Source organism: Streptomyces odonnellii (assembly GCF_000981895.1).
Lineage (GTDB): Bacteria > Actinomycetota > Actinomycetes > Streptomycetales > Streptomycetaceae > Streptomyces > Streptomyces odonnellii.
On the sequence record NZ_LATD01000003.1, the window covers coordinates 1 to 56,518 of the forward strand.

Annotated in this window: 54 protein-coding genes and 7 pseudogenes (1 of these 61 cut by a window edge); 33 read left to right on the forward strand and 28 right to left on the reverse strand. The window is 68.5% G+C overall.

Annotated elements, in window-relative coordinates:
- Positions 1-323: 323 nt before the first annotated feature.
- The 5 genes from WH07_RS00225 to WH07_RS40640 all read left to right on the forward strand — a co-directional run bounded on the left by WH07_RS00225 (position 324) and on the right by WH07_RS40640 (position 8,882).
- The gene (locus WH07_RS00225) at positions 324-3,977 is read left to right on the forward strand and encodes an nSTAND1 domain-containing NTPase (RefSeq protein WP_157877139.1); all 3,654 of its coding nucleotides are present in this window, start codon (positions 324-326) and stop codon (positions 3,975-3,977) included.
- Between the two features lie 275 nt (positions 3,978-4,252).
- Positions 4,253-5,536, forward strand: coding sequence for an effector-associated domain EAD1-containing protein (locus WH07_RS00230; protein ID WP_269801338.1), 1,284 nt, complete (start codon positions 4,253-4,255; stop codon positions 5,534-5,536).
- Between the two features lie 718 nt (positions 5,537-6,254).
- Complete coding sequence (locus WH07_RS39435) at positions 6,255-6,446, forward strand: hypothetical protein (protein ID WP_157877141.1); 192 nt, start codon at positions 6,255-6,257, stop codon at positions 6,444-6,446.
- A gap of 1,265 nt (positions 6,447-7,711) precedes the next feature.
- On the forward strand, positions 7,712-8,449 hold the full coding sequence (locus WH07_RS00240; protein WP_046494096.1) for a dienelactone hydrolase family protein: 738 nt from the start codon (positions 7,712-7,714) through the stop codon (positions 8,447-8,449).
- A 253-nt stretch (positions 8,450-8,702) separates the two neighbouring features.
- Positions 8,703-8,882 carry a hypothetical protein gene (locus WH07_RS40640; RefSeq protein ID WP_232788644.1) on the forward strand — a complete coding sequence of 60 codons (180 nt, stop codon included), beginning with the start codon at positions 8,703-8,705 and terminating at the stop codon, positions 8,880-8,882.
- Between the two features lie 674 nt (positions 8,883-9,556).
- On the opposite strand, the gene WH07_RS00250 is transcribed toward WH07_RS40640, so the two are convergent.
- Positions 9,557-10,123: a dihydrofolate reductase family protein gene (locus WH07_RS00250; protein ID WP_046494097.1), complete on the reverse strand. Its 567-nt coding sequence runs from the start codon at positions 10,121-10,123 to the stop codon at positions 9,557-9,559.
- Between the two features lie 78 nt (positions 10,124-10,201).
- Between WH07_RS00250 and WH07_RS42050 the strand changes: the two are divergent.
- Positions 10,202-10,279, forward strand: a pseudogene (locus WH07_RS42050) (aminoglycoside phosphotransferase family protein); the annotation flags it as partial.
- A 314-nt stretch (positions 10,280-10,593) separates the two neighbouring features.
- Here the strand turns inward: WH07_RS42050 and WH07_RS00255 are convergent.
- Positions 10,594-11,298, reverse strand: a complete 705-nt coding sequence (locus WH07_RS00255; RefSeq protein WP_046494100.1) for an SDR family oxidoreductase — start codon at positions 11,296-11,298, stop codon at positions 10,594-10,596.
- Positions 11,299-11,719: 421 nt separating this feature from the next.
- Here WH07_RS00255 and WH07_RS00260 point away from each other — a divergent pair, with 421 nt between their 5' ends.
- The gene (locus WH07_RS00260; protein ID WP_046494102.1) at positions 11,720-12,235 is read left to right on the forward strand and encodes a winged helix-turn-helix transcriptional regulator; all 516 of its coding nucleotides are present in this window, start codon (positions 11,720-11,722) and stop codon (positions 12,233-12,235) included.
- Positions 12,236-12,248: 13 nt separating this feature from the next.
- On the opposite strand, the pseudogene WH07_RS40645 reads toward WH07_RS00260, so the two are convergent.
- The 3 genes and pseudogenes from WH07_RS40645 to WH07_RS40150 form a co-directional block, all read right to left on the reverse strand.
- Positions 12,249-12,782 (reverse strand): annotated as a pseudogene (locus WH07_RS40645) (IS481 family transposase); the annotation flags it as partial.
- 51 nt (positions 12,783-12,833) lie between these two features.
- Positions 12,834-13,121, reverse strand: coding sequence for a hypothetical protein (locus WH07_RS40145; protein ID WP_046494104.1), 288 nt, complete (start codon positions 13,119-13,121; stop codon positions 12,834-12,836).
- A 287-nt stretch (positions 13,122-13,408) separates the two neighbouring features.
- A complete protein-coding gene (locus WH07_RS40150; protein WP_198533680.1) occupies positions 13,409-14,008 on the reverse strand; it encodes a MerR family transcriptional regulator in 600 nt (199 codons plus the stop codon).
- A gap of 293 nt (positions 14,009-14,301) precedes the next feature.
- On the opposite strand from WH07_RS40150, the gene WH07_RS00275 reads away from it, so the two are divergent.
- Positions 14,302-14,787 (forward strand): GNAT family N-acetyltransferase, encoded by a 486-nt coding sequence (locus WH07_RS00275; RefSeq protein ID WP_046494107.1) that lies wholly within the window; start codon positions 14,302-14,304, stop codon positions 14,785-14,787.
- 218 nt (positions 14,788-15,005) lie between these two features.
- Here WH07_RS00275 and WH07_RS40650 read toward each other — a convergent pair.
- Positions 15,006-15,170, reverse strand: a pseudogene (locus WH07_RS40650) (IS630 family transposase); the annotation flags it as partial.
- A 281-nt stretch (positions 15,171-15,451) separates the two neighbouring features.
- Here WH07_RS40650 and WH07_RS00280 point away from each other — a divergent pair.
- The 5 genes from WH07_RS00280 to WH07_RS00300 all read left to right on the forward strand — a co-directional run bounded on the left by WH07_RS00280 (position 15,452) and on the right by WH07_RS00300 (position 19,732).
- A complete protein-coding gene (locus WH07_RS00280; RefSeq protein ID WP_157877143.1) occupies positions 15,452-16,414 on the forward strand; it encodes an alpha/beta fold hydrolase in 963 nt (320 codons plus the stop codon).
- Positions 16,415-16,439: 25 nt separating this feature from the next.
- Entirely contained in the window at positions 16,440-17,294 is an 855-nt protein-coding gene (locus WH07_RS00285; protein ID WP_198533681.1) for an MBL fold metallo-hydrolase, read from the forward strand.
- A 23-nt stretch (positions 17,295-17,317) separates the two neighbouring features.
- Positions 17,318-17,602 (forward strand): YciI family protein, encoded by a 285-nt coding sequence (locus WH07_RS00290; RefSeq protein WP_046494111.1) that lies wholly within the window; start codon positions 17,318-17,320, stop codon positions 17,600-17,602.
- Positions 17,603-17,892: 290 nt separating this feature from the next.
- Positions 17,893-18,348: a helix-turn-helix domain-containing protein gene (locus WH07_RS40655; RefSeq protein ID WP_232788649.1), complete on the forward strand. Its 456-nt coding sequence runs from the start codon at positions 17,893-17,895 to the stop codon at positions 18,346-18,348.
- A 181-nt stretch (positions 18,349-18,529) separates the two neighbouring features.
- Positions 18,530-19,732, forward strand: a complete 1,203-nt coding sequence (locus WH07_RS00300; protein WP_046494113.1) for an IS110 family RNA-guided transposase — start codon at positions 18,530-18,532, stop codon at positions 19,730-19,732.
- Between the two features lie 18 nt (positions 19,733-19,750).
- On the opposite strand, the gene WH07_RS00305 is transcribed toward WH07_RS00300, so the two are convergent.
- From WH07_RS00305 to WH07_RS00320, 4 genes are all read right to left on the reverse strand, one after another.
- Positions 19,751-19,984 carry a hypothetical protein gene (locus tag WH07_RS00305; RefSeq protein ID WP_046494171.1) on the reverse strand — a complete coding sequence of 78 codons (234 nt, stop codon included), beginning with the start codon at positions 19,982-19,984 and terminating at the stop codon, positions 19,751-19,753.
- A gap of 300 nt (positions 19,985-20,284) precedes the next feature.
- Positions 20,285-21,058 carry a copper homeostasis protein CutC gene (locus tag WH07_RS00310; protein WP_046494114.1) on the reverse strand — a complete coding sequence of 258 codons (774 nt, stop codon included), beginning with the start codon at positions 21,056-21,058 and terminating at the stop codon, positions 20,285-20,287.
- Complete coding sequence (locus tag WH07_RS00315) at positions 21,055-22,578, reverse strand: M81 family metallopeptidase (protein ID WP_046494115.1); 1,524 nt, start codon at positions 22,576-22,578, stop codon at positions 21,055-21,057. Before WH07_RS00315 ends, WH07_RS00310 begins: the two co-directional genes overlap by 4 nt.
- Before the next feature lie 50 nt (positions 22,579-22,628).
- Entirely contained in the window at positions 22,629-23,861 is a 1,233-nt protein-coding gene (locus tag WH07_RS00320) for an ROK family transcriptional regulator (protein ID WP_046494116.1), read from the reverse strand.
- A gap of 307 nt (positions 23,862-24,168) precedes the next feature.
- On the opposite strand from WH07_RS00320, the gene WH07_RS00325 reads away from it, so the two are divergent.
- From WH07_RS00325 to WH07_RS00350, 6 genes are all read left to right on the forward strand, one after another.
- A complete protein-coding gene (locus WH07_RS00325; RefSeq protein ID WP_046494117.1) occupies positions 24,169-25,986 on the forward strand; it encodes a peptide ABC transporter substrate-binding protein in 1,818 nt (605 codons plus the stop codon).
- A gap of 50 nt (positions 25,987-26,036) precedes the next feature.
- On the forward strand, positions 26,037-26,996 hold the full coding sequence (locus WH07_RS00330; protein ID WP_046494118.1) for an ABC transporter permease: 960 nt from the start codon (positions 26,037-26,039) through the stop codon (positions 26,994-26,996).
- Positions 26,993-27,889 carry an ABC transporter permease gene (locus tag WH07_RS00335; protein ID WP_046494119.1) on the forward strand — a complete coding sequence of 299 codons (897 nt, stop codon included), beginning with the start codon at positions 26,993-26,995 and terminating at the stop codon, positions 27,887-27,889. The genes WH07_RS00330 and WH07_RS00335 overlap by 4 nt, the downstream gene beginning before the upstream one ends.
- On the forward strand, positions 27,886-29,595 hold the full coding sequence (locus WH07_RS00340; protein WP_046494120.1) for a dipeptide ABC transporter ATP-binding protein: 1,710 nt from the start codon (positions 27,886-27,888) through the stop codon (positions 29,593-29,595). Before WH07_RS00335 ends, WH07_RS00340 begins: the two co-directional genes overlap by 4 nt.
- On the forward strand, positions 29,592-30,527 hold the full coding sequence (locus WH07_RS00345; protein ID WP_046494122.1) for an ROK family protein: 936 nt from the start codon (positions 29,592-29,594) through the stop codon (positions 30,525-30,527). The genes WH07_RS00340 and WH07_RS00345 overlap by 4 nt, the downstream gene beginning before the upstream one ends.
- 74 nt (positions 30,528-30,601) lie before the next feature.
- Positions 30,602-31,162 (forward strand): hypothetical protein, encoded by a 561-nt coding sequence (locus tag WH07_RS00350; protein ID WP_052744159.1) that lies wholly within the window; start codon positions 30,602-30,604, stop codon positions 31,160-31,162.
- Between the two features lie 112 nt (positions 31,163-31,274).
- Here WH07_RS00350 and WH07_RS36830 read toward each other — a convergent pair whose 3' ends face one another.
- Positions 31,275-31,514 (reverse strand): hypothetical protein, encoded by a 240-nt coding sequence (locus WH07_RS36830; RefSeq protein WP_079022825.1) that lies wholly within the window; start codon positions 31,512-31,514, stop codon positions 31,275-31,277.
- Positions 31,498-31,749, reverse strand: coding sequence for a DUF6400 family protein (locus WH07_RS00355; RefSeq protein WP_106409475.1), 252 nt, complete (start codon positions 31,747-31,749; stop codon positions 31,498-31,500). Before WH07_RS00355 ends, WH07_RS36830 begins: the two co-directional genes overlap by 17 nt.
- A 414-nt stretch (positions 31,750-32,163) precedes the next feature.
- Between WH07_RS00355 and WH07_RS39440 the strand changes: the two genes are divergently transcribed.
- The 4 genes from WH07_RS39440 (at position 32,164) to WH07_RS00370 (ending at position 37,465) form a co-directional block, all read left to right on the forward strand.
- Entirely contained in the window at positions 32,164-32,403 is a 240-nt protein-coding gene (locus WH07_RS39440; protein ID WP_157877145.1) for a hypothetical protein, read from the forward strand.
- Between the two features lie 39 nt (positions 32,404-32,442).
- Positions 32,443-32,856 (forward strand): hypothetical protein, encoded by a 414-nt coding sequence (locus WH07_RS40660; RefSeq protein ID WP_052744160.1) that lies wholly within the window; start codon positions 32,443-32,445, stop codon positions 32,854-32,856.
- Positions 32,853-33,596, forward strand: coding sequence for a hypothetical protein (locus tag WH07_RS00365; RefSeq protein WP_046494124.1), 744 nt, complete (start codon positions 32,853-32,855; stop codon positions 33,594-33,596). Before WH07_RS40660 ends, WH07_RS00365 begins: the two co-directional genes overlap by 4 nt.
- A gap of 704 nt (positions 33,597-34,300) precedes the next feature.
- Positions 34,301-37,465: a discoidin domain-containing protein gene (locus WH07_RS00370; protein WP_046494125.1), complete on the forward strand. Its 3,165-nt coding sequence runs from the start codon at positions 34,301-34,303 to the stop codon at positions 37,463-37,465.
- Between the two features lie 160 nt (positions 37,466-37,625).
- Here WH07_RS00370 and WH07_RS40160 read toward each other — a convergent pair whose 3' ends face one another.
- Positions 37,626-37,850 (reverse strand): hypothetical protein, encoded by a 225-nt coding sequence (locus WH07_RS40160; RefSeq protein WP_198533687.1) that lies wholly within the window; start codon positions 37,848-37,850, stop codon positions 37,626-37,628.
- A gap of 6 nt (positions 37,851-37,856) precedes the next feature.
- Here WH07_RS40160 and WH07_RS36835 point away from each other — a divergent pair.
- The 3 genes and pseudogenes from WH07_RS36835 to WH07_RS00380 form a co-directional block, all read left to right on the forward strand.
- Positions 37,857-38,053, forward strand: a pseudogene (locus tag WH07_RS36835) (ISAzo13-like element transposase-related protein); the annotation flags it as partial.
- Positions 38,048-38,191, forward strand: a pseudogene (locus WH07_RS40665) (IS5/IS1182 family transposase); the annotation flags it as partial. The pseudogenes WH07_RS36835 and WH07_RS40665, both read left to right, overlap by 6 nt.
- A 39-nt stretch (positions 38,192-38,230) precedes the next feature.
- Complete coding sequence (locus WH07_RS00380) at positions 38,231-38,662, forward strand: DUF4240 domain-containing protein (RefSeq protein ID WP_046494126.1); 432 nt, start codon at positions 38,231-38,233, stop codon at positions 38,660-38,662.
- Positions 38,663-38,720: 58 nt separating this feature from the next.
- On the opposite strand, the pseudogene WH07_RS40670 reads toward WH07_RS00380, so the two are convergent.
- The 3 genes and pseudogenes from WH07_RS40670 to WH07_RS00385 all read right to left on the reverse strand — a co-directional run.
- A pseudogene (locus tag WH07_RS40670) lies at positions 38,721-38,944 on the reverse strand (IS5/IS1182 family transposase); the annotation flags it as partial.
- A 29-nt stretch (positions 38,945-38,973) separates the two neighbouring features.
- Entirely contained in the window at positions 38,974-39,105 is a 132-nt protein-coding gene (locus tag WH07_RS41650; protein WP_269801337.1) for a hypothetical protein, read from the reverse strand.
- A complete protein-coding gene (locus WH07_RS00385; protein WP_232788645.1) occupies positions 39,090-39,569 on the reverse strand; it encodes a hypothetical protein in 480 nt (159 codons plus the stop codon). The genes WH07_RS41650 and WH07_RS00385 overlap by 16 nt, the downstream gene beginning before the upstream one ends.
- Before the next feature lie 374 nt (positions 39,570-39,943).
- Here WH07_RS00385 and WH07_RS00390 point away from each other — a divergent pair, with 374 nt between their 5' ends.
- Together WH07_RS00390 and WH07_RS00395 are read left to right on the forward strand one after the other, a co-directional pair.
- Positions 39,944-40,471 (forward strand): hypothetical protein, encoded by a 528-nt coding sequence (locus WH07_RS00390; protein ID WP_046494128.1) that lies wholly within the window; start codon positions 39,944-39,946, stop codon positions 40,469-40,471.
- A gap of 659 nt (positions 40,472-41,130) precedes the next feature.
- Entirely contained in the window at positions 41,131-41,529 is a 399-nt protein-coding gene (locus tag WH07_RS00395) for a DUF6234 family protein (protein WP_046494130.1), read from the forward strand.
- Between the two features lie 212 nt (positions 41,530-41,741).
- Here the strand turns inward: WH07_RS00395 and WH07_RS00400 are convergent, their stop codons facing one another.
- The gene (locus WH07_RS00400; protein WP_046494132.1) at positions 41,742-42,671 is read right to left on the reverse strand and encodes a S1 family peptidase; all 930 of its coding nucleotides are present in this window, start codon (positions 42,669-42,671) and stop codon (positions 41,742-41,744) included.
- Positions 42,672-43,426: 755 nt separating this feature from the next.
- Between WH07_RS00400 and WH07_RS00405 the strand changes: the two genes are divergently transcribed.
- The 3 genes from WH07_RS00405 to WH07_RS00415 all read left to right on the forward strand — a co-directional run bounded on the left by WH07_RS00405 (position 43,427) and on the right by WH07_RS00415 (position 45,649).
- Positions 43,427-44,137 carry a hypothetical protein gene (locus WH07_RS00405; RefSeq protein ID WP_157877147.1) on the forward strand — a complete coding sequence of 237 codons (711 nt, stop codon included), beginning with the start codon at positions 43,427-43,429 and terminating at the stop codon, positions 44,135-44,137.
- A gap of 264 nt (positions 44,138-44,401) precedes the next feature.
- Positions 44,402-44,812, forward strand: a complete 411-nt coding sequence (locus tag WH07_RS40675; RefSeq protein WP_046494135.1) for an SGNH/GDSL hydrolase family protein — start codon at positions 44,402-44,404, stop codon at positions 44,810-44,812.
- A gap of 324 nt (positions 44,813-45,136) precedes the next feature.
- Positions 45,137-45,649 carry a hypothetical protein gene (locus WH07_RS00415; RefSeq protein WP_232788646.1) on the forward strand — a complete coding sequence of 171 codons (513 nt, stop codon included), beginning with the start codon at positions 45,137-45,139 and terminating at the stop codon, positions 45,647-45,649.
- Positions 45,650-46,042: 393 nt separating this feature from the next.
- Here the strand turns inward: WH07_RS00415 and WH07_RS00420 are convergent, their stop codons facing one another.
- From WH07_RS00420 to WH07_RS40165, 8 genes and pseudogenes are all read right to left on the reverse strand, one after another.
- Positions 46,043-46,267: a hypothetical protein gene (locus WH07_RS00420; protein ID WP_046494175.1), complete on the reverse strand. Its 225-nt coding sequence runs from the start codon at positions 46,265-46,267 to the stop codon at positions 46,043-46,045.
- Between the two features lie 65 nt (positions 46,268-46,332).
- Positions 46,333-46,617, reverse strand: a complete 285-nt coding sequence (locus WH07_RS00425; RefSeq protein WP_046494139.1) for a hypothetical protein — start codon at positions 46,615-46,617, stop codon at positions 46,333-46,335.
- 781 nt (positions 46,618-47,398) lie between these two features.
- Positions 47,399-47,863, reverse strand: a complete 465-nt coding sequence (locus WH07_RS00430) for a hypothetical protein (protein WP_046494141.1) — start codon at positions 47,861-47,863, stop codon at positions 47,399-47,401.
- Positions 47,860-48,354, reverse strand: coding sequence for a MarR family winged helix-turn-helix transcriptional regulator (locus WH07_RS00435; protein WP_046494143.1), 495 nt, complete (start codon positions 48,352-48,354; stop codon positions 47,860-47,862). Before WH07_RS00435 ends, WH07_RS00430 begins: the two co-directional genes overlap by 4 nt.
- 254 nt (positions 48,355-48,608) lie before the next feature.
- Positions 48,609-48,842 (reverse strand): annotated as a pseudogene (locus WH07_RS40680) (hypothetical protein); the annotation flags it as partial.
- 66 nt (positions 48,843-48,908) lie between these two features.
- Positions 48,909-50,054, reverse strand: coding sequence for an RNA polymerase sigma factor (locus tag WH07_RS00440; protein ID WP_046494176.1), 1,146 nt, complete (start codon positions 50,052-50,054; stop codon positions 48,909-48,911).
- Positions 50,055-50,073: 19 nt separating this feature from the next.
- Positions 50,074-50,481: a YciI family protein gene (locus tag WH07_RS00445; protein WP_046494145.1), complete on the reverse strand. Its 408-nt coding sequence runs from the start codon at positions 50,479-50,481 to the stop codon at positions 50,074-50,076.
- A 421-nt stretch (positions 50,482-50,902) separates the two neighbouring features.
- A complete protein-coding gene (locus WH07_RS40165) occupies positions 50,903-52,897 on the reverse strand; it encodes a hypothetical protein (RefSeq protein ID WP_198533682.1) in 1,995 nt (664 codons plus the stop codon).
- Between the two features lie 273 nt (positions 52,898-53,170).
- On the opposite strand from WH07_RS40165, the gene WH07_RS38560 reads away from it, so the two are divergent.
- On the forward strand, positions 53,171-54,010 hold the full coding sequence (locus WH07_RS38560) for a hypothetical protein (protein WP_157877149.1): 840 nt from the start codon (positions 53,171-53,173) through the stop codon (positions 54,008-54,010).
- Between the two features lie 5 nt (positions 54,011-54,015).
- Entirely contained in the window at positions 54,016-54,303 is a 288-nt protein-coding gene (locus WH07_RS42055; RefSeq protein ID WP_408645781.1) for a WD40 repeat domain-containing protein, read from the forward strand.
- Positions 54,304-54,510: 207 nt separating this feature from the next.
- On the opposite strand, the gene WH07_RS00460 is transcribed toward WH07_RS42055, so the two are convergent.
- The 3 genes from WH07_RS00460 to WH07_RS00470 all read right to left on the reverse strand — a co-directional run.
- Positions 54,511-55,095: a hypothetical protein gene (locus tag WH07_RS00460; protein ID WP_106409480.1), complete on the reverse strand. Its 585-nt coding sequence runs from the start codon at positions 55,093-55,095 to the stop codon at positions 54,511-54,513.
- A 447-nt stretch (positions 55,096-55,542) separates the two neighbouring features.
- On the reverse strand, positions 55,543-55,833 hold the full coding sequence (locus WH07_RS00465) for a muconolactone Delta-isomerase family protein (RefSeq protein WP_046494151.1): 291 nt from the start codon (positions 55,831-55,833) through the stop codon (positions 55,543-55,545).
- 300 nt (positions 55,834-56,133) lie between these two features.
- On the reverse strand, positions 56,134-56,518 hold the final stretch of the coding sequence (locus tag WH07_RS00470) for an NADP-dependent oxidoreductase (RefSeq protein WP_046494178.1). 557 nt of this gene lie beyond the right edge of the window; the window shows 385 of its 942 coding nt (coding positions 558-942); the start codon falls outside the window, past its right edge; its stop codon occupies positions 56,134-56,136.

Below are 56,518 nucleotides of genomic sequence, written 5' to 3' on the forward strand. Positions count from 1 at the left end.
CGTGCCGGGCCAGGCTCAGGACCATGGAATCTCCTCGTTTCCAGAGCACGGTGTTCTGCTTTGCGAGGCGTACCGGGGGAGCGGCCTCCGCCGACATCTCTGCACGGCGGAGGCTGCTCCCCGCCCCCCGTTTCCCCCTTGAGCGAGCCCCCGTGACCGTCGCCGGACGGAGCTTCTCGGGGCCCGCGACATCTAGTTCAGCGGTCGGCGCATTGTTCGGCAGGGCTGATCCGACGGCCGAACATTGGCTGGGCGCGATCTTTGCGGGGGCATGAAGGGTACGTAGGTTGGCGTCCGGGCGGGGGTGGCTGAGAGGGGCCGACGTGGCGGGACGTCGTGAAGTGCCAGTGGATCCGGCGGCGGGTCCGGTGCAGCGGTTCGCGTTCGAGTTGCGCAAGCTGCGCTCCGAGGCGGACGGAATGACCTACCGGGTGCTGGCGCAGCGGGCGGGGTATGGGATGACGACGTTGTCGCAGGCCGCCGCCGGCGAGCAGTTGCCGACGCTGCCGGTGGTCCTGGCGTACGTAGCGGCGTGCGGGGGTGATCCGGCGGAGTGGGAGGCTCGGTGGAGGCAGGCCGTGGACGAGGCCGCTGAATCGAGTTCGAAGGGCGGGGAGTCGCCGTACCGGGGGCTGGCGCGGTTCGAGCCCGGCGACAGCGGCTGGTTCTTCGGCCGCGACAGACTCACTGCCGACCTGTTGGACCTGATGCGCAGGCAGCGGTTCGCCGCGGTGTTCGGCCCGTCCGGCAGCGGCAAGTCCTCCTTGCTGCGCGCCGGCCTGATCCCTGCCCTGCAGCACACCCAGGACGTGGGCCTGCGCCCGGCCGCCATCCGCATCCTCACCCCCGGCCAGAACCCGGCACGCACCCACGCCCACGTACTCCAGTCCGGCAACGCCAAACCAGGCGAACCGCGCCCGGACACGTTCGTGGTCGTCGACCAGTTCGAGGAGATCTTCACGCTCTGCCAGGACCCCACCGAGCGCGCGCGCTTCTTGAACCTGCTCCTCGCCGCCCGCCAGAGCGAGAACGGTTTAAGGGTTCTCATCGCGGCGCGTGCCGACTTCTACAACCGCTGTGCGGAACACCGCGACCTGGCCGACGCGCTGCGTGACGCCAACCTGTTGGTCGGCCCGATGAGTCCGGCGGAGCTGCGCGAGTCCATCGTCAAACCGGCCGCGGCGGCCGGCCTGACCGTGGAGCGTGCTCTGACCTCACGCTTGATCAAGGAAGTAGCCGACGCCCCGGGCGGGCTGCCGCTGCTGTCGCACGTGCTGCTGGAGACTTGGCACCGCCGCCGCGGCAAAACCCTCACCATGGACGGATACGAAGCAGCCGGCGGTCTGGAGAGTGCGGTCGCCAGAACCGCGGAGGACGTCTACGGCCGCTTCACCCAAGCCCAGCAGGCAGCGGCCCGCCGCCTGCTGCTGCGACTGATCAACCCGGGCGACGGCACCCCCGACACCCGCAGACCCGCTCAGCCCGAGGAACTGCAGACCTCCGGCTGCCAGGAGACCGGGCCGGTTGTGGAGACATTCGTGCGGGCCCGGCTGCTCACCCTTGACGGCAGCACCGTCGAGATCGCCCACGAAGCCCTCATCACCGCCTGGCCCCGCCTGCACAACTGGATCGAGCAGGACCGCCAGCGACTGCGCGTCCACCGCCGGCTGACCGAGGACGCCATGGCCTGGGAGCGGCTGAGCCGGGATACCGGAGCGCTGTACCGTGGCGTGCGTCTGGAGCAGGCCGCCGGACTGGATCGCGACTCTCTGACGGCTGCGGAGCAGGCATTCCTCGATGCCGGCCTGACAGCGGCTACTGCCGAACGCGCGGCGGTCCGGCGCCGAGCACGGCTGAGACGTCAGGCGGTGGCACTGCTGAGTCTTCTGCTCGTGGTGGCCACTACGACCGCGATCTGGGCTGTGGGCGCGCAGCGAGCGGCGAACAAGCAGCGTGACGTCGCTCTGTCCCGGGAGCTGGCAGCCAGGAGCGATGCCCTTCAGGTGAAGCGGCCCGAGGAGGCAATGCTGCTGGCTCTCCAGGGCTTTCGACGGGCCCCGACCGTGGAGGCCCGCAGCAGTCTGATCAGCGCCTACAGCACGTACGGGGCCAATCAGCTCACCGGGCACGCCCAAAGCGTGCAGGCGGTGGCGTTCAGTCCTGACGGGCGCATCCTGGCGTCGGCGGGCGAAGATCACAGTGTGAAGCTGTGGGACACAGCATCAAGGCGGTTGATCGGCACGCTGAGCGGTCACACCGATACGGTGAATGCCCTGGCCTTCAGCCCCGACGGACACACCCTCGCCACCGCCGGCGCCGACCACGGCGTCAAACTGTGGAACCCCTCCACGCGGCAGGAAACAGCCACCCTCACCGGCCACACCAATGCTGTGAATGCCCTGGCCTTCAGTCCTGACGGACGCATCCTCGCGACCGCTGGCGGCGAGGGCACGATCAACCTGTGGCAGACGGCATCACGCCGCCCCATCGCCACCCTGTCCGGGCACACCCAAGCGGTCTTGGCGGTGGCGTTCTCGCCGGACGGACGCGGCCTGGCCACGGCCGGTGCCGACCGCACCGTCCGCCTGTGGCAGACGGCATCACGCCGTACCGTCGCCACCCTGTCCAGGCACACTGACGCCGTGCGCACGGTGGCTTTCTCACCGGACGGACATACCCTGGCCTCGGCCGGCGATGATTTTTCTATTCATCTGTGGAACGTTGCAGCCCAACCTAAGGCCTCGGTCCTGAACGGTCACAACAATTCCGTAGCGGCGGTGGCGTTCTCCCGAGACGGCCGCACGCTGGCATCAGCCAGCATCGACGGCACAGTCAGGTTATGGAACCCCACTACACAACGGACGACCGCCACCCTCGGCGGCAAGTCCGCTTTCTACAACGCTCTGGCATTCAGTCCCGACGACCGCGCTTTGGCCACTGCCGACGCTGACGGCACGGTCGGATTGTGGAACACCGTCAGCCACAAGGCTATCGACGAATTCAACAGCGGCGTATACACCGGCAGGGGAGCCTTCAGCCCCGATGGGCACACCCTGGCCACAGTCTCCGATGGCGGTGTCCGACTGTGGAATGTCGACCGGCGGCAGCAGACGGCGACGCTCACAGACCCCGATAGCTCAGCCTACGCCGTGGCCTTCAGTCCTGACGGCCACACCCTGGCTGCCACCAGCGCCGACGGCACCGTCCGGCTGTGGAACACGTCAAGTCACCGGCAGACTGCCGTTCTGAGGGGACATCAAAGCAGCGTGCTGGCGGCAGCCTTCAGCCCTGACGGCCGAATTCTGGCCACGGTCGGTTACGACCGCACCTTACGGCTGTGGAGCGTGGCAGAACAGCGCATCGTGGCCGTCCTCATCGGCCACACCGACGCCGTCTTCGCCGTAGCTTTCAACTCCGATGGCCAGACACTCGCCACCACTGGTGCCGACCGTACCGTCCGGCTGTGGGACCTCGACACCCGCCGGACCAGCGCAGTTCTCACCGGCCACAAAGACGCCGTCTACGCTGTGACATTCGCGCCTGACGGCCGCACACTCGCCACGGCGAGCGCCGACCGCACCGTCAAACTTTGGGACACGGCAGCCCACCACATGAAAGCCACCCTCGCTGACCACAGCGACGCCGTCTCCTCGGTCGTCTTCAAGGACAGCAACCACCTGATCACCGCAAGCCACGACCGGACCCTACGTCTGTGGAACGTCAGCGCACGACGCACCGAAGCCATTTTCCGCGGCCACACCGACAACGTCACAGGCCTGGCCATCAGCCCTGACGGCCGCACCCTCACCAGCAGCGTCAGTCGCTCCGCCCGCCGCAGCAACGGCGGCAGCGGCAGCGAGCTACGCCTATGGAACCTCGACACCGGAGAGATTGCCCAACGCATCTGTCAGGCCAGCAGCACCCACCACTGGCCCCAACTCCTGCACGACTCGCCGGTAGCAGGCACCTGCACGTAACGCGGCCGGCGCCCGGCATCTGCTTACGCTCTCACCAGCAACCGCACTATGACCGTGTTGGTGCCGGATGACGGGCTTGCTCACGCCCGAAGGGCGAACTCCGCATATTCCTCCCCTGGGACGCGAGCGAACGACTTCCTGGATCGGGCGCTGTGACTGGGGCGTTGAGTTGAGTTGCGAGTGGGCAGCCTCCAGGAACGCTTTCCGGGCGTCGTGAGTCTCTGGCCGGAGCTCTCCCAAAGGCACTGGGTGGCGGGGGTGGTACGGCTACTGTGGTGCCGGGATCCGGGAACTGGAGGTGTCCGGTCGACGCCTGGTCGTTAAGCCACGAGGAGCGCGTGCAGCTCTACCAGCTGCTGTTGGACGCGTATACCTCCAGAAGTGATCTTGAGAGGCTCTTCTACTTCCGGCTGAGTCAGAGTCTGGGCTCCATCGCGGGAGAGACGGACAATCACGACGATCTGGTGTTCAAGGTCATCCAGAACGCGGAACAGCACGGCTGGTTACGGGAACTGGTGCGGGCCGCTGTCGAACACCGGCCGGGCAAGGGACAGTTGGCGGAGTGGGCCGAGCTGCACATGCCGGGACGGTCGGCGCCCTCCGACGGTGCCCGGCTTCCGCGGCTGGCCTTCGATCTGCGGGAGATCCGCAGGATTGTCGAGGAGGCTGCGGCCGGTCCCGCCAACCTGGCGTTCGAGTCGGTGGTGATCCACGACGACGTCGTGCACCTCTGCCTCCGCGATCAGGACGCGTCGCGCAACTATCTCGTCCGCGTCCACGGACCGGTCCTCGACATGGAGGCCTCGGCGGGGCGATTCGCCGAGGAGGTGCGCCGGGCGCGGCAAGCCGCGGAGCATTACCGGGTTGCCAACCTCCTGAGCGCCGGGCTGACTGCGGACGGACACCCCTACCTCGTGCAGGACATCGGGCACGCGGACATCCTTCGGCCGTCTCCGCTGGGGGTGACCGAGGTGATCGACATCGGGGCGAAGCTCGCCGACGCGCTGACCGTCGCGCACAATCGCGGCGCCGCCTATGGGCCCATCGATCCATCGCACATCGTCCTCGCCGCGGACGGTGAGCCGTTGCTCGCCTTCCCCGCGCTACCGATGTTCGCGTCGGCGGAGGCATCGCCCGCGACACCGGACAGGGACGTCAGCGGCCTCTGTGCAACCTTGCTGGCCCTGCTGACCAACGGGCCCGTGGAGGGCGCGCGGGCCACGGGGAACATACGGGTGGCCACGCCCGGTGCTGCGTCAGCCGACGAGATCCGGATGGAGGAGAAGCTCCGCGAGATCTGCGCGGCCGGGGCGGAGGGCAGGCTGATCGCCGCGGCGGTCCGGGACCGGCTGGAGACGGTGAAGCGTGACTCTGTGGCCGCGAGTCGCGCGTCGCGCGTGCTGGCGCGAATGCCCGCGAGCACGGCCGATCGACTCACCGAGAGCGAGGTGGTCTTCTCTCCGCTCCCGCGCGCAACCGCGTCAGCTGGTCCGCCCATACCGTCCGCCAGGCCTCAGCCGCCTCAGCGAGGTAGGGGTCGTCCGCCGGACGCAGTGTGACGTCGCCGGCCTCGTCGGTCACCGAGGTCACGGTCCATGTCCGGCCGCACCCGCGCGGGGGCTCGCCGGGCTGCCCCACGTGCTCCCGGCCACAGGCGCAGGTCAGGGCGACGGTGAGGACGGACGGGCCGGCCGTCGGGATACCCCCGCCCTCGAACGTGGTCCCGGTGAGCCGTACCACCGCTGTAGCGGTGTGACGGCAAGCCGGGCATGGCCCGTCCAGTCGCAGGGTCGACCCGACCCGGCGACCATGCCACGCCGCCAACTGCGTTGCCGATACCGGAATCCATTCCAACGAGTGGACCATCCCGCTCATATCCCGCCTCTCCCACGGCTGCCCCTTACGGTCGCCATGGCCCGCGCGTGCATCCAGAGCACCCATGCCCGGCCGCACGCACGGTCATCCCACCTGACACCGGGCCACGGCCCCAGTGCCAGGTCAGATGACCAACTCCCCCGCATCGCGGGACTTTCGGTGGGCGACCGACTGCACCTGCAAATAGAATTCACCGACCCGCTCGCCCAAGCAGACGCCGAAGGTCCACCGCCAGAACACAGCCCGGGAACGACTCAAGCGCGCCAATCTCATCGCGACCAAAGTCCGAGCCGAACAGCGGCTGCGCGACCTGGTCGACTTTCCGAGCGGCTGGAGCAGACCGGCCTTGCCCGGGCCGAATCCCCGCCCTGATGGGCCCGGGTCCTCGGCCCAGTCCCCACTGTGGGAACCGACTTTCGCGAACAGCCGGAACTTGAGTCCCGCCTGCGCGAGATCGACGATGCCCTCGCGGCACACCCAGACCGCGACAGCCCTCTGGTCCCGGGGAATCACGAACTCAAGCGATCCACAGCGATCCTCGAAGAAGCCGTACGCGGCCTGATGGTCGGCGAATTGGTCGCCGACATGAGGTAATAATCATGCCCTGGTCGGCGCTTGATTCCTACGGGTAGACGGCAGCGGCCAACTCCCCTGGTCGTCACCGCCAAGTCCAGTCCGTAACACGGGGTCCACACTCACAACCGATCTGAGCATCCGTCGGCCGATCGGCCTCGCCCTTCCCTTCGTGCCGAACCGGCTACCCACTCCCCAGTCAGAGTCTTCGATGAACGTTCCCATCCCCGACGCCTACGAATGTACGGAGCCGAAGCCTCTCTTGATTCCTGCCATCAACTCGACGGCCGACCTGCTGGGTTGGTGGCTCGGAAACGTGCGGCATCGGTTCGGCGACGACAACGCCCGCCCCAACGCCCTGATGTTCCCCCAGCGAGCGCCGCACCCCCTGAGGGGCTTCTGCGGACGTGTTGGAAAGGACGCCTCACGGTCGGTGACACCCGGAACCAGGCGCTGCGGAACCCGGTCAATCCCACTGCCATCCCCCACGGTCAACCGACGGTCGCGGCTTCGCCGGGCGGCCCTGAATGAACTCCCCAACCTGCTCTCGCAATTGCCTCTCGCGCTCTGGGTAGTGCACGAAGAAGAAACCATCACCCCGCCGCAGCCATTTCGTGGTCAAGAGCGGTCATCTGGTCAGCCCAGGCACCTGTGCAGAGGCGGCAGTTCACCGTCTGTGTCACCGGGGGAAACAACTCTAGGTTCCGATCAGCCGCAGACCCTGCCGACCTGCCCGGGCCCACAGCCAGCCATCGCCGCAGGCCCAGATGCCGGGTCAAAGCCGCTGCGCCCAGACAACGATGAGACTGACGGCAGCGGTTCCGGCTCCGTAGCAGGCACCGCGGAACACGTTGCTGGCGACGGCCCGCCGCTACGGGACCGTCCAGCGGATGAGACGGTGCGTCAGGCAGTCTTCAGCCCTCCAGTCGGTGCACTGACTCCGATGCCGCTGGTCCGTACGTAGCGGGCGACCGCCTCAAGGCCCTCGTTGAACGCTGCGTCGGGGGCGCGGAGTCGGCTATGAAGTGGGTCAGTTGGTGGTACCAGTGCTGGGACGCCTTACTCTCACCAAGCGTCAGACACACCCCGGAAGCCTCCGACCAGTCGGTCTGGTAACAAATGGACGCAGGCGTGGCCTGGGCAGGTGATCCGATAGCGCTGCCGTGGGGAGGGGGTTGTATCGGTCCTTGTGAGCCCTCGCTGTACTTGTTTGGGATACCCGGGCGGTTCTGCCAGCGGCAGAACCGCGGCCGGGCCGGGCTCGACGATCAGTACAGTCCAGACTCATGACACCGATTACGACGCGTATGGTCGAGTATCCGGCCGACGGTTTGACGATGATTGGGCACCTCGCGCTCCCGGCCGGTGTCGACCGCCGGCCCGCGGTGCTGCTCGGACCAGAGGGCATGGGGCTCAGCGACGTCGAGCGCCGCAGGGCCGATGCTCTCGCCGAGCTGGGATATGTGGCGCTGGCCTTCGACCTTCACGGCGGGCGCTACTTGGGTGATCCCGAGGAGATGCTGGCCCGTTGCATGCCGCTGCTCGCTGATCCCGACCGGATGCGGGGCATCGGTCATGCGGCGCTCGACGTGTTGCGCGCCGAACCGCGGACCGACCCCGACCGGATAGCCGCCGTCGGCTACGGCACCGGGGGCGCCGTCGGGCTGGAACTCGGGCGCGGCGGCGTCAGCTTGCGCGCGATCGGGACAGTCAACGGACTGACCACGGGCCGACCGGGCGAGGCGGCGCGCATTCGCTGCCCGGTGTGGGCCGGGGTCGGGTCGGAAGACCCGATCATGCCGCCCGCGCAACGGAACGCGTTCACCGCTGAGATGCAGGCCGCGGGCGTCGACTGGCGCCTCGCGGTCTACGGCGGCGCCTTGCACGCCTTCCACCACCCGCCGGTCGGCCACCCCGTGGTCCCCGGCGTCGGCTACCACCCACGACACGCGCAGCGAGCCTGGCGCGACGTCGTCGACCTGCTCACCGAATGCCTGCCCGTGACGGAGGACCTGGGTGTATGACCCGGGCAAACATACTGACACCAGGCCTGGTCGGCGTCGGGCACTGACAGTCCCCTCCCCTCAAGTCCGCACAGCAGAACCACATTCGGGCAGATCCTGGATTGCGGAGACATATGCACAACTGCCCCAGTAAGTGCCGATTTTACTGCGGCAGAGCCCCTAGCGTGATCATTGCGACCTGCGGCGGGACATTCCGGCCGCCGGGGCGAGGTGTACGCATTTACTGCGGCAGTGCCGCAAGGGCGGGGCGGGCGTGACGACCGAACCAGTGACCGGACTCGGAAGCGGCGGCGCGCTTCGGCTGCCGCGCGCCTGGGTCGTGCCGCTGTCTGCCCCGCCGGCGACGTACACCACGGCGGTCGACCGGTATTTGACAGGTGCGGTCATCGCGAATTCCTCCGCGCGGATCTACCGGATCTCGCTGACGACATGAGGATGGATGCTCAACCGCGAGCCCGCGCCGACCGGGCCCGCCCGCCGGGGCGCGAAGCCACCCGTCTTCCCTATCGCCGGAATCGACGACCCGGCACTGCCCGAGACACTGGCCGAACTGGCGGCAGCGCGGGCGGACGAGTCGGGGCGACGCACACGTGCGCCAGCACTTCCTCAACGGCCTCGTAGGCGTCCGACATCCGGCTGCCGCAGGTGCTGACCGCATCCAGCTGATCAATCAGCAACAGCGTCGGGCCTCCGTCCGCGACGCCGGCCAGCAGCACCGCCGACGAGTTGACGGTACCGGTTGATCTTCTGGGCTCGGCTGCCCCGCGGCGGACGTTCCGCTGGTACGAGGGCACAAGCACTATTCCGGCGCCTACGGGGCGGCGACTACGCAGAATCACTTGATCTGCGAGTCGCGTCTGGAGCTTGGGCGGGTGTTGTTCGCCGATTTCGATCTCTTGGTGCATGGCGTCGTGGCCCGGCCGTTTCTATTGAAGCTATTGAAGGTCGCGGTCAAGGCCAGGTCCGCAAGCACATCCCGGCTACCTACTGCTCACCGAGAACGGCCCGGTGGTGGTGACTGTCAAGCCGCATCGACGGCTGCCCGGCCCGGTGGTGGCGTTGGTGTTCGTGTGGGCCGGGCAGGTCGTCGAGGCGCGTGACGGGTGCTCAGCGTCTCGTCTCGTATCTGGTCAGGATCACGCCGCCGGGAAGTGTCCGTGTCTCCAGCAGGTTCAGGTTCACCCAGTTGTCCAGGGCGGTGAAGAACGGTGTGCCGCCGCCGACCAGCACCGGGGCGGTGGCCAGTACATACTCGTCGATCAGCCCGGCCCGCATGGCCGCCCCGGCGAGCGTCGCGCCGCCGATGTCCATCGGGCCGCCGTCCTCAGCCTTGAGCCGGGTGATCTCGGCGACCGCGTCGCCGGTGACCAGGCGGGTGTTCCAGTCGACCTTGTCGACCGTCGAGGAGAACACCACCTTCGGCATGTCCCGCCAGCGGCGCGCGAATTCGGTGTGCGCCGGGGTGGCGCCCGGCTGCTGGTCGGCGGTGGGCCAGTGGGAGCTCATCGTCTGCCACAGCTTGCGCCCGTACAGCGACAGGTCGGTCGCCTGCAACTGATCGGACCAGAACTGGAACAGCTCATCGCTCGGCAGCCCGCCCCAGCCGATGTCGTCGCCGGGCGCGGCGATGTAGCCGTCCAGGGTCAGGTTCATGCCGTAGATCAGTTTCCGCATGGCGCCAGCCTTCCGTGAGTCGGTCTCACACGTACAGACCGGCGCGGCGCGGGAAACTCATCGGTACGCGATGCGGCTCTGCGCGTCGGCGACGTGTTCCTGAAGGTGGACGCCGATCAGGCGCGCATCGACGCCGCAGGCCAAAGCCGTACCCGGTGCCACGCCGGGCGAAGTCAGGAGGCCTACGACCTTCAGCACAGACACTTCTCGCTTGCCCGCAGTGACAGTTGATGACACGCACCGGGCGACGCATCCCCGCAGCGCTCACCATCGGCAACCGTACGTCCGTCTCTGCCGTGCCCGGTCCGGGTAGGCGGAACGCTTCGGGGAAGCGCGGGAGTAGCCGGGCGAGGCTGGAGAGCCGATCGACTGGCGGCTGAGGGGGCATTGACATCATTCGCGAAGTGCCCGACGCGGCGTCGCCTGGTGTGACCGTCAGGAGAACACGGCCACACCAGGCGACCACGGACTCATCGCGAGGCGAGAGCCGGGTACAGAGCCGTGACGGGCTGGGAGATCGCGGCGTGCACCTTGTTGGTCATCTCGTCGGTTATCACCTCATGCTCGCCGGCTTCGAGCGCGTCGTAGATGGCAGCGACGACGTCAGCCGGCTTGTTCATGCCGGACCTGTCGGCGTCGGCCTGCATCGGCGTGTCGGTTGCGCCCAGGTAGGCCCCCAACACCTGGACGCCTTCAGGTTCCAGCTCCAGCCGGAAGGCGTTCGTCGCCATCCACAGTCCCGCCTTGGAGACGCTGTGCGCCTTCCCGACGGCGAACCAGCTGAGGACAGAGCCCACGTTGAGCAGTGAGCCCTTGGCCGAGCGGAGCGCGGGCGCGAAGGCGCGGGTCAGCCGGATCGGGCCGAGCAGGTTGGTCTCGATGTTTGCTGTGATGTCGTCGAACGGGGCGGTCAGCAAGTCCCCGCGCGGGAAGATGGCCGCGTTGTTCACCAGGATCGTGGTGTCGTCGGCCTGGCTCAGGACCCGATCGACCGAGTCGGGGTCGGTCACGTCCAGTGGCAACGGCACGACGCGGCCGTCACCCCACTCCTTGGGCCTGCGCGCCGTCGCATACACACGGCGGGCACCCCGATCGAGGGCGGCCTTGACGAACTCGGCACCGAGCCCGCCGTTGGCACCCGTCACCAAAACAGTCGCATCCTTCAGAGATGTCATTCTTCGGTTCCTTCCTAGCAATAGAGCTGAGCAGGTCAGCACCACGCCACGTGGTTCTCTTCAACGGCGTGCGAGGCAAGCCGACTCCGGCGATCCCATCGACCAGCGCCACGACTGCGGCAGCGATGCCGAATTCGACCACCGGGGAGATCACTCCGATGACGTCGGCAAGCGCCGCGGCGGTCACGCGGATACCCGCCGCGAGACAGGCGACGGCACAGGTCGCACGACGAACAGTCCTGCGCGTACGTGCGCCCTCACCACGAGGACGAGCCCAGCGGTCTGAACGTCCGCTCCCCCGCCGACACCCCCGACAGGGGGTAGCCCGCCACGGATATTTACATCAGTCACAGAACCAGGGACATCAGTCACCGTAGCAAATGATGGATCGGTGACCAAACCAAGCAGTAAACTTCCATGTATGGCACTGGGCACCGGCTATCAGAATCAGGACTGTTCGATCGCGCGATCACTTGAGGTCGTGGGCGAACGCTGGACCCTGCTGATCATTTGCAGCCTCTTCTACGGGATGCGCCGCTACACCGACATCCGCAAACGCATAGGGGTCTCGCCTGCGGTCCTCACCCAGCGCCTCAATCGGCTGGTCGAGGAAGACGTCGTGGCCCGTGTCCCTGGAATCGGAGCACACGACGAGTACGAGCTGACCCCCAAGGGCGAAGAACTCTGGCCCGTGCTCTCCGGCTTGGCGCAGTGGGGCAACGAGCACTACGTGAAGCCCGAGGAGCGTCAGATCCTCACCCATCACCAGTGCGGCACGATCCTCGACGGCACGGGCCTGTGCGCGCGCTGCAAGATCGTCCCCGCCGCCCGCGATGTCGTTCGGCAGCCGCGGCCGGTCGACATCGAGTCCGATCGCGCCAGTGTGCGGGCCCGGGGGCCGCGCCCGCACCGTCTGCTCGAACCGCTCAAGCCCTGAGCGGGCGGGCCGACGGCTTGCTGGGCGTCGCCGCCCGGTCCCTTTCACCCTGCTTGCGTCCGACGTAGCGCGAGCCGCCGCCGCCGGGGATGTTCCCGAGCTTCTTCACGTCGACGTGTACGAGCGGCCCTGGGCACGGGTGCTCGTAGCGGCGGATCGGCTCACTGGTCCGGCGGATCGGCTCACTGGTCGCGCGGTCGACATGCGACAGCCGGTTGAATCGTGGAGCGGCAGGGATGCGATGCACAGCCGACGGCGCGATCCCGAGCCGGGTCGCGAGCCGAATCGGGCATCCCCGTAACCGAATTCGGGGGCTGCCGCCTCGTTTGGTACCGCCTCGCTCGTCTTGCTCGGCGAGGGTTTCGGACGTGACGAGCGGTCGTCCATGGGCTCGCCCGGCGGGACAGCGGTCGGCCCACCGCTTCACGGTAGGCCGGGAAACCCGGAACCGAGCACCAACCTCGCTGGCCGGCCACCCCGCCCTCTAGAAGGGTCGTGCGCCCTTCAGGCGGTGGCGCGGAATGAGTGCGGCGTTGCGGTGCGGCACGGCAAGACCCTTCCTGGGCCGTGGGGCGCAGGAAGGGCCAGCGGGTTGTGTTCAGGGTTCGAGCAGGGGCCCGAGGGTGTGGGCGAACTCTGCGGGCTCGGCGCTTGCGCCGAGGTGGTTGCCGGGCATGTCGATCAGAGGTAGCTGCAGGAGTTCAGCGAGTGCTTGGGTTGCCCGGCGCGCCATCTGGTGATGGCTCAGCGAGCCGGCGCACAGCGTCACTGAAACGCGACGGACGGCCTCGATGTCGGGGACGTAGAAGACCGTGGGGCCGGCCATCCGCCCCAGAAAGTAGCGGTTCTTGTCGAGTTCCTCGGCCGGTAGCCCGGGCAGCGCCATATGAACGGGAGGCGTCTGGTCCGGCCCCGTGTGGTGGGCAGCGCCGCTGCAAAGAACTCCTGCACCGCCCGCTGAGGATCAGCATCCGCGGCTTTGAACGCTGCCGCGGCTCGGGCCGCCAGGTCCGCGTCATCCAGGAGATACACAAGGGGCGGCTCATGCAAAACAGCCCGGCCGACCACGTCAGGATGCCGCTTGCACAGCTCCGGCAGCGTCACGGCACCACCACTGGTACCGACAAACAGGGCGGGCCTTCCGGTGAACCTGTCGACAAGCGCAGCAGGTCCTCAGCAAGGACCTCGAGCGTTGGCGCAGCCATCCCCGGGACCGCGGCGGCTGGCACCGATACCACGTGGAGCGTGGGTGACGACGGTAAACCGGCCTGCGAGCTCATTCGCCAGCGCTGCGAAACCGACCCGCCCAGCCGGCGCGCCGACGAGGAACAGCAATGGCCCCTCACCCTGGGCACCGAAGGCAATCGTGCAGTCCGGTCGGTCGAGAAGGTCCACCGAACTCGTGATCCGGTCATTGAAGTCCGCGATCTTCCGAGTGATCACATCGAGCGCACGGTCCAGTTCCTCGCGCCTGTCGTGGACGCGACGGCGATGAGCCGTCAGCAACTCCACTCGTAGCCTGGCCGGATCAGGCACCTTGTCGTCGGCGCCTGTGAACTGCGCGATATCGGCCAGTGGCATCCCCGTCTCACGGAGATGAACCAGCATCCGGATCAGCTCGACGTCGGCCGTCGTGTATTGGCGCCACCCTGCGCTGTCGCGCCGTGGAGACGGTACGACCCCCTGACGTTCGAAGTACCGCAGCGTGTCGGGCGCCAGACCGATCCACGCCGAGACCTCCGCGATACCGAACAGCCCATCTGCTTCGCTCATGCCTCAAGCCTCGCCCCTGGACCTCGGTACAGGTCAAGCAATCGTCAACCGACCGCGGCTCAGACAAATCAACCTGTCCGACCAGTACAGCCAGTGCTGTGACCAGGGACGTTCACCGGGGTGAGGTTGTGGTGGAGGATGTCGCGGGCTGGTCGCCGGGCTTGCTTCGAAATCGTTGGACCCCTTTCGGGTCAGTCAGCGAGCATCCGCACGTGACAGATGAAGCCGATCACAGGCGGCCGCTCACGCGGAGCCCGAAACGTGTCCGTTTTGTCGAGCTGTCCGGCGGGGCGATGTCCGCTTTGCTGGCCGGAGACTTGTCCGGAGCCAGCAGGATGGCCGGAGTTTCCCTGACTGAGTACTTCGTGACCGACAAAGCACGGTGGCTGTGGCAGTTCCGGCTCGACCAGATGGCCGCCGATCCCGGCCATGCGCGGTGGATGATGCGGCAGGCGGTCGTCGGCGACAAGGGTCTCGTCGTCGGACATGCCGGGTTCCACGGACCGCCCGATGAGGCCGGCATGGTCGAGATCGGCTACTCCGTCGCTCCCGACTTCCGTCGCCAGGGATATGCCCGGTCCACGCTGATCGAGTTGCTCCGCCGGGCAGCAGTGGAACCCGCGGTCAGGACCGTGCGAGCAACAATCAGCCCCGACAACGTGGCATCCCTTGCGACGATCTCGGGCTTCGGCTTCGTTGAGGTCGGAGAGCAATGGGATGAAGAGGACGGTCTCGAACTCGTCTTTGAGGTCCCTGCCTGCCGGGTTCCACCCGCCTGATGGGAAGGTTCGCGGCAGAACGCTGAACCGTGCCCCGAGCGTCCGGCGCGGTGGTCAGGCCGCGGCAGCTAAGGGTTGTCCCGTAATCGCTGGTGGGTCAGCGCGCGGCGTCAGATGCGGTGCATCGCAAGGCGGAGGGACGTCCCCATACTGGGCGTATGGGGATGTTCCGACAACGCGGCGAGGTGCCGTAGCTGTCGTCGCGCGCCCGCCATGGATTACGGGACAGCCCTTAGGGCGCGTCCACCCCAGCGGATGCCTTTCTCGCTGCGGATGGCGCGCGTTCGCGGCGTTGAGCGGCCAGGATGTCGGGGGGGGCAGGCATTCGCGTTGCGCCACCGCAGGTAGCGGTGCAGGGCTCGCGTCTGCACGGTGTGGTTGGGCCGGATCTCGGCCCCTTTGTGGGTGGAGAGGTTGTCGAGGACCACGTAGATCGGGGGCACGTATGAGATGCGTTCCCCGCAGGTCAGGGCAGCTCTCAGCGTCAAGGCGTCAAGCGTGGTGAGGTCGTCACCGACAGTCCGACAGCGCTCTTGCGTCGCCACCGGAACGATACGGAGCCTCCTCCTTAGGTAGTTTGTTCCGTATGTCCACCAAGAGATAGACTTGTGTGACTGAAGGAGGAAGGCACTTCAAATCACATCAGCCGCAATGATTGCTTCGTGTGCCAGCAGTTGCAGCAAAATCGCTGACGATCTTCTCTCTGATGATGCAATTGGAGGAGAGCATGTCGACCCTCTCCGCGATGCGCGAGCAGAGAGCCACCCATTTCCGCACCGAGAACATCGACGGAATCAAGGTCTTCTACCGTGAGGCTGGCCCCGAAGACGCCCCCGTTGTCGTACTGTTGCATGGATTCCCCACGTCCTCGAGGATGTACCGAAATCTCATTCCGCAACTTGCGGACCGCTACCGCGTCATCGCCCCCGACTACCCGGGGTTTGGGCACAGTGACGTACCTGGCCGGGAGAACTTTACATACGATTTCGACCACATTACCGATATCGTGGATCAGCTGCTCGATCGCCTGAACGTGCGGGATTTCACGCCCTACATGATGGATTTCGGTGGGTCCATCGGATGGCGCCTCGCCGTCAAGCACCCGGTACGCATCAAGGCGGTTGTCCTTCAGAACGCGCCGCTGTATCCGGAGGGCGACGAAGGCGGTTTCTGGGAGGACATCCTTCCCTACTGGCGCGACGGGTCGGCAGAACACCGGGATGCCGCCAGGTCCTACGTCACGCCGGAGTGCACCCGGGACCAGTACCTGCACGGAGTCGGCGACCCGTCACTGGTCGACCCCGACTGCTGGCTGATCGATCAGACGCTGCTGGACCGGCCCGGCGTCGACGAGATCATGCTGGATCTCCTGTACGACGTCTCGAAGCAAGAGAAGGTCTTCGGCGCGGCAAAGGAATTCCTCCGCAAGGAGCAGCCGCCGGCGCTGATCGTGACGGGCGCCAATGACACCGTGTTCCCGGAGTCCAACCAGCGGATGTTCCTGGACGACCTGCCGCACGCGGAGTTCCACGCCCTTGACACGGGTCACTTCGCCCTGGAGGAGAAGGGATCCGAGATCGGGGGTCTGATGCGATCGTTCCTGGATCGGAATGTCTCAACCTCGTAGTTCGGTTATCACGGGAAGTGATGACGTGCCCTGGCCTCCCGCACCCCTCTCGTGGGATGTCTTCACATCAGAGCCCCTGCCGACGCTCGTTGACGAGCCTCCCCCTGGGGAGCGGCACCGTGTGTGGCCTCCCATTTCGTCGACTCTGATCTACGGAGTACGGGACGCGGTCCTGGTCGACGCGCCGATAACGGTCGACCAGGTAAGAACGCTCATGGACCGGATCGTCGCAGCGGGAAAGAATCTCACGGCGGTTTACGTGACACATGGCCACGGCGACCACTGGTTCGGGGCCGGTGCCCTCACCGACCGGTTTCCCGGTGCCAGGATCGTGGCCATTCCGGCAGTCGCGGAGCAGATGCGGCAACACGCTACCGACGCCGAACTCGCGTTGTGGAAGGCCCGCTTCCCCGGGCGTATGCCGGACAGGATTCGCATGCCCGAAGAGATCCGCGACCACGTCGTCGAGCTCGAAGGGCAACAGTTGACGGCCGTCGAGCTCGGGCATACGGACACCGACGACACCACATGCCTACACGTTCCGTCCGTCGGCCTGGTTGCAGCCGGTGATGCGGTCTACAACGGCGTCTATCTGCAGCTGCGTGAATCCGACGTGGACACAAGAAGCGAGTGGATCGCAGCTGCGGACACCATCGAGTCGCTGCATCCAAGCAGCGTGATCGCCGGGCACAAGAGCGAAGGTCGTTCCGACGGAACGGAGATCATCGCGGAGACGCGGCAGTACATCCGGGATTTCGAGGACGTCCTTGCGAAGTACACAACGGCCCGGGAAGTCTTCGATCGGATGGTCTCCCGATATCCGACATGGAAGTACCCCGGCGCTCTGTGGGCTTCGGCCGCCCGGTTGAAGGACTCCTGAACCACTGGCAAGAGGAGCACACCGTGAAGGTCGTCAATCTGGCGAAGTACGTCGACAGCCCAGAAAAGGTGGAGGAAGTCCGGCCCGCCCACCGCCAGTACATGGCGGAACTGCTCGACAAAGGACAACTCGTCGTTGGCGGGCCCTACGAGGACGACAGCGGCGCATTGTTCATCTATGACGTGGATTCCCTGAGCGACGCCGAGAACATCGTGTCTGCCGACCCCTACAAGACGTCAGGCGTGTGGGAGAGCTATGAGCTCAAACCATGGCAAGTCATCAAGGCAGAGCCCGCTCCGAACTGGTAACTCGACGAGTGTGGGCCAACACCGGCCACCGCGTGATGTACGGCGGCCCCCGTTGCTCCCTCGTCGCGGCCGTAGCGACGCGGGCTCGGCCACGGATGGAGGGGCATCGACAGAACCCGCTGAGCAGTACGGGTGCTCAATTATCCGCAGCCAGTTTCCGGTTGATTCCGGATCGGCCGATGTCCAGGCCGAGGAGCGCGGTCAGGGCCGTGCCGCTGTTCCAGAAGCCAAGAAGATCGACGTCGACGAGAACCAGGGCGTGGCGGGCGGCGAAGGCCCGGGCCAGCTTGGTGCTGTTGACCGCGGTACTCGCCCACCACCTCGACGCCGACGCGCACGTGCCGGACGACTCCCGGCAGCGCGCCCTGCTCCTGCGCATCGAGGCGTTCGTACAGCAGCATTTGCACAACCCCGAGCTGTCTCCGAGCGCCATCGCCGTCGCCCACAACATCTCCGTCGGCTACCTGCACCGTCTCTACCGCGCACGCGACGACACCGTGGCGGCCTGGATCCGTGGCCAGCGCCTCGAACGCGCCCACCGTGACCTCAGCGACCGTACGCTTCGGACCGTAGCCGTCCACCGGATCGCGGCCCGCTGGGGCTTCCCGGACCACACCACCTTCACCCGCGCCTTCCGCGCCGCCTACGGCCTCCCGCCCCGGGACTACCGTCGCCAGGCCCTCGCCCCCCCCGTTACCTTTTTCGTGGCTCCGCAATGGGGCCTCCGGCCTTCGGGTCCGGCATGACTTCCCCCCTTGTTGTTCATGATCCGGGGGGTGGTGTCACCGGGTCCGGAGGCATCGACGGACCGCTGATGAGGGGCTTGAGCACCGGATTCACCCGAGCCGGAAGAGCTCTCCGTAACGTGGATGTGGCAGCTCGGTGCCCTGGCAAGGCCGGACGAAAGCGTGATGGAGGGGCCTGCACGTGATCGACACCGGCGACGTCGACGTCTTCCTCGGCCTGGACGTCGGCAAGGGCGAACACCACGCCACCGCCGTCACCCCGGCCGGCAAGAAGGCGTTCGACAAGCGCCTGCCCAACACCGAACCCAAGCTCCGCGAGCTGTTCGCGAAACTCCAGGCCAAGCACGGAACAGTGCTGGTCGTTGTCGACCAGCCGGCCTCGATCGGCGCCCTGCCGCTGGCGGTCGCCCGGGACATGGGCTGCCCGGTGGCCTATCTGCCGGGACTGACGATGCGGCGGATTGCCGACCTCTACCCGGGTGAGGCCAAGACCGATGCGAAGGACGCGTTCATCATCGCCGACGCGGCCCGGGCGATGCCGCACACGCTGCGGGCGATCGACGGCGAGGACGAGACGATCGCCGAGCTGGAGATGATCGTGGGGTTCGACGACGACCTGGCCGGCGAGGCCACTCGGGTCGCGAACCGGCTCCACGGCCTGCTGACCCAGATCCATCCGTCGCTGGAGCGAGTGCTGGGGCCGCGGTTGCAGCATCCGGCAGTCCTCACGCAGCTGGAACGGTTCGGGTCTCCGGCCCAGATCCGCAAGGCCGGCCGGCGGCGGCTGGTCACCCTGCTGCGGCCCAAGGCACCGAGGATGGCCGAGCGGCTGGTCGAGGAGATATTCGCCGCGTTGGACGAGCAGACCGTGACCGTTCCGGGGACCGAGGCGGCCGCGCTGATCGTCCCGAGCCTGGCCGGGTCACTTACCGCCGTGCTTGACCAGCGGAAACTGTTGGCCGGACGGATCGAGGAACTTCGGGAGGCCCACCCTCTTTCGAAGGTCCTGACGTCGATGCCGGGAGTCGGCGTCAGGACCGGAGCCCGCATCCTGATCGAGGTCGGCGACGGCAGCACCTTCCCGACCGCCGGCCACCTCGCTGCCTACGCCGGTCTCGCCCCGGCGACCCGGAGCTCGGGCTCCTCGATCCGTGGCGAACAGCCCTCGCGGCGAGGAAACAAGCAGCTCAAACGGGCCTTCTTCCTCTCCGCGTTCGCCGCCCTGGGCGACCCGGCCTCGCGGGCCTACTACGACAAGAAGATCGCCCAGGGCAAGCACCACACCCAGGCCCTGCTCTGCCTGGCCAGACGCCGGGCCGACGTCCTGTTCGCGATGCTCCGTGACGGAACCTTCTACGAGCCCCAACCGACTGCAGCCAGGTGAGGAGTCCAGACCGCTCGATCAGTCCTCCGGCCGAAGCCGCTGACGAGCGGCCTCAAGCCGCTGGTCATAGTCAGGCGCGAACAGCTCGGGAAGGGTCTTGTCGAGTGTTCCGGCGATTCGATGGATCGGTGCCCAGACCGCCGCATCGTCGACAACACGGCTGAGGTCCGTCATCTGGAGCTTCTCCAGCCAGTGCGACAGCACCAGTGCCTCGTCACTCGTGAGCTTGATCGTGACCTGGCTATCACTCATGCACACCCCTACGACTCGGCCCGCCCTTGACCGCACGAACCTACTGGCCTCGGACCTTGACCAAACACATAGGGGCACCCCCCCGCGTAGCCGGCTTTCACGTGGCCACCATCTGCCCCGCGGACGGCGGTCACGTCAAGATTCCAACCGACCGCGAACGTGGGCCCTCCCCCGGCTCAAGTCGCCGCCCGCCGTGCAGTTCGTCCATCCGGCGGTAGGCAGCGTGGGGCTGGGCACCGACGGCGGGGCGGTATTCCAATGCCCATCCGCTCAGGTGCCCAGAACGCGGCCCAGGACTGCCTACTCCGAAGCAGGGCCCAGGCCCGCCCTCTCCACCGCCCGCCGTGCCTCGGCCACCACTTCGGGATCAGTGACGAAGTGGGTGTCCTGCTCGGCCGACGCTCCCCCGGTGCCGAGCGGTACCCAGCGGCCTCCTCGCGGGGTCAGCGCCCTGGTCTTGGCGGACAGGTGGACGGCGGAGGCTCCGGCCGAGATCAGGGCCGGGATGTCGGCGGGGCGAACCCCGCCGCCGGCCATCACCTGCACCCCGGGTGCGGCGGCGGCCATCGCGGCGATCGTCTCCCGCCCCTCGGCCGCGGTGGGGGCGCCGCCCGAGGTGAGGACCCGGGTAAGGCCGAGCGAGGGCAGCAGTGCGGCAGTGGCCACCGGGTCGGCGGACTGGTCGATGGCGCGGTGCAGTGTGATGTCCACTGGGCGGCCCGAGGCGCGTGCCGCTTCGACGAGCCGGGCGACCGCCACGGTGTCCAGGGCGCCGTCGGCGGTCAGCGCGCCGATCACCACGCCACAGGCGCCGGAGGCGATGACGGACCGCACCTCGGCGGCCATCAGCGTGATTTCCTCCGCGGCATGGACGAAGTCGCCGGGTCGGCACCTGACCAGCACGTGTAGCGGCAGCCCCTCCCGGACAACCGCCTCCACCAGGGCTGCCGACGGGGTCAGGCCGCCCAGCTCCAGGGCGGCACAGAGCTCGACCCGGTCGGCGCCGTTCTCCCTGGCGGCGCGGGCGCCGGCCGGTGAGGTGACGGCGATCTCCAGGGCGGGTGGTGCGGTCATTCGTCGTCCCCGCTGAGGGGCTGGTCGGAGGCGGGGATGAGGCGTGCCGACAGGTCCGGCTCGGTCATCTCGCGGTCGAAGGGGAACATCGGGCGGCGGATGCGGTGGTGGCCCAGGCGCACCAGGTCCTGGTCCACACCGCCGGGGGTGAGCGCCATTTTCCAGCCGCCGGACATGTCGAAGAGCTCCGGCTCCAGGTAGCCGATCTTCACGATCACGATGTCGGCGCCGCGCGGGTCGAGGTCCAGGTCGGTGAAGTCGTGCTCGTGGTGGTAGGGCTTGCGGAGCTTGGTGAGGATCACGTACACGCTGCCGACACGGATGACGACCTCGGTCTCGGCGTCGCGGTCGTCGTGCCGGACGGCGTGCACCACACCGGTCAGGGTGACCGGGCCCGCGTGCCGGTCGTCCACCTCGGCGCCGGCGGTGACCGTGACGGCGGCGCCGGTGCCGGCAGCGACGGCGGTCTCGACGGCGGCCGGTCCTGGCACCGAGGCGTAGATGACGGTCGGGCCGTCGTCCTTCCGGAACTCCGGGCGGGCCAGCAGCCGGGTCAGGCCCCAGGTCACGTCACCGGCACCGCCGGCGGTCGGATTGTCCCCGGTGTCGCTGATGAAGTACGGGCGCAGGTCACTGGCCAGGGCCTCGTCCAGAATGCCGTCGAAGGTGCCGGTGGGGGCGACGAAGTCGAAGTCGTCGCGGGCCTTCCAGAAGCCCTGGGCCAGGCGTTCGGCACCGGCCGACACGGCGGCAAGGTCGGTGCCGGTCACCACCACCGCGGCGCGGTTGCGCGGTTCGTCGGCCCAGGCGTAGCCGACCCATATCGCGGCGTCGATCACGCCGTCCACGGCCTCGGTCTCGGCCACGGCCGCGTACACGCTCCTGGCCGGCTCGATCCGGGTGGAGGTCTGCTCGCCGGCCAGCAGCACCGGCACCGGCACCCAGGCCTTGACCGGGCGGGGCGCGCCGGAGACCAGCAGGTCCACCAGGTTGCGGACGGCCCGCTCCTTGGTCTCCATGTGGTCCTCGTGCGGGGCCATCCGGTAGCAGGTGATCAGGTCGCTGCCGTGGACGAGTTCGCGGGAGACGTTGCCGTGCAGGTCCATCGAGGTGGAGATGATCACCTCGGGCCCCACGGTGGCGCGGATACGTGCCAGGAGCACCGCCTCGGCGTCGTCGATGCCCTCCACGGTCATGGCGCCGTGGATGTCGTACCAGAGGCCGTCCGGCTGGGGCAGCGCGGCGAGCCGCTCGATCAGCTCGTCGGTCAGCTCGGCCCAGGCGTCGGCGGTGACGGTGCCGCCCGGCAGCGACTTGCCGACCAGGGCGCCGTGCCAGTCGGCTGCCTCGCGCAGTTCCTCGCCGGGGGCCAGGAAGGGGTAGCGGTCCAGCACGTCGGCGCCGCGCGAGGGGTGGAAGGCGGGGGCCCGGGTGCGAGCGGGAGAGAAGGTGGACGACTCGATGCCGAGTCCGGCGATGGCGATGACCGGGCGGGCTGCGGCGGTGCGGGATTGCGGCATGGCTCCTCGTAGCTCGTGGGAAGTGGGGCGTCGGCGTTGGGCGTTGGGCGTCAGGCGTGGCGGGGCGCGGGGGCGCGGAACCGGTCGGTGGCCGGCTCGGCGCCGCCGACCCCGCTCAGGGCATGGGCCATGGCGCGTTGCAGGGCGAACTGTCCGGCGCCGACCAGTCCCGCGTCGGCGCCCAGGCTGGCCCGCTCGATGGTGAGGTGTTCGGTGACCAGCGGGTGGCAGCTCTCGTAGAGCTGGCTGCGCACAGCGGCGACGAACGGCTCCAAGGTGGAGAGGATGCCGCCGAGGTAGACGGCGTCCGGGTTGAAGAAGTTGACGTTGGCCGCGAGCACTTGGCCGAGGTAGTCGCCGGCCCTGCGAACCGCGCGCGTGGCCTCCGGGTCGGCGTCGACGGCCAGCCGCACCACGTCCTCCGGGCGGCTGACGTCGACGCCGCGCTCGCGCAGGATGCGGACCAGGGCCGCGCCGGACGCCACGGTTTCCAGGCAGCCGGTGTTGCCGCAGGAGCAGGGGATGTCGCCGCCGCCGCCGATCCGGATGTGGGTGATGTCACCGGCCACGCCGGTGGCGCCCCGATAGAGATGTCCGTCGACCATGACGCCGGCGCCGATCGCGGAGCCGATCTTCACCATGATCGTCTTCCGGTACTCGGCGGGCCGTACGGTGTGCTCGCCGACCGCCATGCAGTTGGCGTCGTTGTCCACGGCGGCCGGGACGCCGAAGCGTTCCTGCAGCCAGGCGGTGACGGGGAACCGGTTCCAGCCCGGCATCCGGGACGGCATGACAGCAGAGCCCGACACGATGTCCACCGGTCCGGGCAGCGAGAGCCCGACCCCGCGCAGTCGGTCCCGTCCGCGCTGCTCGGCCAGCGCCTCCAGAGTCTCGGCGAGCCTCGGCAGGGCCGCCTCGGGACCGTCGGCGATCAGGAAGGGGACGGTCGAGACATCGGTCAGGTCGCCGCCGGGCAGCACGACACCGATCCTGGCGTGCCGGCCGCCGAGGTCGGCAGCGACGGCGAACTCGTCGTTGCTTCCCAGTCTCAGCACTTTGCGAGGGCGCCCGCCGGTGGAGGACTGGGTGCCCTCCTCGGCGATCAGCCCGCGCTCCACCAGTTGAGCCACGCTGAGGGAGATGGTGGAGGCGGAGACGCCGAGCAGTCCGGCGAGTTCGGCGCGCGACGAGGCCTGGCCCGATGCGACGAGTTCCAGGACCCGCGCGGCGAGAGCCGAGGTGCCTTTCGCGGCCTTGCCGTCCCAAGCACTTATTCCAGTCATATAAGAAGTAACTTCCGCAACGGTGTGTATGGCGACGACAGTATGCCCGCGCTTCATCCAAGGGAAGAGTCCGATGAAGAAAGTGAACGGTCCACGAAATCCCTCAAATCGGTCAAAATGCACCCGTAAAAGAGGGCCGATCAAGGCGAGAGGACTTTCTTCGAGCCCGCAGTAACTTACTTGTTACTAATTCCTGCATTGTTTCTCAGGTGTGTCCGGCGTTAGCTGTCGGGAACGCAGTGCCGGTCCTGCGGCACCCGCCCCGGTCTCTGGGACGCATACGGGCCCTTTCACCCTGAGGAGAATCATGTTCCCTGGTCACACGGCGAACAGCCGCCGCTGGGCCCTCGTCGCGGGCGCCGCTGCCACCGCGTGCGCTCTGCTGACCGGCTGTTCCGGCGGCGGTACCTCGTCGTCCGGCTCCGGCTCGTCGGACACCATCAACTACGCGCTGCCGGCGAACTTCACGCCGAATTGGATACTCCCGGTCGGCACTGCCGCGCACCTGAACACCAACAACTCCTCCATATCCCAGTCCCTTTGGGAACCGCTGATCGCCTATGACGGCTCCACCGGCACGGTCGGCTGGAACAAGAAGAACTCGCTGGCCACCGCCGCCGAATTCGCCGAGGACGGCAAGAGCGTCTCCATCACGCTCGGCGACCGGCACTGGAGCGACGGCAAGCAGATCACTTCCCGGGACATGGAGTTCTGGTTCAACCTCGTCAAGGCCAACAAGGCCGAATGGGCCAGCTACAGCCCGGGCAAGGCGCCGGACAACTGGACCTCACTGAAGGTCGTCGACCCGACACACTTCACGATCGCCTTCGACCAGGCGTACAACCAGCAGTGGATGCTCGCCAACCAGCTCAGCATGATCCGCGTGATGCCTCAGCACGTCTGGGACAAGACCAGCGACTCGGGCACCGTATCGGACCTCGACCGGACCCCCGCGGGCGCCAAGCAGGTCTGGACGTACCTGGACAACTCCGCCAAGAAGATCTCCGGCTACGCGACCGACCCTCTCTGGAAGACGGTCAGCGGCCCGTACACCATCAAGTCGTTCTCCACGGCCGGCAAGGTCGTGCTGACCGCCAACACCAAGTACGACGGCGGCGGCAAGGCCAACATCAAGAACGTGAACCTGCTGCCCTTCACCACCACGGACGCCGAGGAGAACGCGCTCCGGGCGGGCACGGTCGACTATGGCTACATCAACGCCACCAACCTCAGCCAGGAGTCGTCGTTCGCCGCCAAGGGCTACACGGTGAAGCCCTGGTCCGGCTGGGCCATCACGTACATGCCCTACAACTTCAACAACCCCACCATGGGCCCGGTCTTCAAGCAGCTCTACGCCCGCCAGGCGATCCAGATGTCGGTGGATCAGACCACACTCTCCAAGGTCGTCTTCAACGGCACCGCGGTCCCGACGTACGGTCCGATCCCGCAGGGCCAGAGCTCGTCCTTCGTCTCGCCGGAGCAGAAGAACAACCCGTACCCCTTCTCCACCGCCAAGGCGAAGCAGCTTCTGAGCGACCACGGCTGGACCGAGCAGGACGGCACCATGGTGTGCACCGCGCCGGGCACCGGCGACAACCAGTGCGGTGCCGGTGTGGCCCAGGGCACGAAGTTCCAGATGCAGGTGCTCTCGCAGTCCGGTTCGACCGTGACCGACAACATGATGAGTGCCCTGCAGTCGTCGTTCGCCAAGAGCGGCATCGGCTTCACCATCAAGACCGCCCCGGTCAACTCGGTCCTCGCGCAGTCCGGCCAGTGCAAGCCCGACGACGCGGGCTGCAAGTGGCAGTTGTCGTTCTTCGGCACCGCCGGCAGCTGGTACTTCCCCGCCTACCCGAGCGGTGACGCACTCTTCGCCACCGGCGGCGGCTCCAACTTCGGCAACTACTCCAACCCCGCGGTGGACAAGCTGATCACCGAGACCACCACCTCCTCCTCCGACGAGGCGGTGCAGAAGTACAGCGCGGCCCTGGCCGAGGACCTCCCGGTCATCTGGCTGCCGGAGCCGGACTACCAGGTCTCCGTGGTCAAGAAGGGCCTGGGCGGCTTCGCCCAGGACTCGCTCGCCAACTTCCACCCGGCCATGTGGAAGTGGACCACCAAGTGAGCCCGGCCTGTGACCACGCGCAGCACTGAGCCGAAGCGACCGGAAAGCACATGACCACTTCCACGTACCTGTTGCGACGGGCCCTCCAGGCCGTCGCGGTGATCGTCATCGTGACGATCGTGGTCTTCTGTCTGCTGCACGCCCTGCCCGGGGGTCCCGCTCGCGGGATCCTCGGCCCGCAGGCCACAGCGCAGCAGATCGCGTCCTTCAACCACGAGCAAGGTCTCGACAAGCCACTGCCCGTGCAGTACCTCTACTACCTCAACCGACTGCTGCACGGCGACCTGGGAACCTCGTACACCCTCAATGAGCCGGTCTCCCAGCTCATCACCGAGCGGTTGCCCAAGACCCTGGTGCTCACCGCCCTGTCGGCGGTCGTCGGCCTCCTGCTGGCTGTCCCGCTGGGCATGTGGCAGGCCGTCCGGCGCAACAGGCCGGTCGACTACGTCATCACCACGCTGAGCTTCATCGCCTACTCCACGCCCGTGTACTTCCTCGGGCTGATCCTGGTGCTGGTGTTCAGCCAGGTGCTGCCGTGGTTCCCGTCGCAGGCCCCGCAGGGGGACACGCTCGCCCAGGTGTTCGCCGATCCGCAGGCGCTGGTGCTGCCGGTCGTCGCCGGTGCCGCCTCGATGATCGCGGTGTTCAGCCGCTACATGCGGGCGGCCACCCTGGAGAATCTGTCCGAGGACTACGTCAGGACGGCGCGGGCCGGAGGCTCCCGCTCCCGCGCCATCCTGTGGCGGCATGTGTTCCGCAACTCGCTGACGCCGGTGATCGCCATGCTCGGCTATTACGTGCCGGTGCTGTTCGGCGGCGCCCTGGTGGTGGAACAGCTCTTCAACTACCCCGGCATGGGCCTGCTCTTCTGGACCGCCGCGCAGTCCTCCGACTACCCGGTGCTGCTGGGCTGTGTGCTGGTAATCGCGATCGCCACCGTGGCCGGCACGCTGCTCGCCGACATCGTCCAGCGGCTCGTCGACCCCCGAGTGAAGGCAGGCCGGGCATGAGCGCCCTCATCCAGCCGGACCAGATGCCCGGCAAGGCCACCGCCGCCGCGGCGTCCGGCTCCCGACTCGCCGTCCGGCGCTTCCTGCGCAACCGGCTCGCCGTGGTCGGGCTCGGCGTCGTGGTCTTCTTCTTCCTGTTCTGCTTCATCGGTCCGCTGGTGTACTCCACCGACCAGACCCACACGATGCTCGAACAGGTCAACCTCGCCCCCAGCGGCTCGCACTGGCTCGGCACCGACGCGGTCGGCCACGACGAGCTGGGCCGGCTGATGTACGGCGGCAAGGTGTCGCTGATCGTCGGCCTCGCCGCGGGCATCCTGGCCACCGTGATCGGCACCCTGTGGGGCGCCGCCGCCGGCTACGCGGGCGGCTGGATCGACGCGGTCATGATGCGGATCGTGGACGCGGGGATCGCCATCCCGGCGCTCTTCATCCTTCTGGTGGTCTCCGCCATCACCACCCCGGGCCTGACCGGACTGATCGTCATTCTGGGCGTCGTCTCCTGGCTGATGCCGTCCCGGCTGATCAGGGCCGAGACACTCACCCTGAAGAACCGCGACTACGTCCTGACACTGCGGGCCATCGGCGGGACCCACGCCCGGGCGATCGCCCGGCACATCCTGCCGAACTCGGTCTCGACCATCATCGTCGCGGCCACCTTCCAGATCGCCGACGCCATCCTGCTCGTCGCGTACGTCTCGTACCTGGGCCTGGGCGTCCAGCCACCGGCCACCGACTGGGGCGGCATGCTCTCGGCCGGTCTCACCGCCGCCTACTCCGGTTACTGGTGGCTCATCCTGCCGCCGGGCCTGGCCATCATCCTGGTGGTGTGGGCCTTCAACGCGATCGGGGACGGACTCCGCGACGCATTCGACGTGAGGGGACGCGGATGACCGCCGCCCAGGGCTCCGCCACCTCGCAGGCCGGGCCCATTCTCGAACTCGACGACCTCGGGGTCGTCTTCACCACCGAGAGCGGCGACGTGCCGGCCGTCCGGGGTGTCTCCCTGCACGTCCGCCCCGGCGAGACGCTCGCCCTGGTCGGCGAGTCGGGTTCCGGCAAGTCCACGATCGCGCTGGCCGCGATGGGCCTGCTGGACGGCAACGCCCTTGCCACCGGCAGTGCCACCATCGCCGGCCATCAGATGGTCGGTGCCCCTGAGGCCGACCTGGCCGCGCTGCGCGGCCGTACCGTCACCATGGTGTTCCAGGAGCCGGCCACCGCGCTGGACCCGCTGACCCGGATCGGCAAGCAGATCGCCGAGGTGATCCGCAACCACCGTGAGGTGTCCGGCAAGGACGCCGCCGCCGAGGCCGTCGGACTCCTCCGCAAGGTCGGCATCCCCGAGCCGGAGAAGCGGGCCGGCGCCTACCCCTTCCAGCTCTCCGGCGGACAGCGCCAGCGCGTGGTCATCGCCATGGCCATCGCGAATGACCCCACCCTGCTGATCGCCGACGAGCCGACCACCGCGCTGGACGTCACGGTGCAGGCCGAGATCCTCGACCTGCTGCGCCGCCTCGCCGTCGAGACCGGCACCGGCGTCCTGCTGGTCACCCACAACATGGGCGTGGTCGCGGACTTCGCCGACCGGGTCGCCGTGATGTACGACGGCGAGATCGTGGAGACCGGTCCGGTCGAGGACGTGCTGCTCCGCCCGTCCCACGACTACACCAAGCGGCTGCTGGCCGCGGTGCCCCGGCTGTCGGTCGCCGAGGCGGGCCCGCCGGTACCGTCGCCCGCCGCCACCCGCCCGGACACCGAGCCGGTCGTCGAACTCCGCGACGTCTCGGTGGTGTTCGGCCGTGGCAAGGGTGCCGTACGGGCTCTGGACGAGGTGTCGTTCACCGTCCACGCCGGGGAAACCCTGGGCCTGGTGGGCGAGTCGGGCTCCGGCAAGTCCACCGCCTCCCGGGTCGCGCTCGGTCTGATCCGGCCGGACTCCGGCGTCGCCTCGCTCTTCGGCACCGACCTGGCGCGCACCCGGTCCCGGGCCCGGCGGGCGCTGCGGGCCGGTATCGGCGTCGTACTCCAGGACCCGGTGGCCTCGCTGGATGCCCGTATGACGGTCGGCGAGTGCATCGCCGAGCCGCTCAGGGTGCACGGCCGCGGGCTCTCCGCCAGGGACCGCCAGGCCAAGGTCGCCGCCGTCCTCGAACGGGTCCGGCTGTCGCGTGATCTCGCCCGGCGTGCCCCCCGCGAGCTGTCCGGCGGTCAGCGCCAACGGGTCAGCCTGGCCCGCGCCCTGGTCCTGGAGCCCCGACTGCTGGTCGCCGACGAGCCCACCAGCGCGCTCGACGTGAGCGTGCAGGAGGCGGTGCTCGAAGTGATCTCCGAACTCCAGGACGAGCTGGGCTTCGCCTGTCTCTTCGTCTCCCACGACCTCGCCGTCGTACAGCACTTCGCCCAGCGCGTCGTGGTGATGCGGGCCGGCAGGATCGAGGAAGAGGGCGCCACCGGCGCGACCCTGCTGCACCCGGAGACCGACTACACCCGCCGGTTGCTGGCCGCCGTGCCGGTACCCGACCCGGTGATCCAACGCGGCCGCAGAGCCGAACGCCTGGCCACCCTCGCGGCCGGCCGGACGGAGGCCCAGGGGTGAGTTCCCACGACCGTACGCTCTTCGCCGGAGTGGACATCGGCGGCACCACCACCCAAGTGGTGCTCTGCGGCGAGGACTTGACCGTGCTGGACCGCGCAGAGGTGGCGACCCCGGCGACCGACGGCGGCCAGGCCATGATCGGCGCGGCCATGGACGCGCTGGCCCCGCTGCTGAAGCGCACCCCCGGCCGCCTCGCCGGCAGCGGGGTCGGCGCGGCCGGTGTGGTGGACTCCGCGACCGGCCGCATCCTGGTGGCCAGCGACTCCTTCACCGGCTGGGCCGGCTTCGCGGTGACGGACGCCGTCGAGAAGGCCCTGGGCGTCCCGGCCTTCCTGGACAACGACGTCAACGCCTTCCTCTACGGGGAGGTGTCTGGCGGCGCCGTACGCGGCGAGTCGGACGTCCTCGGGATGACACTGGGCACCGGGGTCGGCGGCGCGCTGTGGGCCGGCGGCGCCCTGTTCACCGGGCCGCACGGCGCGGCCGGCGAGATCGGGCACATCCCCGGCTTCGGCGATCTGCTCTGCTCGTGCGGCGGCCGGGGCCATCTGGAGACCCTGGCCTCCGGCCGCTCCATCGCGGCTCGTTACGCGGACCGCACTGGCCGTCGGCTGACCGCCCGCGAGGTCGCCGAGGCCGCCGGCCACGGTGACCAGGACGCCCTCGCGGTGTACCGGGCCGCCGGAGCCGGGATCGCCCGGGCGATAGTCATGACGGCGGGCGTCGTGGACATCACCACGGTGGTGGTCGGCGGCGGGGTCAGCCGCGCCTGGCCGCTGCTGGAACCCCTCATCATGGCATCGCTGGCCGCCGACCCCCCGGTCAGCGGCCACCCGATCCGGCTGGTCAGGGCAACCCTGGCCACCGATGCGGTACCGGTCGGCGCTGCGGCCCGGGCCCGGCGGGAGCTGACGGCGGACGTCGGGATCTGAGGAAGCCGTCCCGCCTCGCGACAACGTCGTCCCGTTCGAGCGCGAAACAACCGAAAGTCCATTCGCGCAGCTCAATGGCCACCACCCGCCCATCACGGCAGGTCACGGCGCTCGCCGGTCTCTTCAACTACTACTGGAAGCCCGCCACCTGTAAGTCCGCGGGAAAGTCGCGTTATTCCTGCAAGGCCACCCTCACCATCGACCCGCGTGCCGAGTGGTTCCGTAACGAGCAGGCGGGCACGTGGAAGGTCCATGCCCAGGCGTTCGGCAAGGACGGCGATCTCTACGGGGACTACTACTCCACCGTCCCGGTCAAGCGCGCCGCCAACCTGACCGTCGACGCCGCGCCGGAGCCCGTGACGAAGGACAAGAAGCTGACCATCACCGGCAAGCTCATCCGCGCCGGCTGGAACACGAACAAGTACACGAACTACGGCTCGCAGCCCGTACGGCTTGAGTTCCGGAAGAAGAACAGCACCGTCTACACCACCGTCAAGACCGTGAAGGCCAGCGCATCCGGTGGCCTCAAGACGACCGTGAAGGCGGTCTCGGACGGGTACTGGCGCTGGAATTTCACCGGCACGTCCACCACCGCGGCCGTCGCGACCGCCGGTGACTACGTCGACGTGCGCTGAACCCGGCGGAAGCCAGCGTGAGCCGGCGGGAGCCACGCGGAGAAGTCCGTCGCGCGGCTCCCGCCTCACGTCCACGCCGACCGTGCTCCGGCCGATCCGTACGCCGTGGTGATCAACGGGCGCTGTCGCCGGAGCGGGTGACGCCGGGCCGGGTGTCCAGTGACCACATGTACGCGCACCGCGGGCACTGAAGGTGGACGACCGGCCCGTCGTTGGAGATCAGATAGCGCCAGTGCTCGCCGCAGTTGCGGTGGTCGGCGCAGGCCGCGCAAAGGCGGGCGTCGTCGCAGACGGGACAAGCCACCCAGGCGCGACGGGCGAGGTCCGCCCGTGGATCAATGGGCAGCCGCACGGCCCCGTCCCTCCCCCGGCAGGACACCGTCGGCCACCAGCAGGTCATAGGTGCGCTGCTGCTCGGCGTCCAGACCCGAGTAGAGAAGGGCGTACGCTTCGTCCTCGCCTCGGAGGACGGCCACCGGGTCCCAGCCGGGCCCGAGGGCGGCCACGACCTCGGCCCGTCGCCGGGCTTCCTCGATGGTCAGATCGATCGTAAAGGGGGTGAGGCCGGTGGTGTTGTCCTGGTTCATGACGAGACTTCCGTTGTGCTGGCGGAACGCCACCATCTCTACCAGGCAGCCGCGCCCGCAGGAAAGGGTGGCCTAAGTCGCTCCGGGACGGGCCGGGACGAGGCTCCGCCCGGCCCGTCGACACGGCATCCTCGGATCGGCCGACAGAGGCGGGCCGTTGCGGGCATCGGGCCCCGACCGACGCACACGGTCCGCTCATGGCACTGTGACGTACTTCACGGCTTGTCCCACAGGACGGACAGAGCCCCGCCGCGAGCCGGACACGGTACTCACGGATGTGCCGGGCGGCATCCCTCCGCCGGAGCTCGGCAGTCTGGTTGACTGAGCGGCGTCTCCGAGATGCTCAACCTTCCGGATCCCGAGGCTGGTTGGGCACCTGCGACGTCCTCTCCCGTAGGCGGGGAGCAATCCGGCGTGGCAGTGCTCGATTTTTCAAGCGGCGACCGAATCGCTGATGTCACTGGTGCTGCTCGCGGTGGACGTGGACTCGGCGGCTGCGGCTGCGCCTGGGCCGCCGCCACGTTCGTGCCGACCTCGGTGGCCATGAAACTCGCCGCAGCGGTCAAGCTCGCCGCACGAGCTGAACATGCCGCCAAGACCGGCGAGGACGCCGCACAGGTACTCGCGGACCTGAAGAAGATCTACGGAGAGTAGGACGCCCTCCAGATCCGCGACGCCGCCTCTGCGGCTGGCATGGGCCTGCGTATCGCGACCGGCGCCGCGGAACGGGCAAAGATCGCCCATGGCACCCTCGACGCCAGGCTGCTGGAAAGGCTCACCGAAGCCGGGGTGGAATTCAACAGAGCGGACACGATCTGGATCACCGAGTACACCAAGCCCGGTGTGGCCCTTGCTTGGCTTGAGAAAGGCACCGTCAACGCGGGCCTGATCCACATCGTTTTCCGGAACGCCGGAGAGTTCGCGACCGCCGGCGTCCGGGCGGAGGACATCCCTGCCCTCGTGAGGACGGCCCTGAGCGAGGGCAAAAGGGTTGGCACCCGGGGCGCGGGAAGGCCGATCTTCGAGGTCACCTTCAACGGCGAGGTCCAGCAGGATGCCATTAGCGTGGGCGACAACGGATTCGTGATCGGAGCAAATCCCGTATGACCTTCGACGAACTGCGGCACGTGCTCGTGCGGGCCCGGGATGAGCCGTCCCCGCTGTACGAGCCGGAGGATCCCCCAGCCTTCGCGGACCTCGACGCCTTCACTCGTAGCGTCCCGCTGGACGATTCCCGGCTGGACCTCCTGGCGGAGCTGGCGGACGCGCTGCGAGCCTGGTCGCTGAGCCACCCGCCGGAGGGCTTCGCCGCCCGCCCGGACCTGCGCACATACGTCAAGCAGGGTCTGGCGGCCGCCCAGCGACTCGCCAGGCATCTCGGGCCATCATGGTCGGTGCGATACTGGGACGAGGGCCACAGAACGGCGAAGTGGCTGTGCTGGGGCTGCGATCGCCTCCACTGGAAACGCGATCCGCACGGCACGCCTCCGCACCCGCTCGACATCACCGTCGAGGGCGAGTACGGGTTCGGTCCGCTGCGCTCCGACGGATTCGGGGACTTCTTCCCGGATGATCCCGCCGCCGCCCTGCCTCTGTCCGACGACCTCGTCGCCGCTCTGTACACGTGGGCGGACAGCATCAACACCACGCTCAATCTGGAGGTGCGGGACCGGAAGGACGGCAAGTACGACACCGAGTGGCAGCGGCTGTTCCGCGAGGGAACGGACCTGGCGGAACGGACCGCACACGAACTCGGCCCCGCCCGGACAGTGACCTACAAAGGACTGGCGCACGGTGGCCTGGACGCGCTGACGTCGGTCACCTGGCGAGGGGACAGGGAGTTGTAGACAGATGAACGTGGCCGGTGGAGCGGTGAGAAGAACGCCTGCCTCCGCTCCGCTGGCCACCTGAACCACACACCGCCGTCGGGGCTTGAGAGTAGCGCGTCGATGGTTGCGCGCAGAGGGCGGTGGTGTGCGAGGAGGTCCGTGTTGTCCTCCACTGGTCGACGCTTCCGGACAGCGGCAGCGATCGCAGTTCAGGTCGACGTCACCAACCTCACGCGGCCCCTGGCCGAACGGGCCGGGTGTCACTCGCACAACTGGGTAAGTTCCCCATCGTCGAATCCCCGCATGACTTCGGCAAGCGCATCATGGTCGACCAGGCCTTCGCCGTCGCGGGGGCCGCATGGGAGGCGACCCTGAGGTCGCGAACATCGGACCGCCGTACACCTCATCCGCGCGGGGCTCGGGATCGGATTCCTCAGCCGCTTCCTCATCAGCGCTCACACCGGCCCGGACGTCCCGGAGGTGACCAGTCACGAACCGCGGTGGCAATTCGCGGTCGCCACCGCCGCGAAGCGGCGCCCCAGCGCGACGACGGAAGCGGCCCTCGACCTGCGCAGGAAGCGCACTCCGGCACCCCGGTGGCTCGCAGACCGATGAAGCCGCCCTGGACGGAGACCAGTCGGACTCCTTGACGTTCCGGCCGGCCGGGTCTAAGAATGAGCGCGCTTGACAACGTTGTCGAAGCCTCGTGCTCCAGGAGGTGCATGCGCGTGACCCATCAACCGGCCGAACTGAACAGGCGCCGTTTCGCCCAACTCGCTGGCCTGACCGCCGCATTGACCGCAGTGCCGCTTTCCCTCGCCGAGGCCGGACCCGCCTCGGCAGCCGACCGCCACAAGCAGGCGCCCCGCTCCGCGCCCCCGGACGACGTCGCCGCCGCCTACCATCAGGCGCTGCTCACGCACACCCGCTGGTCGGAGACGCAGTGGGACGCGGCCAAGGGCTACTACACCGCCAAGGACTTCGGCTTCGCGGTGGTCCTCGGCCATGCCCTCCTGCTCACCCGGGGTACCTACGACGCCGAGCGGGCCGGGATCGACAAGGAGACCCTGCGCTCGCGCACCCTCGCCACCCTCACGCACTTCGCCGCGTCGAACCGCCTCACGGGCGGCTCCGAATGGGGCCGCACCCTGTTCTTCGACACCACTTTCCAGCTCTACTTCGTGCTCGCCGCCCGGCTGCTGTGGGACCAGCTCGACGACACGACCCGTACCAACATCGACACCATTGTCCGCTCCCAGGCCGCGTACACGACGGCGCTCGGCACGGCCAACGACCCCGCCTCCGGCGGCTGGACGCCCAACGGCCTCAACGGCGGTCACGTGGGCGACACGAAGCTGGAGGAGATGGGCGTCTACGCCCAATCGCTCGCGCCCGGTCTCGCCTGGGCCGCCGACGACCCTCGCCATGCCGCCTGGAGCGACGCCTTCGGCCGCTGGAGCCGCAACGAGGCCGGCCTTCCGGTCGCGGACCGCGCCAATCCCGCCCTCGTGGACGGCGTCGCGATCAGCGACAACACGGCGCAGAACCTGTACGACACGTTCATCGTCGAGAACCACAACTCCTTCGGCCCGCACTACCAGGCGGAGTTGTGGCGTACGTCGGGACGTAACGCGGCCCACTTCATCACCGCGGGACGTCCGCTGCCCCAGGTACTCACCGCGCAGCCCAACGCCGGTCCGCTCTGGGACACACTGCTCACCGTCATGAGCGACGCGGGCGAACCGCTGATGCCGATGGTCAACGACCGTGAGTACCTGTACGGGCGTGACGTCATCCCGATCGCCTTCCTCGCCCAGGTGCTGGGGGACCGGGCCGCGGCCCGCTCCGAGGCCGCGCTCGCCGAGCGCCTGGCGGCCTACCAGGCGTACGCGCCGGCCTACCGGCTCACCAAGTTCTCCGGTGAGCCCAAGTACGAGCCGGAGGCCCGCGCCGAGGTCGCCATCAGTTATCTGCTGCACGAATGGCGGGCCGGGCAGGGTGCGGCGGTCCGTCCCCTCACCGACGCGGAGTTGTTCGCGCGGGCGAGCGGGGTGAAGGACTTCGGCACGGGCCCGGGGCTGGTGGCGCACCAGTCGCCCGCGGCCTGGGCTGCGACCGTCAGCAAGCCGGGCTTCGTCAAGTTCTGCTGGCAACCGGCCCACGACGACTGGCTGTTCGCGCTGAGCGGCAGCACTCCGATGTTCCTGCCCTCGATCGCAGGCAGCGTGACAACACGCAACATCGCCACCTACAGCCGGGTCCGTGACGGCTTCGACGGCATCGCCACGGTGTTCACACTCAGCACGGGCTACGCCGGGTTCACCACCCTACCGTCGGGTGACGTCGTCTACGCGACCGGCGGAACAGCGGCGGGCGAGGGCCACATCGAGGTGCGGAACCTGACGATGCCGGGCATCGCCGGGCTGGACGGCAGCCGTACGTACACCACCGCCGAGGGCAGCGTCAGCGTCGCGGCCAAGGACGCGGGCACCGCACCGCCGTCGACGACCGGGCGCACCGACGACCTCGTCCTCACCCGGGTGTCGTACCGTCACCTACGCGTCCAGGGCATCAGCCCTGACCCCCGCTACGGTTACTCGCTGTACGCGGTCGAGGTGCGCGACGGTGCCGACGGCGCCGACCTGGCGCGGGGCGGCACCGCGACGGCCTCCTCCGCGGACACCGGCAAGGGCGCGCCCCTCGCCGTCGACGGCGATCTCACGACCCGCTGGGCCGTCTCCGTCGCCGACCGTCCGAAGGCGGACAGCTGGCTCGCCGTCGACCTGGGCGAGGCGCGGAGCTTCGACCGTGTCACGCTGCGCTGGGAGGCGGCCGCGGGGCGGGGTTACGTGGTCCAGGGCTCCGCGGACGGGAAGGCGTGGACCGATCTCGTCAGGTACCCGCGTCCCGATCTCACCAGTGGCGGCGGCTGGGTCGCCGTCGACGGCAGGGCCGGGTTTGTCGTCCGGGGCGCGAAGAACCCCCTCACCGTCTCCGGCGACATCCTCGTCCTGTCCGACGGGCCGGCCGAGCCGATCGTGGTCGAGGGGTACGTGGGAGGGTCGGCGTCGGACGTGAAGGCCGCCGCGGCCCGCCCGGCTCCGGTCGCCGCCGCAGCGGCGGTGAAGGCCAGCGTCGCCGGGGGACATCTCAGCCTCTTCAACCTGTCCGCGGCCGCGGTGAAGACCACCGTGTCCGTGGCGCAGGACACCCGCACGCTCCTGTTGTACGCCGGGACCCAGACCGTCACGGCGACCGGCACCGATTATGTGGCGGAGCTGGCCGCCGCGTCCGCGGCGATCGCGCCGGCCCGTTTCACCCTGCGGTCGGACACGCGTTCACGCGTCCCTGCCGGGGTGCGCGTCGAGGTCGTCGACGCGGCGACGGTCGTGTTCTCGGGGCCGTCGTGCCGGCTGGTCCTCACGGCGCCCGGAGGCCGCAGTGTGCGTGTCGACGTCCGCCGCGGGCGCACGGAGCGGGTGTCCGTACCGGGCGTCACCGGCTATCCGCTGCCCGATCTCGCGCTCGGGCGCGTCACGTTCCCGACGACACCCCTGCCCTCCGGAATGTCCGATCCGGCGGGAGCGGTCGACGGTGATCCGCACACCTCCTGGAACCCGGGCACGAAGGGCCGGATGGTGGTGGACCTGGGTGCGGTGGTTCCGGTCGGTGAGGTGCGGGTGTCCTGGACGAACGGCCGGATCCCGACCTCCAGGGTCGAGTTCAGCGCGGACGGGCTGACATACACACCGGTGGGAGCCCTGCGGGTCAGGAGCCGTACCGGCACGCTGACCGCCAAGGGCGGCGCGCGCTATGTGGCACTCGCCGTCGGTGAGCGGGGTACGCACGATGCCCGGGTGGTCTCACTGTCGGTGCTCGCTCCGTAGGCCCCCACGGACCATCCTCCGCGAATGGGGTGGGCCCTCCCTGCGAAGAGGAGGGCCCACCCCGCTGCTTGGGTCCGTCGCCGGGGCATGAAGTGCTGGGCTATCGCGTAGGCCCGCGCGTTCGCGGTGTCGCCGCCGACCATCGTCGGGATATTGCTGATCACTTGACTGGGGTCCAGGGGCTCGACGAGCTGCACCGGGCAGTCGGCGCCCGTACCGCCCGCACGTCCGAGGTATCAGCGGAACCGTCCGCCAAGTAGTGGCGCAGCAAGCACTGGAGCGCCTGCCGACGCTGCTCACGGCCCAGCGAGGTAAGGGCCTGCCGCCGGGCGAAGGCCTTGACCGGGCCGAGGTAGTGGTAGCCGCCGGGACCGTTCTCCACCACGTGCAGGTCTACGACCTGGCTGCGGACCGGCTCGCTGAACGTCGGTACGGATCACGACACCGCAGCCTTGGCAATCAAATCGATCCGCCGTTGGTGGAACGGGCACGGGCGCCTCGACCATCCGCAGGGCGGGCGTCTGCCGATCACCGCCGATGCCTGCGGCTCCAACGGCTACCACCAGGGCCTTCAAGACCGAGCTGGCTCAAAGAACCATGTCCTGGCTGGCCGGTTGTCGGCGTCTGCACCGCCGCTACGAGCGCAAGGCCGACCACTTCCTCGCCTTCGTCGGCATTGCCGTAGCCCTCATCAGCTATCGCCGATTGGAGAGGGAGAACGACTGACGCCCTGGGCTCGTCACACCCATCGGCCATGATCTCACCATGAACGAAGACGTCTTCTGGCAGCTCGTTGAAGAATGCCGGTCCACAACTGCCGATCCCGAGGGCGAACAGCTCGCTGCTGCCCTGACAGCACGCTTGGTGAACGGGCCCACGTCTGACGTGATTGGCTTCGCCGAGCAGCTCTCCTGGGCTCTGTACAGGTTGGACCGCAAGGAGTACGGCGAAGGACTGTCGGGCGATGCGTTCCTCTACACCCGGGCTGCCGTCGTCGCCGCCGGCCGTGAGGAATACGAGAACGTACTTCGATGCCCAGACAGGTTCGTGCCGTACGCCAGCGATCTCGTCTGGGCCGAGGCCCTGCTCTATGTACCTGACAAGGCGTACGAGCACATCACTGGCGAGGAATGGGACCGTAGTACCCACTACAGCTACGAGTCGTATTCCAACACAGCGGGGTGGGCTGGCGCATAGCTCCCAGCGGGTACTCCTGCCGCACCATTAGAAGCGACCTCTTAAAGAGTATATTGTGCGGGGTTAGCTGGCGTAACGTCAGGTTGGTGTGCCAGTACGCTGCCAGCAGGAGCAGCCGGTCTTCCGGCGGAAGCCCCCACGGTCGGCCTCGCCAAGTGGTGTCGGCGCCTTCGCGTCGCAGCGCACGCACCACAAGGTTGAACTGGCGTGGAGCCACGCCAGTGAACGGGCTGTCCAGGATGGCTCTGAAGCCGTGATCACACCATGCACGACAGAGATCATTTACGCCCGGCACCAGCCGGGGAGCAATCTCAGCCGAGGAAGTCCTTCCAGAACGGCACGGACGCCTGCGGAGCCCAAGGAGCATCCTCGTCGACCTCGCCGAACTCACGGTCGATGTAGTCGGCCAGGTCGTGGCCGTAGCAGATCATGTCGATTCCCACACCGACATGACCGGGTGGCCCAGTGTGTCGCGACCCGCAGGGATGAAACGGTGCGCGTACACGGGAACGAGTCGTGGCGCTCGCGCAAGTACCGCTCGAGCCGCCTCCACAGCCTCCTCATCAGAGGCGGGACGCACCCCCAGGGCCGGATGCCAACTGCCATGAGCGACATCGCCCAGCACTTCTCGTACCGGCCACCCCAGCCGGTTGCGCAGGTCGTCTGGAGCAGCGTGCCGCCAGTCGGGCCACGGCTGCTGCCACGTTGCGTCTTCCTGAAGAGGTGAGGCGACCGGCAGCCCTGCCGCCAGGAAAGCACGATGCTCCGGGGAGAACTCGAACTCATAGGCCGCCTCGATCCGGCTGAACTCTTCCTCCGTGAGCCCTGGTGCCATCTCACAGCAGCCCGCCTCCGCCAACCGCCGCGCGGCCTCCGCACCCAGCCAAGCGCCATCAAAGTCGATCACTCCGGCACCGTACACACACTGCTCGCACGGCATCGCGTCTATTCGAGCCCCGACGCGGTCCTCCAGGTCATTGCGGGACAGCCGTTAATCAGACAGCCGACCACATGGATCAACGAGTTCATGGCCTACGAGGGGGTACCCCAGCCAGGTACCGGGTCACCGACGTCGTGCGCGGCGAAGAAGTCCGCGACTTCGGCGCGGACAGAGCCTTGAAACCCCACCCCTCGCTCAGGGATGGGCCAGACCTGCTCGCCCGGATTCCCCACTTGCAGGACGCCCAACTGCGGGAGGACTGCGGCTCCCCCGATCCGCTCCTGTCAGCCAGGCGTTTTCCCGCGTGACGGTTCGGCCCGCCAGGCGGTAGAACCCTGCGTGTGACCGTCTTCTACTGCTCCAAGTGCGGGACCGCGCTCACCGGGGACCTGGTGGCTCTGCCCGCCGTCCCGGACATCGACGACCCGGACAACGGCCGGGACAAGAAGACCGGGCTTGCCCGCTCGGCTGTCCCCTGCGGGCACTACGCCATCGACCCCGACCCGTGGGGCGCCCCCTTCGTCCCGGCCGCCCCACCCCACCGGCACACCCGTCGCTCGGGCCGGGAGCTGCTACGGCCCGACAGTTGGACCACCGTCTCCGCGGGCCAGCGCGACAGCGTCATCGTCCATCCCGAAGACGTCCTGCCCCGCCTCACCGCCTTCACGCGCGGGAACAACTGGACCGGATGTTGCGGCTCCACGGGCGCGCACGGTCCCAACCTGGCGCGCGCGTGCGGCTCACGCCTCGCCACCTGGGCCGCCGATTGCCTGGGCCCCAATGAACTTCACCTCGACCCCGTCCGCATCTACGCCTGGCATCAGGGCGGATCCGCCGGGCACGCCCTTGACGATGAGGAACGACCGTGACCGTTCCAAGTGGGAGACTCAGGCACACCGCCCTGACAGGTCAACGAAAATGGGGAAGGAAGAGCGGGCCTGGGGATTTTCACGAAGCCTCATCTGCAGTACAGGTGTCGCTGCCGACGTTGGTGTGAACGCAGAGTGCGGAGTGTGGGAATGCCCGTTCAGCACGGCCTACGTATGGGTGCTGCAAAAGAAGACCGTCCGTTGAACCCGCTGTCACGAGTTCCCCGGATGCACTGCATCGCGTCAAGCAGGGACATGAGCTGGGTGACATGGTGGCGGTCTCCGCTGGTCCGAGAAACGGCCAGTAGCGTCCCGTACCCCACTGCAGCCTATGCGTGCGGCTGGCACATCGGCCCACCTCACGCCTTTGCACAGCATGTTGACAATCCCGCGAAGAGCCGCCCGGTCGTCCACAGGCAGACAGTCTGGATAGCAACGACACGGCGGACGAGGCAGGGACAACGGGGCCATGCGCTCCCATAGGTCATCAGAGACAAGATCATCTGAAGCCCGCAGGACCGTGCCGCCATGCAGCCCAACTGTCAAGTCCCGCAGTGGAACTCGTTCTGGCGAAGCCACCCATCACCCACCCCTCCGCCGGATCAGACTTGAGCACGGGTGCTCATGCGCATCGCCATCAGCCACAGCATCCTGCACCCATGGCTGACCCCCTTGCAACCCCCGAACGCTGGCGCCCCTGGTCACACAGAACACGCCTGGGCGTGGACATCGCCCTGGCGATGTCACTGTTCTTGTTGGAGATCGCGTGGCTCGCGCTGGACTCGATATACGGCTTCGGCCTGGAAGTATGGGCAGCGCAAGGCGACCAAGCACGGATCGACGCGGCCGGCCTCGCGCATCTCGGGCGGGTACGGATGCTGCTGATCGCCGCACTCATCCTGGCAGTTCTCGCGGGAATCTTCCGTGCCCGCTGGACAGCAACCGCACAGCTGCTGGCGGCCCTCCTGGCAGGCGGAGTGCTGGTGGCCGCGCAGCAAGAGTGGGACAATAGCCATTCTCTGTCACCCGCGTGCGTCCGCTATAGTGCGAACTGCTGAGACAGCCGGGCACGGATCGTGCCGCGCTGTCGCTTGCCGCCGACGTATTGCGGAACCACTGCACACCTACGTGTGAGACCCAGTGCCGTCTCCCTGCCGTCTACCCGGCGATCCGCCTTCCCGCCCGCCCGCCAGGCCCCGCGCAGTCCCCGGGGTGAGGCGAGCAGGCGAGGCGTCTGGCGGGCGCGGGCGCCGCTCCGGCGCCGGCCGGGTCAGGTGAGCGTCAGTCCGTATGCGGTCAGCACCTCGTTGACCGGCTGCCAGTAGGTGATGCCCGACGTGGTGCAGGAGGTGGTGCCGCCGGACAGCAGGCCGAGCGCCAGGCTTCCGGAGAAGGAGGCCGCTCCGCTGTCACCCGGGGCGGCGCAGGAGTTCGCGCGGAACAGTCCGTGGACGGCGCCGTTGGCGTAGTTGACGGACACGTTGACAGCCTGCACGGTGGCGGGCCGGCAGTTGTAACCGGCGATATTGAACGGCATCCCGACCCGGGGCTCGGCGGACCCGGTGATGTCGACCTCGTTCTGCCCGCACCGGACGGTGCCCGGCCGGGGAATCGTGGAGTTGTCGTACCGGACGACCCCGAAGTCGTTGCCCGGGTAGCTGGAGCCGACCGTGGGGCCGATGTAGGTGGTGAGCGACGAGTCCAGGTACCAGTGGCTCACGTCGTTGGTGCAGTGTCCCGCGGTGACGAAGTAGTCCTGGCCGTTGTAGACCGTGTTGAAGCCGAGCGAGGCCCTCGTGTCGAACCCGTAGATGTACTCGCCGCCCTTTACGAACGGCGTCATCTCACCGGCGGGCTTCCGCAGTTCGGCGGCGGTGGCCAGCTCGCCGGGGATCCGCTCGAACTTCAACGCGGCGGCCAGCCTGCCCGCGGTGCGCCGGATGTGTCCGATCTCCTGGTCGGAGACCGTCTCGTCCACCGACACCAGCACCTTGCCGGTCGCCGGGTCCGCGCTCCACGCCGTGCCCACGACGTCCGCCTCCAGCACGGCTCCCCGCACTGTGTTCAGCTCCGCGACGCTGAACGTACCGGCCGTGGTCCGGCCGCTCGCCGGGCTGGGCGCCAGTATCCCGGCGGCCAGTGCTGTCAGTACCCCCACGACCGCTGCCGATCTGACGCGGGTGGCAAGCCTATTCCTCATGTGCGCCTCCTCAGTTCGTACGATCACACCCTGTAGCATTACATGTCCACGACAATCCATTCCCCGGTTCGCCCCGAGGTGCACCTGCACTCCCGGCAGGCGCCAGGCGGACGGGCCAACTGCCGCCGAGCGAGTGTCCACGGCCGTGGCCACCAGTTACGGCCATGGGACCGGGGAGCGGTGCCGGGCCCGGCTCGGCGCGAACTCCCCTGCCTGAAGCAGGCTGAGAGCGCCGCGCCGACTGTCGGCAAACTGCGGTTTCCTGGCCGGGAGTTCAGAGGTAGACGGCGCGGACGACGATGACCACCAGGATGTCTTCGCTGAGGTAGTAGCGGAGCACGACGTCGGCGACGACGACCTGGCGGCGGGTCCTCGTCCTTGTCGATTGGCGAGGAAGCCGCGCCGTACGGGCTGGCTGTGATGCCGCGCACGCCGACGTCGAAGCGGCTGCGCAGCTCGGTGTCCATGGCAGCGCGGGCCTTGTCGGCCGGTGCTCGTCACCGAGGCACCCTGGTTCTCAGCCACACCGTGCCACTTGCGGCAGCACGTCAGATGCGCCAGGTGCGGATGCGGTCGGCGGCATCAAGGGCGTCCCTGTTTCCGGCGTCGATGTCCCGGGCGCGGTCGATGAGCACACCGTACGGGTGTCGATGCCTTCGCCTGCGGCGTTCTGGCGTTCGAGGGGCCAGATGAGTCCCAACCTCGAAGTCATGCGGCCCCGGCTGTCCTGGCAGCCCACCCGCTACCTTCCACACATGGAACGCGCCATCATCCTGAGCAGCCTCGCCGCGAGTGGAACTGACTTCAACCTGCAGCGACTCACCGAACTTGCCGCCGAACTCGGCATACCGGCCGCCGACCTTCTCGTTGTCGCAGGCCACCCGGTGCCAGCGGAACTTCTTCCTCCGAAGCGCGACGCCAGGGTCGTGAGGCAGTTCGCCTACCACGTCAGTTACTGCGACCACCTGCGGCTCGCTGCGCTGGAGGCTTTCGTTCGCTCGCTGCCCCGCGTCGCCACTCCAGAACCTCTCGTGAAACCAGCGTGGCCAGGCCGCCGTCCCGCCGAGACCAGGTTTGCCGCCGTGCTCGGCGCGCTGATCCGCAATCGCGGCTTTGGCATCGGCGAACTGCCTTTCATGGGACTGTCCCACAGCACGCTGCACAGCATGGTGTGGCGGTGGGACCCGAGTCCGCACCGCCGACAGCAGCTATCTGCCGTAGCAGGTCCGCTGGGCTGGACCCTGCCTGATCTCTTCGCGGTCGCGGATGAGCCGTACTCGGAGGAACTCCGCCCGATGCTGCACTGCCACCACCTCGGGCGGGTCTTCGCGGCGGCCGTCCCCTTGACCATCGCTCAGCTGATCGAAAGTTCGGAGAAAGCGGATCAACTGAGCGTGCGTGAGGACTACGGCGTATGGCAGCCCGTCTCGCAGGGCTTTGCCGAGGAGTGCCCGGACTTCCCCTGACAGCAAGGACTGCCTTGGTGCCTTCTGGCATGGTCGGGCGCTCCTTCGCAGGTTGTCCGCGCCAGGCAATGATTGCCCCCGGCTGTCGACGTCCGCCGAGCTCGCGCTGATCACTCGGCGCGAGCCCATTTCGACTCGGCCGCGAATAGGCGACGCCTGAACATGCGGGCTCATCAGTCCCGGGGGCCATGTTTCCCGAGGCCGTTGGCAGCCGGAGGTCGAGCTTGCCGATGATCAAGAACAAGACAGCCGCCGAGACGACATGTGTCCGGCCGGCATCCTACAGTCGATCAAGAACCTTCCCTGCACTGCGCAGTACCGCACCAGCCGACCGCGGGCGACACCTTCGAAGTCCCGTGCGGCGGCTGCGAGCGCACCGACCAGTTCTACCTCCAGGTCATCGACCGCGATCTCGGCTCGCTCTTCGACCTGACCAACGCCAGCTGCGGCGCCGCTACCATCGAGAATGTCGCCGACGAAGCCCAGGAGCCGATCGGCACACAGGAAGCCACCAGCTTCGTCGACCTCTACGACTCCTCCCGGAACCCGGCGTCTGCGACGCCGACAAGTGGACGGAAGACTTCATCACCGCCCCTGGCCAACTGTCCTTCATACACCCCAACGCCCTCAGTCACCGCAACGCCGCAGGCTCTGGCGCAGCCGGTCCGGCGGTGAGTGCGGTCGGACAGCTCGGCCGCCGGTCGTCGGCGTCCGCCGCCGCGTATGACCGGCGCCCGGTGGTCCCGCGGGCTCATGCCTGAGATTGAGTAGCCCGTTACTCACGACGCGGCATGGCCTCGAACAGTATTTTCTCAATGCCGCGCGTGGCGCATGGAAGTGATTCCCCCTGATTCACGCGAAACGCGCTGCGCGGCAGTCTGCCGACAGGATTGAAGGAGAGGTTCAGCCCTGGACATCCTGAGGGAATCCGAGAACTCGCCCACGCGGAATGAAACCGAGTTGTCGGGCAGAAGGTCCTTTCTCGTCAAGACGCTTGGGGTGACCGCCGGTCTGGTCGGAGCCACGGCGGCGACCGGCGCCCTTGCCACCCCCGCTTCCGCCAAGCCCGCCGGGGCCCAGGCGACCCAGACGAGCTGGGCTTTCTGCTCGAAGTGTTTCGTGATGCACTTCTGGGGCTACAAGCCGAACTACGGAGTCTGCCCGACCGGCGGCGGGCACACCGCGCAGGGATACAACTTCAACCTTCCCCACAGCCTGCCGGAAACCTCGACCGCGCAGGCCAATTGGCGCTTCTGCCAGAAGTGTTTCTCCATGTTTTTCTGGGGTTACCCGACCGACGGCGTCTGCCCGGCCGGCGGTCCGCACAGTGCCCAGGGATTCAACTTCACCCTCCCGCACGATGTGCCTGCGAATTTGTATTCCCAGAACGACTGGCGCTTCTGCCAGAAGTGCTTCTCCATGTTCTTCTGGGGTTACCCGACCGACGGCGTCTGCAAGGCCGGCGGTGCCCACAGCGCCCAGGGATTCAACTTCGTCCTTCCGCATCTGTAGGAACACGTCCCGGCGAGTCCGCCCTCCGTGGAAAAAGGAGAACCGGCCGTTTCGGGGAGCAGGGGTGGTCGACGGCAACGCCGCAAGGCGCGGCCCACCGCGGCTGCGGCTGATATCACTGCGGGCAGACGAGCCCAGCAAGATCCGCCGGACAGGACGTAGTACTGCACTTGCGGTTGAGGTGACGAGGTCACAGCTTTACGGGCTGTGACCTCGTTGCCTGTACTGGCCCTGGCGGGCTTGGTGTTGTGGGCGTCGGCCGGTTGGAACAGCGTTGGGGCGGCCGTTGGAGGGGCGAGGTCGTCCCTGGTCACCCTCGCGCGCTGGTCCGGGCGGGGCTGCTGCCTCCGCCTGGGCGGCCGTTGAAGCGGGCCGCTGTCCACAACTGGGTGGTCATGGTTCGTACCAGACGATGACAGCGATGCGAATCACGCGGGCCTCGGGCAGGGCGAGGTATTCGAGGAGGATGGGTTCGCGTTCGATCTGGAGCGCGTAGCGCAGGCCCGCATCGTCCATAGGGACGCCCGGGGGCCGTCGGCCGACGTCGATGGCGCTGCCTGCTTCGATCGCCAGGGCCCTGAGGTAGTTCGCGGTGGCTTTGCGCAGGTGGTCAGGCATGGCGAGGACGGTCTGCGCCGGTACTTCCCCGATGGTGACTGTCCAGCCGCGGCCGGTCCGATCATTCACAGGGCGGTTCCGTCGACGCGGTCGAGGAACTGGTCGACGGAGACCAGGTTGCGGCCGGCCTGGGTGTCGGCCCGGCTGCGTTCGGCGTCGGGTGCGCTGTTGAGCATGGCGGTCATCCACCAGCGGCGCATCACCGCGGGGACCGCGTGCTCCTCGGTGGCCAGGACCTCCGCGTAGAAGGCCAGTCGCTTCTCGCCGGTCAGGGCGTCACCGATGGCTCCGATGGTGTGCGGGATCACCGCTACCGGGCCGGGCGGCGGATATACGGGCTGGGCTGTCACGGCATCGTCCCCTTCGGTCGTGAGTCGAGTGTCCTACGCGAAACCGACGCACCGACAGTGGGGCGGGTCATCGGCGTCCCGTCCGGGCAACTGCCCCACGCCACGGCCGAGGAGGGAACGAGGTGTCGGCTGCCTACTCTGACCTCCCCGGCAACCATGTACGGGGGGTCACAGCCTGCCGGGGCAAGGACACCAGTTCGTACGGCGGACACCGCCTGCCCACGACTCCCCCGACCGGCGGACGGCAGTAGCTGCTCACGCGGGCGTGGTGTCCGGCGTGAGCGGGGCGGGGTCGGCGAGCACCTTCGGGTCGGTGGCCCACTCCGCGCCTCCGCCGGACGCCAGGACTCATGCCAGCGGGCGGGGCTCGTCGCCGTCGGGGCAATGGTGCGCAGGGTTCCGCGCCGGCCGGTCGAGGTGTCCTCGACGTCCCGGCCGATCCAAGCGTGTTGACGGTGGAGCGGGCTCACCGGGCCTGACCACCCGTCGTGGCCAGCGGTGCCCCGATGTGGCGCACGCGCACTCCGTCCTCCCGGAGCCAGCGGCTCTCGCTGTGGCGGAACTCGTGCGCCGGCTCCGGGACGATGGCGGCGGGCCGGCGTACGAGTTACCGCGGCGACGGCGACGGCCTCGGCCCGTTGCCGGATTCGCTGCCGCCCCTGGGCCACGGCCCGGATCGGGCTCTCGCCGTACGGTGATCACCTTGGTGGCCGTCAGCCCGCGTTCCCGCGCGAGCGTGTGGGCAGCCGACGCCTTTGTACTGCTCGGTTCGATTGAGTGGTCAGGTGGTCAGTGCCGCAAGCTCCGCGTTGGCGCGCTCGGTGACCAGGGCGAGGACGCGGCCGGCGACAGCCAGGTCCGCAGCGGGTATCCCACCCCAGACACGGGCGCTGACGGGAGCGGTCTCCGCACCGACGGTGGCCGTCAGCTCGCGCCCCGCCTCCGTGGGGCGAAGATGCGCGCCGTCCTCGACGAGCAGATGCTTGGCCAGCAGCTCGTCGAGAGTGGCGCGGATGTCGGCCGGATCGGCCTTGAGGTAGCCCCTGACCTGGGTGACGAGATCGTCGGGCGTCTGCGGGACATCGGAGGTGATGGCGGCCCGCAGGGCGATCTGCTGCTGGAACGTGATGCCGTGCCGGGACAGGACGTGCTCCAGAAGGCCGCGGGCGGCGTAGTGGGCGAGGGCCAGTGCGCGGGCATCGGCGGCGGGTTCGTTGGTGGTGGATGTGGATGCGGTGGTGGTCATGGCGTCGTCCCCTGAGTGTTCTCGTCGTTCGGCACGAATGGAGTGAGAGGTGCGTCGAGCAGGGTCGTCAGCTCGTCCGTGAACGCGCGCGTCCGCGGGTCGTCGGGGCCGCCGAGCGGCTCCAGCAACTGCTGAAGCAGTCGCTGTACGGCCGCGATGGCCTGCCGTGCGATGACCTGGCCCTGTTCGGTGAGGGCGAGTTGTACGGCGCGCGGGTCGCGGGGGTCCCGGGTGCGCTCGATCTGACCGGCCGACTCCAGGGTGCGCGCCAGCTTCGAGACGTACAGCGCCTCCAGGCCGGTGTGGTCTGCGAGTCGGCGCTGGCTGGGCCGCTCGCCGGTGCGCTGCATACCGTGCAGCGATGCGATCAGTACGTACTGCGCGTGGGTGAGACCCAGCGGAGCCACCGCTCGATCGACCGCGACGCGCCACTTGTTGGCGAGCCGCCATACCAGGAACCCGGGCGTGGGGCCCGGTGAAACCTTGCTCATGCCGAATAGAGTGCATGACTACTATGTCCATGGCTACTATTTTCCGTGGGTACGACACGGCGTACCCCGATCAGACCGACGGCGCCGACGGACCAGCCCTGTCGACCGGCGTCCTCGCCGGTGCCGAAGTCCCGGAAGGGACGCAGCGGTCGTCGAGGGCCGCGGCCCCCAGAACACCAGGGAGCGCGGTTCGCCGTAAGTTCCCGCACCCCGGGGCGCTACGTTCATCTGTCGCCGGGAGCAGGTCCCTCACCTCATGCGGGCTGTGAGTCTGCTGGCTGAGGTCGGCACTCACACAGACCACAGGGGCCGTTCGCCGCCGGGCGGCGAAGCGTTGACGCCAGGTGGACGGTGATCGTGCACAGTCTCTTGGTTGCACGCGTGAGGGCGACATACAGGTCGCGCTCGCCGCTGGGGCGGGCCGCGACGATCTCCTCCGGGCTGACGACGACGCTTGCGTCGAACTCCAGGCCGTGGGCCTCAGATGCCGCGCCCGGCGATCGCCCTGCCACCGCGGCAGGCCCAGTACTGCGGAAAAATCCGAGCGCGACCCGTCAGCGGCAACGGCGGGCGTTGAGCCGGGCGGCCTGGCGCGTCAGATGGTCGCGCTCGGCGAGGTTGGGTGCCTTGTGCGCCGCCTCGGCATACAGCCGCGCCGCCGTCGCCAGATCGCCGTCGCGCTCGTGGAGGTACGCCGCCACCGCGGTGTGGCGGGGCAGTGAGGCGTCCAGCGCCGCGAGCGCCGCCAGGCCGGCCCGCGGTCCGTCGGCCTCGCCGACGGCCACCGCGCGGTTGAGCCGAACGACCGGGCTGTCGGTCAGGCGCGTGAGTTCGTCGTACCACTCGACGATCTGCACCCAGTCGGTCTCCTCGGCGGTGGGCGCGTCTGCGTGGAGTGCCGCGACGGCGGCCTGGGCCTGGAACTCGCCCAGCCGGTCGCGGACGAGGGCCGCCTGCAGGATCTCGATACCCTCGGCGATCATCTCGGTGTCCCACCGGCCGCGGTCCTGCTCGGCGAGCGGCACCAGACTGCCATCGGGTGCGGTCCGGGCGGCGCGCCGGGCATGGTGAAGCATCATGAGGGCGAGCAGCCCAGCCACCTCGGGGTGGTCGACCTGGGCCGCGAGCTGCCGGGTGAGCCGGATCGCCTCGGCGGCGAGGTCGACGTCGCCGGAGTAGCCCTCGTTGAAGACGAGGTAGAGCACGCGCAGCACCGTGGCGACGTCGCCGGGCCGGTCGAACCGCACGCCGGAGACGGTGCGCTTGGCCCGGCTGATGCGCTGCGCCATGGTTGCCTCAGGCACCAGGTACGCCTGGGCGATCTGGCGGGTGGTAAATCCGCCGACGGCGCGCAGGGTGAGCGCGACCGCCGACGCAGGGGTCAGCGACGGGTGGGCGCACAGGAAATAGAGCCTGAGCGTGTCGTCCACCGCAGGCCCGGACCCCGGCGCCGGCTCCTCGTCGACCAGGTCCTCACGCCGGCGGCGGGCGGTGTCCGCCCGGGCCGCGTCGAGGAACTTGTGCCAGGCCACGGTGACCAGCCAGCCCTTCGGGTCCCGCGGCGGATCGGCCGGCCAGACCCGGACCGCCTCCACCAGCGCGTCCTGCACGGCGTCCTCGGCCGCCGCGAAATCGGCTCCGCGGCGGACGAGGACAGTGAGCACGCTCGGCGTGAGGCTCCGGAGCAGGACCTCGTCGATCGATGAGGTCACTCCGCGGTCACTCCGCGATGGTGGGCGGCGCGGACAGGAACGGGCGCACCTCCAGCCACTCGTGGATCGCCTTCCCGCCCGCCCCAGGGGCGGCCGACAGCTCCCCGGCCAGCTCGACAGCGCGCTCATGGCTGTCGACGTCGATCACCATCCAGCCGGCGATGAGGTCTTTCGTCTCGGCGAACGGGCCGTCGGTGACCGGCGGCCGCCCCTCACCGTCGTAACGGACCCACATCCCCTCCGAGGCGAGCGCCTGAGCGTCGACGAACTCGCCGGACTTCTCGAGCCGGGCCGCAAAGTCGTTCATGTACTGCACATGCGCCGAGATCTCCTCCGGCGTCCACCGGTCCATCGGCACGTCATTGACCGCAGACGGAGCGCCGCGGTAGTGCTTCAGCAGCAAGTACTTGGCCATCGTGTTTCTCCTCGGTACTGATGCGACCCATTGTGGTCGCGTTCGTAGCGGGGACGGAGCCGGTCACGGATTCTCGACATCGTCGTCCGAATCGTCGTCCGATTTTTTGGCTCTCGTGGATGAGCCTGGGGTGGATGAGCCTGGGTGAGCCGTTTCGGAGCGGGTCTCTCCGTGTCGAACGAACGGCGCCAGGAGCGGGCGCGTGCCAGTGCTCGTCCTCGGTGTCCTCGACGGCGTCCGGGTCCTGGAAGGGACGCGGGCCCCTGGCCAGGGGCCTGGCCAGGGCCGCTGACCTGGCGAGTGTCTGACACATAGCGCCGTCCGCCCGCAGGGCCGGGCGCACGGCGGCTGGTGCGTGCGATCGCAAGGCGGAGGGTGAGGCGTACGGCCCCGTCGGCCGGGAGTGTGCCGGGGGCCGCGGTCAGGGGAAGGACACGGAGCCGCCCAGCCAGACGTAGTTGATCTTGATACCCAGCCAGCGGCAGGCCGTGTACATGGCGCGGGTGCACGCGGCGCAGGGCTCGTACTGGCCCGTGATCGTCATGACGTCGCCCGCCCGGACGTCGGGGTTGCGGACGGCGCGGGCCTCGGTGTGGGTGGCCAGCGAGTTGCGGGGGTAGCCGAGGGCGGCCTCGGACGGCGACATGTTGCCGCTGGTCAGTTCGGCGCGGTAGATCTGGGCACCGCCGCGCTTGACGGTGACGGTGGCCGAGTGCGGCGGCCGGTAGTCGCTGCCCAGGAGGCGGGCGAGTTCGGCGTCGTTGGGGGACGTGCGCTGGTCGAGGACGGCCCTGGCGGTCTTGTCCTTGGCGGAGGCCAGTTTCCGTAGTTCGGCGTCCGACATCACGCGGTAGCGGTCGACCAGGGCGTTGGCGGCGTCCGCGTCCGCCTTGGCCAGCTTGCGCAGTTCCTTCCGGGGCATCGTGTCGTACGACGGGCCGGGCTCAGTACCACCGGACGCCGGGCCGCCGCCCCGGCTCTCCAGAGGGGCCAGCCGTTCCGGGGGCGCCTGCACGAAGCGCGGGCCGTCGGCGGCCATGGCGAGCGCCGGGATCAGCTCACCCGGGGGCCGCCCGGGCGCGGGCGTCCGGCTCTTCAGGAACTCCCCCGTCGCGCGTGCCGCCGCCTGGATCTTCGGTGTGGCCGCCCTGGTCGGTTTGTGGAGCAGCACCGCGACCAGGATGTCGATGCTGATCGCGACCGCCGCCTTGGCGAAGAACTGTCCGGCCAGGTCGAGCGCGGCCTCGTCCTGCGCCCCGACCGCCGTACTAATGAAGCCGTTGATGTCCCCGGCGATCTGGTACACCTCGGGGCCGACCAGCGCGGCCGACAACGCGATCAGGGCGACTCCGGCCGCACCCGCCGTACTGCCCTCCAGAACGGCGAACAGGATCGTCGTGCCGGCCATCAGCGCCAGCGACTGCGGTGTCAGCAGCTCCGCGACCTTTCCCCTGACCTCCTCGCCGCCGTACTTCTCCGCCCGCCGGATCGCCTCGGCCAGCTTGTCCATCACGGACATGGCCGCCACGTTCATCCCGGCGGCCGTCCCCGCCACCGGCCACGGCGGCTCGGCCTGCGGGAACCGCGCCCGCCACGCACCGTCCAGCGCCCGCCGGATCCGCTCGCCGTCGTACCGGTCCGCCATCCGGTGGCTGACGATCAGCAGCCGCAACTCCCGTTCCGTCAGGCCGTCCAGCGCGCCCCCGAGCTCCGGGTCAGGAACGAAGTCCAGCAGCCGGAAGGCGTTGTCGGCCGCCGTGAGCGTGAAGAACTCACCGAAGTCGGCTACCGCCAGATGCCCGCGGACCAGCCCGCCCCATCCGCCGGCCGGCGCCGGCACCTTGCGACGGACCACCTCGAACTGGTCCGGACGCTGCCGCACCCCCGAACGGATCACCGCGTCCAGCAGCGGTGTCAGCAGCTCCCCCGTCGTCCCGGTCTGCCGCAGCCCCACGGTCCGCAGGCCCGCTTCCAGCCGGGCCAGGGCGTACGGCCCGAGCCAGGCCGCCGCACCGAGGTTCCCCAGCAGATAACTGGCGTGCGCGAAACCGAGCTTCTCGATCTCGTCCACCATGCCGTCCATCGAACGGCCGTTGAGGTACTCCAGCACCTCCTTGAACTTCCCGGCCGCCACCCGCGCACCGAGCGTCTCCGTGGACGTACCCTCGGCGCCGCCCTTCGGCAGCTCCCGCTGCACCGGGGACCCACCGGCCGCATGCCCGTTCCCCGGCCCCACGACTGCCGCGGGCACCCCGCCACCGTTCAGGAGCTGCCGCACTGACGCATTGCCCGCTGTCTGCTGCAACCGCAGCAGCCCTTCGGGCCGGTGCTCCGGCGGGACGGCTGGCCGGGCAGGCGCGGCGGCGGACGAGGTGGCGGGCCGCCGCTCCGTCCGCTCGTACGCCCCTCGCCCCACGTGTCCTCACTTCCGCTGCCGCTGCGGCTCCCGCTCTCCCAGTGTCCGGATCGTTTCCCCGGTGGCCGAATCCCGGCAGGGCGGACCGGCGTACACGCGGGAATGCCCGATAGGGCACCGGTGAACGACGGCCCTGACCATCGCGACGGTCATACGTCGCGGGCACCACGCGGCGTGCCCTGGCGGCGGACGCGGGCCAAGAGGCGGGCGGGCACACGGACTCCCGCCCAGCCGCTGCTGCTGCGCATCGCCAACCGTCACATTCACCGGCGTATGGTGACCGGCGTCACGGCCGCTGACGCGGGGGCGGCGATTCTGGAGCGGCTACGGACCCGGGGGCCGGCCGGCTTGGATCCTGGAACACCCGTCGACCTGAAAGATCCCCTGGCCCGGCAGACCGCGGTGCGCGCCGCGGTCGAGGCGGACGCCGAGCTGCTGCCGACGGACGCGTTCGACCGCTTCGTCGAACTGGGTGTCTTCGTCGAGGACGAATCCATCCCGGTCGGCCTCATCGTCGCGTTGTGGCAGGCCACGAGTTCTCTGGACCAGGAACAGTCCAGAGAACTGTGCGCGGCACTGGGCGGCTTGTCCCTTCTCACGCTGGATCCGACCGCCGGGGGACGTGTCCGCCTGCACGACGTCATCCGCGGCTTTCTGCGCTCCGGGCTGGACGAGGAGCGCCTGCGCGAGGTGAACCGTGCGCTGGTCGATGCCGCCGCCTCCGATGTGCCGCCGGCCGGACCGCAGCCGGGCGGCGGTGCCGGACCGGCACGCGCCTGGTGGCAACACCCCGACCGCTACGTCGCCGACCACTTCATCACCCACCTGCTGGACGCCGGGCACGCGCGGGAGGCAGAAGCCCTGGCGCTCGACCTGCGCTGGATCGAACAGCGCCTGGACCACAGCGGAGCGAGCGCACCCCTGGCCGATTTCGCACGGGTCCCCACCCCAGCGGAGCGCCAGGCGGCCATCGACCTCGCGCGGGCATCGCACCTGCTCGAACCGACCACCCCCGCCCACGCCCTCAGGGCGATCCTCCGCAGCCGCCTGGCCGGATCCGACACCTGGCGTGGTCAAGTGGCCGCCTGGCGCTCCGCCCACCCCGTGCTCTAGAACCGGTGGCCACTGCCCGATCTGCCCCACCCCGCGCAGATCCGCGCCCTGACCGGCCCTGCCGGCGACGTAAACGCGGTGGCGTCTCCCCCGACGGCACCTGGCTCGCCACCGGCAACGAAGACGGCTCGGTGGAGATCTGGGATACGGCAACCTGGCGCCGGACCACCACTCTCACCAGCCACACCCGCGGGGTGGCCGCACTGGCCATCGCGCCCGACGGCGCCTGGCTCCCCACCGGCGGCAGCCGTGACGGTTCGGTACGGATCTGGCGTAGTGGCCCAGGAAGTTGATGTGATCGTAATGGAGCGGGGAGAGCCGTGCGAGCAGCTCGTCGGTGACGAAGAAGCCGTCGGCCGCAAGTTACTTGACGGCAGCCTCGATGTTGAGGCTGTTGCAGGGGGTATCCGCGGCCGAACGGGGTCACCACTGCCGTTTTTTAGGTAGATCACTTGAGGTCGAGGCCGAAGGAGAAGCCGACGCAATCCGCCGTCACGTCTTCACTGCCAAGCGGGATTGCGGCTCGGTAGCCAGGGTCCGAACAGAGACTCGTACTCTTCGCCCGTCTCAACAGTGAGCACGAAGTCAGGCTCGGTAGCGGAAGCCGCTGCATGCAGGCGAGCCAGCAAGACCGGAACGGATTCCAGTTTCAAGTTCAGTGCCGTCGCCAGGCGAGCTCGCTGAGCGCCGATCTCCGGTTGGTCCCCGAGCTCGTCGCGCCCCAGGTGATCGGCAGTTACCAGCATGACCGCCAGATCACCGGCGCCGGAGAACTTCAGGCAGTCCCACCAGGACGGCAGCCCCACCATGATCTCCAGTGCTGCGGCAAGACTCTGGCCGACCAGACCGGCCTGCCCTTCGGAGCTGGCGTAAAGCACGGGTCGAGCCGTACCGCGATCACCGCACTGAAAGAACGTCCCGCCGGTGAAGTCGCCAGCGATGCCTTCCAAAGCCAGCCCGGACGAAAGTCTGACCGGTTCACCGTGATCGCCACGCGAGAGATCGAACTCGCACACCTGCCACAGCAGCTCGGCGAGACCAGGGTCACGCCGGATCGAGTCAAGGATTTCGTCGTCACGCATCACGTCGTGGACGATAGCAACAGGCCCACACACGCACTTTCACGAGCGCCTTCGGTCTGGTTTCCGTAAGTGGAAACCTGCACGATCCGGCCTCCGCCCCAGGGTCGCAGGTGCCGGTAGAGGCACGACTGTGCCTGCGACATGGATGGAACCGGAGAGGTTGGTGGCAACCGGTGGCCGATCTGCGCATCGGTGAGCTCTTCGGCGGCGCCGAACAGCCCCCGTACACGGCGTTGTTGACCACCGGCCCAGGGCCGCTGCCAACGCGGTGCGAGTGTGACTACGGCTGCGGTGAGTCGCCTGGTTGTCGCAGCCACACAACCAGTCACACTCCGATGCTTGGCCGATGTGCGCGGCCGTACCCTGCGGCACACACACTTGGCCCGGCACCGTAGGTCCGGGGTAGAGCGGGCTCCCGGCCCGCCGAGCGTGGTCGTGGGCGGTCTCCGCTCAGGCCGGCGACGTGATCGGGTAGACATCGACATCGAAGAACCGGGCGAAAGGCAGGGTTGCCAGTGTTTCCGCGACTTGATTCTCATCGGCGGCGATGACCTCGATGAACGTTGCCCGCCGGGCGGCAGAAACGTAGTGGGCACCAATCCGCCCATCCGTGCGCAGCATCTCTATCTGCCTCTGTTCGTCATCTCGCAGCGCGGCGAATTCCGTGAAGTCCGTGTCGTCGCGGAGGGTTGCGACCACCATGAACGTCGGCGTCGCGGCGGTATTCGGGGTCAGTGACATGGTCTGCCCTTTCGATGGCGGTTGGTGCTGTGATTACGCGAGGCCGGGTCGACAGAAGTGTCGGGCGGCGGATCCCGGGGTGCGGGTCGGTCCGGGTCGTGCGCGCCGGTGGAGACCGTTCGGGAGCGAATGCCGGGAGGTCACGGCGCTTTCCCGACAACAATGGGCATGGCGGATTGTCGGGCGCAAGGCCATGAGCCTGCCGTGAGCAGGACGCGCGTCGCCGGCATCACACTTCACTGAGAAATGTGAACTCAGGCCCGGAAGGTCATACTTATCGGGATTCGAACAACGCGACGATCACTCGGTCGTGATGATGAGCTTTCCGCCCTTGGGTGTGCGGTTGCGTTCAAGCTCCGTGAGCGCCGCGATCGCCTCGCCGAGCGGCACAGTGCGCGCAACCGGCAGGCGCAGCATCCCCTCCCCGGCAGCCCGCGCGACCGCCTCGAGGTCGGCTACGACGGCCTTCCCGACCAGCACCCGATACGGTCCCGGCAGGGCGCTTCTGGCGAACTTCGCCGGCGTGGGGTTGATGTCGATGACGCGACCACCCGGCTTGAGCAACGCCTGTGCGGCTCTGATCGACAGTGTGCCGGCAGTATCGAACACGACGTCGAATCGCCCCGCGAGTTCCGTCGCGTCAAAGTCGAAGTCCACGACCGGGGCGATACCAAGGCCGTGTGCC

Bases quoted from the DNA above. Each gene is read 5' to 3' on its own strand.
- WH07_RS40150 (WP_198533680.1), bottom strand. From the start codon at position 14,008: ATGAGCGAAGCAGATGGGCTGTTCGGTATCGCGGAGGTCTCGGCGTGG.
- WH07_RS00430 (WP_046494141.1), bottom strand. From the start codon at position 47,863: ATGACCACCACCGCATCCACATCCACCACCAACGAACCCGCCGCCGAT.
- WH07_RS00330 (WP_046494118.1), top strand. From the start codon at position 26,037: ATGACCACTTCCACGTACCTGTTGCGACGGGCCCTCCAGGCCGTCGCG.
- WH07_RS00315 (WP_046494115.1), bottom strand. From the start codon at position 22,578: ATGCCGCAATCCCGCACCGCCGCAGCCCGCCCGGTCATCGCCATCGCC.
- WH07_RS00365 (WP_046494124.1), top strand. From the start codon at position 32,853: ATGACCTTCGACGAACTGCGGCACGTGCTCGTGCGGGCCCGGGATGAG.
- WH07_RS00260 (WP_046494102.1), top strand. From the start codon at position 11,720: ATGGCACTGGGCACCGGCTATCAGAATCAGGACTGTTCGATCGCGCGA.
- WH07_RS00325 (WP_046494117.1), top strand. From the start codon at position 24,169: ATGTTCCCTGGTCACACGGCGAACAGCCGCCGCTGGGCCCTCGTCGCG.
- WH07_RS00355 (WP_106409475.1), bottom strand. From the start codon at position 31,749: ATGAACCAGGACAACACCACCGGCCTCACCCCCTTTACGATCGATCTG.
- WH07_RS38560 (WP_157877149.1), top strand. From the start codon at position 53,171: ATGGTGACCGGCGTCACGGCCGCTGACGCGGGGGCGGCGATTCTGGAG.
- WH07_RS00335 (WP_046494119.1), top strand. From the start codon at position 26,993: ATGAGCGCCCTCATCCAGCCGGACCAGATGCCCGGCAAGGCCACCGCC.
- WH07_RS00400 (WP_046494132.1), bottom strand. From the start codon at position 42,671: ATGAGGAATAGGCTTGCCACCCGCGTCAGATCGGCAGCGGTCGTGGGG.
- WH07_RS00250 (WP_046494097.1), bottom strand. From the start codon at position 10,123: ATGCGGAAACTGATCTACGGCATGAACCTGACCCTGGACGGCTACATC.
- WH07_RS00420 (WP_046494175.1), bottom strand. From the start codon at position 46,267: ATGCCTGACCACCTGCGCAAAGCCACCGCGAACTACCTCAGGGCCCTG.
- WH07_RS00350 (WP_052744159.1), top strand. From the start codon at position 30,602: ATGGCCACCACCCGCCCATCACGGCAGGTCACGGCGCTCGCCGGTCTC.
- WH07_RS00405 (WP_157877147.1), top strand. From the start codon at position 43,427: ATGGAACGCGCCATCATCCTGAGCAGCCTCGCCGCGAGTGGAACTGAC.
- WH07_RS00255 (WP_046494100.1), bottom strand. From the start codon at position 11,298: ATGACATCTCTGAAGGATGCGACTGTTTTGGTGACGGGTGCCAACGGC.
- WH07_RS40660 (WP_052744160.1), top strand. From the start codon at position 32,443: ATGGGCCTGCGTATCGCGACCGGCGCCGCGGAACGGGCAAAGATCGCC.
- WH07_RS00305 (WP_046494171.1), bottom strand. From the start codon at position 19,984: ATGAGTGATAGCCAGGTCACGATCAAGCTCACGAGTGACGAGGCACTG.
- WH07_RS00310 (WP_046494114.1), bottom strand. From the start codon at position 21,058: ATGACCGCACCACCCGCCCTGGAGATCGCCGTCACCTCACCGGCCGGC.
- WH07_RS00445 (WP_046494145.1), bottom strand. From the start codon at position 50,481: ATGGCCAAGTACTTGCTGCTGAAGCACTACCGCGGCGCTCCGTCTGCG.
- WH07_RS00340 (WP_046494120.1), top strand. From the start codon at position 27,886: ATGACCGCCGCCCAGGGCTCCGCCACCTCGCAGGCCGGGCCCATTCTC.
- WH07_RS00320 (WP_046494116.1), bottom strand. From the start codon at position 23,861: ATGACTGGAATAAGTGCTTGGGACGGCAAGGCCGCGAAAGGCACCTCG.
- WH07_RS00275 (WP_046494107.1), top strand. From the start codon at position 14,302: ATGTCCGCTTTGCTGGCCGGAGACTTGTCCGGAGCCAGCAGGATGGCC.
- WH07_RS00370 (WP_046494125.1), top strand. From the start codon at position 34,301: ATGCGCGTGACCCATCAACCGGCCGAACTGAACAGGCGCCGTTTCGCC.
- WH07_RS00395 (WP_046494130.1), top strand. From the start codon at position 41,131: ATGGCTGACCCCCTTGCAACCCCCGAACGCTGGCGCCCCTGGTCACAC.
- WH07_RS00435 (WP_046494143.1), bottom strand. From the start codon at position 48,354: ATGAGCAAGGTTTCACCGGGCCCCACGCCCGGGTTCCTGGTATGGCGG.
- WH07_RS00380 (WP_046494126.1), top strand. From the start codon at position 38,231: ATGAACGAAGACGTCTTCTGGCAGCTCGTTGAAGAATGCCGGTCCACA.
- WH07_RS00465 (WP_046494151.1), bottom strand. From the start codon at position 55,833: ATGTCACTGACCCCGAATACCGCCGCGACGCCGACGTTCATGGTGGTC.
- WH07_RS40145 (WP_046494104.1), bottom strand. From the start codon at position 13,121: ATGGCGCTGCCCGGGCTACCGGCCGAGGAACTCGACAAGAACCGCTAC.
- WH07_RS00240 (WP_046494096.1), top strand. From the start codon at position 7,712: ATGACACCGATTACGACGCGTATGGTCGAGTATCCGGCCGACGGTTTG.